The sequence below is a fragment of the Aedoeadaptatus coxii genome (assembly GCF_001553115.1).
GTDB lineage: Bacteria > Bacillota > Clostridia > Tissierellales > Peptoniphilaceae > Aedoeadaptatus > Aedoeadaptatus coxii.
In genome coordinates, this window is sequence record NZ_KQ960160.1 from 1 (window position 1) to 56,021 (window position 56,021).

Sequence of the window (56,021 nt, forward strand, 5' to 3'; positions counted from 1 at the left end):
ACGAACCTACCCGCACACGCGGGGGTGATCCTGATACACGATAATCTTATGACCCGCGTTATCCAACCTACCCGCACACGCGGGAGTGATCCTATGTTAGCAAATAACAATGATGAGTTCGTAACGATACTGAAAGGAGGGATTGAAAATGCAAGGGTTAAGAACGCAAGAAAGCGTTAAGTTTTTAGAATTTTTTGAGCACGTTCAGAAAGAAGCGGAAAATCTGGGTAAAGTATTCTTCTTAGATTTTGGCCAATGCGACGGCACGACTTTTCAAGGGATGGAAACCGATCGATTGTTTGGGTGGCTTGTGCCCAAAGAAAAAGCGGAGGAATTTAATCGGCTGTTTTTAAATGACAACATAGCCGAAGAATGGGATGCGTTTGGAGCGTGGGCCATGCCCGAAATAACGGGCGGAAAAATAACGATTAAGTTTCTGTGAAAGCACACTAAACCTACTCGCATACGCGGGGGCGATCTCGCTCATGAAAATTTTAGATGTTTTCAAAAAAGACGGTAAGTTAAAAATAGTGATGGAGGCGATTGTAAAATGACAAAACAATTTAAACATGAACCAGACGACTACATTCCTCTGTTAGATACAGATAACGGAGAGTTAATAAGACCTGATTGGGTGAAAGATGACGAAGTATTGTTATATTTTCCGAATCCGTTGGGCAAGAAGAAAAAATCTAAATTAAAACAGTGTATTAAAATCAATACACTTTCTAAAGAAGAATTCATTAAGTACCAAAAAGAAGGCAGAATTCCTGCCGATTATAAAATCGAGGAGTGGATCAAATGTTAAAATCGGCTATTAACGGTTTCGCAATAGGTGACGAATGGATAATTTAAAAAAATATTGGGGCAAAAATATTAGACTATTAGATATTGATAATGGAGAGTGGAGAGGGTTTGTTGAGGGTTATACCGATTCCAATAACAATCCGGAGGAAGAGGAGAGCATTGATGTTAGAATAGGCCATAGCCTTTACATCTTTTTTCCGTGTGACATCAAAGACATCGAAATATTAGAATAGTAGGCGAGGAAATCTACCCGCACACGCGGGGCGATCTCGCTCATGAAAGTTTTAGATATTTTCAAAAATGATAGTAAGTTAAGAATAGTTATGGAGGCGGTTATATAATGACAAAGCAATTTAAACATGAATCAGACGACTATATTCCCTTGTTAGATAATGGGAAAATTTACATTAGGCCAGAGTGGATGCCTTACGACGAGCTGTTTGTTGATTTTGTAAATCCGCTTAATAAAAATGATATAATGCAAAAATATGTAAAAATCAACACGCTTTCAAAAGAAGAATTTATTAAGTACCGGAAAGAAGGTAGAATTCCTGCTGATTATAAAATTGAGGATTGGATAAAATGTTAAAATCAGCTATTTATGGATTTGCAGTAGGGGATGCGTTAGGCGTACCTTTTCAATTCAAAAAACGTGGAACGTTCAAACCTACCCGCACACGCGGGGGCGATCTCGCTCATGAAAATTTTAGATGTTTTCAAGAAAGACGGTAAGTTAAAAATAGTTATGGAGCTAGTTATATAATGACAAAGCAATTTAAACATGAATCAGACGACTATATTCCTTTGTTAGATAGTGGGGAAATTGAAATTAGGCCAGATTATATGCCCTACGATGAACTGTTTGTTGATTTTGTAAATCCGCTTAATAAAAATGATATAATGCAGAAGTTTGTAAAAATCAATACACTCTCAAAAGAAGAATTCATTAAATATCAAAAAGAGGGTAGAATTCCTGCCGATTATAAAATTGAGGATTGGATAAAATGTTAAAATCAGCTATTTATAGTTTTGCAATAGGTGATGCATTAGGCGTGCCTTCTGATAACCTACCTGTATACGTGGGGAGTTTTCGTACATAAGAACCTTATTACAATCAGATCGGGTAAAAAGGGGTTAAAGACGTGAGAAAAGTCGAGGTTTATCAATCGGAAACGAATTCGATGCTTTCTATGGACTACATCGGAACTGTGGAGTATGTGGGAAAAGACGATCCCCTCAGTTTTACCAATGGAAAAACTTATATTATTGTTCGAGACAAAGATCGAAATCTTAAGGTAGTAGATGATACGGAAGAAGACTACATTTATGATCTGCAAGAGCCGAATGATATTGGGGGAATTTTCCTTTATCGAGACGATCCTTACGACATTTTAAGAGACTACATGGAGCGGTCACATCATGAGGTCAACGATAGAGATACAAGACGAGTGTTTAGGTGCGAAAGTCGGAATAGACGACCGGATATTTTACGGTGTTATTTCCGACATTACGGGCAAAGCGGATAATGATGAAACGGGTCGCGACTCGCTGACGCTTTATGACGGAAAGAATTATATTTTCTTCAGCGACAACGAAATTAAGTCTATTGAGATACTCGATTGAGCCTCTGGTTTTCTCAAAAAAATCGAGCAAGCAAATTGCCTACTCGATTTTATCTTTGTTCCGAAATGGATCAAAATTTTACTTATTCATATGAATGGCATCTTTTATAAAGGCGCCTTTTTTTATTTCGTCGAATGCTTCGTCCAGTTCTTCTTCCGTGTTCATGACGATGGGGCCGGGGCGCCAGGCGATTGGTTCTTTAATGGGATCGGATATAAAGACGAGAACGGCGTTTTCTTCTTCGGTTTTGTTGTCGATGACAAGGGTGTCGCCGTTATTTAAGATGGAGGCGCGAAAGTTTTCTACTTTTTGCCCTTCTATTTCCGCCTCGCCGATGAGGGTAAAGAGGGTAATGGCGCGGTTTTCGTCCACTTTCATTTCAAAGCGTTTCCCCGGGGCGATGTGCACATCGTAGTAATCGACGGGTTGGTATTTGGAAAGGTAGCCTTCGTGGCCTTTGTAACGGCCGGCGAGAAGGCGCAGCATGCCGCCGTCGAAGGGAATTTCTTTAATTTCTTCGGAGCGGATGGGCGTGTAGGCGGGGTCTGCCATTTTGTCTTTCGCCTTCATGTTGAGCCAAAGCTGCACGCCGAAAAGGCGCTTTACGGGGGGAAGTTTTTCTTCGTGGAGTATGCCGCTTCCCGATGTCATCCATTGCACGCCGCCGTCTGTAATGGCGTCTTCGTTGCCGAGGGAATCCCGATGCACCATGGCGCCGCTGTAAACATAGGAGATGGTTTCGATGCCTCTATGTGGGTGCATTGGAAAGCCCGCCGTGTAGTGTTGGGGATCGGTAGAATCGAAAGCATCGAGGAGTAGAAGGGGATCGCTGTCGTGCATGGTGTGGCGACTTAATACGTGGGTCAGGTGAACGCCGGCGCCGTCGATACCGGGTTTGCCTTCCACGATTCGTTTCACAGTTCTATTCATTTTTACTTTCCTTTCTTCTATTTTTTTCTTCATTATGATATATACTCTCTCGTTTTAGATTTAAACAAGGGGAAAACTTCGTTCTTCTTTAGATTATCGTTTTATCTTGCTAAATTCGTGGTATACTATATATAAGGAGGGATAGTATGTATGATAAAATTTTAGTACCTATTGACGGATCGAGAGATTCTTATTGTGCTTTAAAAGAAGCTGAACTTTTAGCTAAAACGTTTCATTCGAAGCTTATCATCCTGACTGTCTTAACGGACACGAATATTATTGAGCATTACCCCGGCGATTTTCTCACGACGGACTTCAAGAAGGCGCAAGCGGATCGCGCGGAAAGTATTTTAGAAAAAGCGAAAGAGCAAATGAAATACGACGGCGCCATTGAAACGTGTTACCGTATCGGGCGCGCTTCGGAAGAAATTATCGCCTGTGCAGAAGAAAACAAGGTAAATTTAATTGTAATGGGCAGTCGCGGTCTGGGCGGTTTTTCCAGAACGCTCTTGGGCTCTGTCTCCGACAGGGTGCTAAACGGTGCCAAGGTACCGGTACTCATCAACAAAGAAACCTGCCGCATTTAACATGGGCCCCGCTTGTAAGTGGGGCTTTTGTTTTGCGGATTTTTTTGATTATAATAGATTAGATTATGTTTGGAGGTGGCCTATGAAGGTTTTAATGTTAACGGCGGAAGAAGTTAGCCGTTCCATGTCGGTAAGGGACGTTATTGAAGCGGACAAATCCGCCATGGGGTACTACTCGTCGAAAAAGACGGATATTCCCCTGCGTACGAATTTAGATGTGAAGAAGTCGGAAGGTCAGGCTCTTTTTATGCCGGGTTTAATCGAAGGGGAAGACGCTCTGGGCGTTAAAATTATCGCCGTGTATCCAAAGAATGCGGACAAGGGTATGCCCTCTGTTCCCGCGACCATGGTGATGATGGATGCAAAAACGGGCTTTGTGAAGGCGATTATGGACGGCACGGAGCTTACCCGCATGCGCACCGGCGGTTTAAGCGGAGCCGCTACTGATCTTCTCGCCAAAAAAGATGCGGAGGTTTTCGTCTTAATCGGTACCGGCGGCCAAGCCAAGAGCCAACTGGAATCGGTTCTCGCCGTGCGCCCCATTCAAAAGGCCTATATTTTTAATCGCAAACAGGAAAAGGCGGATGCTTTTGTGGAATCGGTAAAAGAAGATATGAAGGCATACGGTGCGGAACTTATCGGCATTTCCGATCTCGCGCCGGTGATCCCTGAAGCCGATATTATTACGGCGGTGACGACGGCGACATCGCCTGTTTTCGACGGCAACCTCGTAAAGCCCGGCTGCCATATTAACGGCGTCGGCGCCTACACGCCTGATATGATCGAGCTGCCGCCTGAAATTGTCGCGCGCGCCGATAAGGTATATTTAGATACCATCGACGGCGTCATGCACGAGGCCGGGGATTTAATGAAGCCTGTTCAAGACGGTCTCGTGTCCCGTGAAAAAGTGGAACACGAAATCGGAGAAGTGGTGCTCGGCACATTGGTAGGCCGGGAAAATGACGATGAGATCACCCTCTTTAAATCCACGGGATCCGCCGTTTTCGATATTGTCGTCGGTGAAAAAGTTTACCAAATGGCGAAGGAAAAAGGAATCGGACGGGAAATTCAATTGTAAGAAAAGCGCTTCGGCGCTTTTTTTATGTTTAGAATCAAAAAAGAGATGCGTTTTTTCAAACGACACAATATGTGCAGGATGTATAAAGGCGGCCATGCGGTTTACAGTGCGTCGGATTCACGTTATGATGAAAAGACCATTCGAAGTAGAAAGGTTGGATATTATCATGAAGATTATAGACACTATCGGCCATACGCCCGTCGTACAACTTTCAATGGGCGGCGGCCGCATATATGCAAAACTTGAAAAAAATAATCCGGCGGCGAGTATTAAGGATCGCATCGCCTACGCCATGGTGAACGACGCCATCGAAAGGGGCGCGCTGAAGCCCGGCATGAAAATCGTCGAGCCCACGAGCGGCAACACGGGCATCGCCCTTTCCCTTATCGGAAAGCAATTAGGCTATGATGTAACCATCGTCATGCCCGCCTCCATGAGCGACGAACGCAAGGCGCTGATTCGCTCCTTCGGCGCGGAGCTTCTTTTAGTGGAGGAAGGAGGCATGCAGGCGGCGGTGGATAAGGCGAAGGAACTGGCCGCTACGGGAGATTATTTTTTGCCCGATCAATTTTCCAATCCTTCCAATCCGAAGATGCACGAAAAAACAACGGGACCCGAAATTTTAGAAGCCCTTGATTCCGTCGCCGTCTTTGTGGCAGGCATCGGCACCGGCGGCACGGTGACCGGCGTAGGCAGAGCGCTGAAGGCGAAGAATCAAAATACCGTCGTCGTGGGGATCGAGCCGGCGGAAAGCCCCCTTATAACGCAGGGAAAAGCAGGGAGCCACGGAATTCAAGGGATCGGCGCCAATTTTATCCCCGAAAACTACGATCCCGGCGTCGTGGATGAGGTGATCACCGTTACAAGCGAAGAGGCTATGGACATGGCGCGCCGTTTAAGTGCGGAAGAAGGTTTAAGCGTGGGGATTTCCGCAGGAGGCAATGTGGCAGGTGCGCTAAAACTCGCCGAACGCTACGAAGGCAACATCGTCACGGTATTGCCCGACGCGGCGGAACGCTACATGTCGACGGATCTTTTTCAATAGACATGCTGTTTAAAAGGCGAAGAAAAATCGCGGAGGTCATCTTACAGAAAGACCCCGCTTGTCGAAACCTTTTCGAGGCTATGTTTCTTTACCCGGCCGTCACCGCCCTTTTAAGTCACGAGCGAGCTCATCGCCTCTATTTAAAAGGCCACACGACATGGGCGCGATGGATTTCCCACAGAAGCCGCAATAAAACCGGCATCGAAATTCATCCCGGAGCGCGTATCGGCGAGAGGTTATTTATCGATCACGGAACGGGCGTGGTCATCGGGGAGACGGCGGTCATTGGCGACGACGTCACCATTTATCACGGCGTCACCTTGGGCGGCCGAGGGAAGAGCAAAACCAAACGCCATCCCACCATTGGACATCGAGTACTCCTGGGGGCGGGATCTACTGTCTTAGGGCCTATTGTCGTCGGCGACGATGCAAAAGTCGGTGCAGGCGCCGTGGTACTGGATCCCGTGCCTGCCCACGCCACCGTCGTAGGGATTCCCGCTGAAGTAGTTCATCAACGTTAAGTTATAAAAGAAGAATCGAGCAATATTCTGCTCGATTTTTTCTTTTTATGGAGAAGGATATGCGCTTTTTCGTATTGAAGTTTTTTGTAAAACACTATACTATAATCTTATAGTGTAAACGTTTTTATCAGCACTCATTTTTTATATTAAGAACAGAAGGAGGCATATATGAACTGCTCCCATTGCGGCGTGGAAAACGCAGCCGATGCGAAATTTTGTAAATCCTGCGGCAAGCCCTTAGTGCCGTCGGAAGAGGACGTAACACAACCTATGGAACCGGTGAATGCCGTAGAGGCTGCCGAGTCCATTGCACGGGAAAAAATCGAATACGACGATGAATTCGACGATGCGAATTCCAAAGAGAAAAAGAAAAAAGTCATGATCGGCGTGGCGGCCGCTCTCGTCGCCATTGCGCTCATCGCTTTATGTGTAGTGGCCTTTAAAGCGACCCAACGTACGCGGCTGAGAAAAGCGGCGGAAAGCGCCATGGAGGATGAAAATTACGACAAGGCCTACGACGATTTCCGCAAGCTTTACGAGATTACTCAAAAGGAAAGCGACAAAGAAGATGCCGAAGAAGCCAAGGAATTGGCAAAAGATAAATCCTCTTTGGAAGCGGCTGACGACGCTTTAAATGATCTCGCCTTTGCCGATGCTTTAGAACGTTATGTGGCGGTAAAAGAACACGATAACGATCTCGAAGATAAGGCGGAAGAGGGCATTAACCGCGTGGTGACGGCGGCGGAAAATAAAATTCGCGCGTTAAACGGAGCGGAAGAATTCGACAAGGCATCGGAGCTTTTGTCCGGATTGCTCGCCGTGGCGCCGGATAACGGGCGTCTCATGGCGTTAAAAGAAGAGACGGGCCTTGGAAAAGATAAAAAAGATGCGGAAGAGACGGCGAAAAAAATGGAAGCTGCCAACGCCTCCAAGGCGAAGGCCAACGCCGCCAAATCGGCGAAGCGCGCCACTGAAGCGAGCCGCATTCTCTTTACGACCCAGCGCGTCACGGCGGCACAAGCCAATGTGCGCTCGGGTCCGGGGAAAAGCTACCCCACCCTTTATACTTTAGAAAGAGGAGATACAGTTTACGTCATTGACACCCATTCGGATTCCGTAAGAACCTGGTGCAATATTGGCGACGGCTGGATTTCCTATCGAACACTGAACGGCGAATTCTAACAAAAAAAGTGTCCGCGTGTGAACTGACCCCCAAAAGTTGGACTTAAAAACCAACGAATGGAGGTCAGTTTTTTATTGGAGCGATTCAACACTAAACGACAAGAGACCTATGGGCACATACGAAAGGAACGAATAGTTACATATGAAAACGAAGATAAAAATAAAGAATTTGCGAAAGTTATAGGTTCTGCTAGAATATGAAGTATATAAGTAACATATGATTTGGTAGCGAAAGAGAATGATAAGCATGAAAAACAATGTAACGAAGTACTTTATAGTATCGGGAGCCTTAGGTCTGGTTCTTGTGTGCCCGGCACAGGGGACATTTGCACAAGAAAGTGGAACCTCGATGGATTCCAAACCTGTAAACAAAACAGTGGCAGAAGAAAAAGCCAACACGAACAATATGATGGCGAGCCTGAACTCCCCTGAAAAACGGGAAGCGAAGCCTTTACATGCTCAAAAAACGACGGTAGAGGGCGAAGCTTGCGCAGGGGATGACAGTGAACCGAGCTTTGAGGATCTTTCGGGAAAGGCAAAGGAGAAAAAGGATGCCGATCCTGAAAAGAAGAGAGACATTCAGAAAAATGAGAAAAAGGATGATCGATACCCTCATTCTATCGACCATCAGTACGAGGATAAAAATCACAACAAGAATTTTCAAGATCACTCTATCGAAGCGGAAAATGACGGAAGCTACCAGTTTAAAAAAGGCAATGAATTAACAGAAAAAGAAATTAAAGAGGAATTTGATAAGTACAAAAAGAATGTATCGTCTTTTGTAAAAGTGCAGGAATGGATTCCCAAGCTGAAAGATATGAATCTTTTAGATTTAAAGGGAAATGAAAAATCACAATTTTATAAAGTGGTTCTAAAAGACGGCAATACTATTTATTCAGCCGACGGATTTAAAAGCTATGTCGATAAATATGGAAATGCTTACGTCCACGACTTGACCGATGATAAAGTTTATAAATTAGATGGAGGGTATTCCTATTCTTCCGGTGGCTTTACGGCTCCGGAAGTTAAGAATGTCTATGGTTCTTCATCAACTGATATTAAGAACACGGCCGACGACTTAACCAATCCTTTGCACAAACGCGTAGGAACGAACTCTAAAGTATATAAAACCGTCGAAAGGGACGGCGCTTATGTAAAAAAGATCGTCGATAAAAACGGCAATATTTCCTATGAATTTTACGACGGCTCCGAAAATGAAACCAAGAAAAAGGTTGATGTAGAAAAAATTAAAAAGGTTGTGGAAGAGACCCCGAGCGCTCTCATGGAGGTATGGGGAAAAGAACACTACGACGAGTTAATTGATCGCGCCTATAAGGCGGCCCTCGTTAACAGTTATCTTGTAAAGCATGAGCCGAATATGTCGCAAGAAGATCGGAAAAGCATTGTAGACTATGTTTACCGCTTCGGATTGAATTTTAATGCCGATGAATCTATGGTTTCAAAGTCTGAGGACAATGGTTATGTGAATGTATCGCCTCTCGGCTATGCTACTCAAAATCCGGACGGCTCTTACAAGTATCGCTATCAAGTTTCTTTTAATTCCGTAACCTCTAATGACAAGTATTCCTCGACAAAACTCGACGTTTACGCTCCGACCATGGCAAAAAATATCAAGTTTATTTTGAACGGGGTACAAGAATATAAGAAAAACAGCGACGGATCCTATTCTTATAAGAATAGAGATGTCAATGTCGAACTGGGCATCGTCAATACAAAAGATCAAGCGACGAGGGTTTTACTGGAAGCGGATCGCCTAAAGACGGATGATACGGCCTATTGGACAGCGGATGGAAAGAAATATTACCGGGATGAATATGTTCCGGAAAGTGTATGGAATAATGAAGAATATAAACATAAGGAAAATACCTTCTCTATTCCCTACTACAATGACATTCATCATCGAACGCGCCTGGAAAACAAAGTCGTCGAGTTCGATCGACTTGTAGATTTTTACGGTGATCAAGCCCAGATTGAAAAGAGCAAATATACTAATGAACCGAACTACTATTCAGGCTATCGAGTATTAAGGCCAGAAAAGCACTATCGACATTTTCGATTGGTGAACCCTCAACAAGGGGGCCCTGTAACTTTTGTCGTTGAATTTGACATTGCAGGGGATCAAGTAAAAAAATCACCGAATATGGGCTTAGGCGCCAGAATGTTAGGCGTCTTGAATAAGAGCGACCCTACGGCCTTTAACTTTAACGATGGCTATGGAACGCCGGATAAATCCTCAGGTAGACCGGGGGCGAATGCAGGTGAATTGATTGAAGCCAATCCGAACGATGAAAAGGTGGATCAAGTCATTAATAAAACGGTATTGGAATCCAGATCCGATCTTTATGCCACGATTTATAATCATCCGGAACTCATCAAACCGGGGACGTTTGACATCAATGGTTTTTACGGCAATGTAGGCGGGGCCCCCAGCGAATATACGGGGGATAAATATCGCATCGGGTTAAAGACGGGAAAGAATCTCTATAATTACGGAGAATTTATAGAATCTCGGTTAGTAAAGTCGATTAATCCCTTTAAATCAAAAGGCGCTGAAAACTTTAAGGATTCCGTAAAGATTAAAATGAAAACCTATGGTGCCTCTTCATTTGACGTAGGCGTTCAAATTGCCAATGGCTATGGACGTTATGGAGATTACAGGGTCAACACACGTATTAAAGAAGATCGACTCATAGAGAATCTAATGAAGATCACCGATGTCGGGCTTATAAAATCCCAAAAGCCTACGTCCAAAGATCTTGCCTCTGTTTACAAGAGATTAGGCTACGAAGATCAAACGTCTCGTTTCATGAAAGCTGATCCGGAGCATCAAGATCCGAATCCCGGCGATCCAAAACCGCAAGAAGATCCGAGAAAAGAAAAGGATAGCGACAGTCAGGTCGATATGGGTTACGACAACTTGACTCGCCCGGAAAAAGACTTTTGGGATCCGAAATCCGAACCGGGTAATGGAGCGAAAGATCTATTATCGGATAATATTAACTTTGGCCCCGCGGGAATTGGTCTGTTAATCATGGGGGTGTCAAACGCTCAAGGACCGCGTGGAGGCGTCGATGTAACGCCGATTCGCTGCGCCAAACAAAAAGACGGAACGTGGAAATATGAATATCAAATCAGCCTTCGCGGCGTTCATTCATCGGATCACGGACAAACGGCCAGCGATTATAATATTGTCATGCCTCATTTTGTAAAGAATGTCGAATTTACGTTAATCGGAAATAACAACAGCTACGAATCTGAAGCTTATGACAAAATTTCTAATTTTTTCGAAGATGACAGCCTGAACTCCAAGAAAAAAGTCTATCGTTTTGAAGACTATAAAGAATTTTTGAGCAGCCATGAAACGAAAGTTTTTGAGCACATCTTAGAAAACTTGGAAGCGGCCGGTTTACCGAAAGAATTAAACAAGGTTCAGATCCTAAGCATACTCGCGAGCACGGAAGCGAATGGGATTTACAACAAAAATGAAAAGCTGGGCATCGACGAATGGAACCCCCATTCCGGAAAGTTTATAAGCGGCTTTGAGGAACTGAAGGCAAAATACGAAAGAGACAAGAAAATCTTAGAGCATTTTGATCGGGATAAGCTAAGTCAATTTCAAAGCCATCCCGACACAGTTCAAAAGCAATTAGATGAAGGCTATGAAAAAGCACGTGAAGATATTCAAAATCAATTGAATCAAGGCAAAGTATTTTTAACGGAGGAAAATAAACCGAAGTACATTTCTCCGAACGATGTAAAGAGCTTTAAAGAAAAGTATGTCTACAGCGATTATCGAGGATATGATTTTGGAAAGCTGTTTGGAAAATATAGTGAAGTATATGATTTCAAGCGCTCTCTTGACCTTTTAGATAGCTGGTTTAAGGATAAAACGGATCCGCAGTATTTGCGGATGAAGAGCCAATGGCAACGGGAAGCGTACGACAAAATAAAAAAGATGGGGTTGTCACTTGAGAGTTGGACTGGAAATGGTAATTTACGCCAAGAATATCAAATGGGAGATTATAAAGATCTTACCGGTAACCCCCTCAATCTTATTACGAAACTCGGTTATGCCTATGGAGAGCCGGGGATCCAAGATAAGGTCGATTTGTCGAAAGTGAATGTTTACGCCTTTAACTCCAGAGGAAGCAGAGGGGTCGTCGGCCTTCGCGTTACCTTTAACGTGGACGAGAAGCAAGTTGAAAAGACGCCCTATATCCCCGTAGACGTGCGAAATGTGTGGAAGACCTCGACAGAAGAGGGTGGCCCGGCTGTGTTTTGGGGTGAATACACTGAGAACTTTTTGCATTACAACAACATGGCGGATCGTGTAGTCAATAAAGAAACAGGCAAAATAATGTCTCAGACGGACTACATGAAATTATCCGATCAAGAGAAAAAGAATTATTACCTCACCAATTATTATTATGTAGAACACCCCGAGTATATTACGCGGGATATGTTTGATATCCACGGTCTGCATACGGAGCCGAGCGTGGATGTAACCACCTACACGGGGAAATGGCAAATGATCGGCGAGGATATTTCCCCCTGGGACGATAATCTGCGGAACAAGACCTTTGATTATAGCGAAACATATAATCTCAACGAGAACAGGGCTGTAACGTATTCTGTGGCTATGAATGAAGACTTCCGCGATATTGCCGTCGTAGGTCCTTGCAGCACGAAAGAGAAAAAGGAAATTATCATCAAAAAGGCATGGCTGAACTTTAATAAAGGTAATAAGGTGCCGGATGAAATCACCGTGGTGTTGTCCAATGGAAAAGATGAGCAAAGGGTCAAACTGAATAGGGAAAACGGATATAAAATCGTCCTGGACGTAGATGATCCTTTGTATGATTACACCGTAAAAGAACTTGAAGTGCCGGGTTATAAAAATAAAAAAACAGACGTAAACTATCGATTTGTTTTTAGGGATCGAAAGACAGGGAAAATAGCGGATGTCATCTATAGATTTCAGGGCGAGAAACCCGGCAAAAAGACACCGACTTTGGAAGAGTTGCTTCAAGAATCTAAGGGTTCTAAAACCGGCGAAACTTATGTAAAAGAAAATGCCGTCCTCGGCAATACTATAGGGAATCTCATTAAAAACGGGTATAAAATCGGGCTTTCTTTAAAGGCTGATGATCGAAATGTAATAGTTGTTGAAAACGGCTACATTCGCGTACCTCGAAATTTAGAATTGACGACCATTATGGATGTGGAACTTGTCAATGAAAGTATTCCGGAGATACCGCCTGAAACACCGCCTGAAACACCGCCGGAAACACCACCGGAGACGCCACCGGAAACACCACCGGAGACGCCTCCTGAAATACCACCGGAGACGCCTCCTGAAATACCACCGGAGATACCACCGGAAACACCGCCGGAGATTCCGCCGGAGACACCGCCGGAAACGCCTCCCGAGGCACCGGGTGCCCCGCCGAAAACCGGAGTCGACGGCATAGCCGGCATGTTTGGTCTGTTCTTCAGCTCAATAGGCGGACTATTTATTACGAAGAGAAAAAGAAACGATAAATAAACTATCGTGCAGAAATAAAAAAAGCATCAAACCGATTCCATAGGGAAAAGTTTGATGCTTTTTTTATGAAAATAGCAACAGATAGCTAAAAATCTTTTAAAGTGTTGAATTGAGTACCTCCTTTGTTATTTCCTAAGGGACTCAATAACTTCAAAAGCAAAGCTCAGGGATCAACTGAAGGGCTGTTTATTGGAGCGATTGGCCGAAGCGATCGGCTTTTAATGCCGCTTCTTTTAATCGTTTAATGGAAATAACTTGGGGCGAGCGTTTGTATTCGATGGTTTCGGGGACGATCTCCATCATGGCGTCTAAATCTTTTTCTTCAAGCCCTACATCGGCGAGGGTCGTGGGTAGGCCTAAGGATTTATTAAATTTGGCGATTTTTTCAAGCTCTTCGTCGTTGCCCGTATAGGCGTGGAGCACGAGGACGCCAAAGGAGACGACTTCGCCGTGAAGGTAGTTGCCTTCCCGTTGAATGGCGCAGGACGTATCGAAGAAGATGTGGGCGAGCGAGGAGTTGTAATAAAAGTCGTCGCAGTTTGTAAGGTTTGAAACGTAGCCTGTGGAAACTAAAATGGTAAGGGCCACTTCTTCCACGGCGCGGCTTACGCGATTGTTTTTAACATCCTCGAAGCCTTCTTTTCCGTAGAGCAGCAGAGGTTCTTGGCAGGTTTTGGCGATGCCCACACCGAGGCGCGCCATGTGGTTTAAGTCTTCGCCGCTGGAGGCATAGAGTACTTCAGGTTGTTTGCTCAAGCCGTCGCCGATGCCCGCCCAGAAATAAATATCCGGCGCTTCGGCAATAATGGAAAGGTCGATAAAAATATCCGAGGGGGAATGGGGGAAGGCGTAGTGCGAGACGCTGCCGTCCTCGTTATAGACGACGGCGATGGCGGTCATGGCCGCGCAATTGGAGCAAATGGTGGGAATGGAAAAAGCGGGTTTTCCGATTTCAAGGGAGACGACCTTCGTCGTATCGATGGCTTTGCCGCCGCCGATGCCAAGGAGCACATCGGCCGCCAAGACGTCTTCGTCTTCAGCCAGTCGGCGGATATTGGCTTCCGTACATTCCACGCCGTAGATTTTTTCGCCGGTAATGGTGATGCCTTCTCCGCGAAGGGCGCGTTCCACTTTCGGCGCCGCGGCGTGCAATGCGCGCTTGCCGCCGATTAAGACTACTTTTTCATAGCCTTTTTCTTTCAGCGCCCGAGCGAGATCGGGGTAGCCGTCGTTTGATACGTAATAATTTGGCATTAACATAAAATTCCTCCTCCAGTGTACAACATTATATTCGTTACTATACTAAAACGGGTTTCCTCGAACAAGGTGAAGGGCGTATTTTTTTCGATTTTTAAAAATGAGCAAACAAAAAGCAGAGTTTAACTCTGCTCATTGTCGGGTGTGGACTCGTCGCTTTTTCTTTGGAACAAAGCTTTAAAGCCATGTGGTTTTTTCGATTTCGGCGCCTGTTTTTTCCCTTCTTTTTTCTGCGACAACATATGTTTTGCTATCGTTTGGGCAAATAAATCCATGCCGAGCCCTTTCGGGTGGGTGTGGTCTTTTACGAAAAGATCTTCGTGTTCTTTAGCGATTTTATACCAGTCGATAATGTGAACATTGTCCCGGGTTTTCGCCTCTTCTTTAAATTTATCGTTGACGCTGGCTTCCCAGGGGTCGGGAATGACGGTGGTCATTAAATAAACCGGGTGATCGCCGCAAGCGTCTAAAAGTTGATTCAATACTTTTTGTTTAAAATCGGAGTTGGTGCCCAGTTGAATGACGATGGGGGCATCGGCGCCGAGGCTCGAAAGGTCGTAAGAGGTGAGAATGTCTTTTGCCTGTACCATTTGGCGGTTCTTTTTGCCGTCGATTTTAAAATTCGGCAGCAGGTTTTCGATGGTGACCGCCGTCATTTCCGTAATGCTGTCGCCGATCATCAGGCCCTTTTTCGTTTCAAGCGTCTTTAGATCTCTCGCGGAGAGGGCGAGTTCGGGCCATTTTTCGTTGATTTCTCGAATGGGTTCGCTGAGTTCTGCATTTTCAGCCTCTATTTTTTTCCGTTCCGCTTCTCTTTTTTGAGCGGCGATGGCTTCGAGGCGCGCCCGTTCCATTTCGTTTTCTTTAGGCGTGGGAATGATGATGCCGCCGAGAATACCTACGAGGAGAAAGACGGCGAGGGATAGTCGCACCGTTTTTTTCTTCGATTGCGAGCGGAACAGGCGATAGGTTCCTTCACCCAAGGCGAAGAGCACGGGCATTTGCAAAAGTACCACCGTGTGGTAGGAAAATTCGGAGTGGGAAAAAAGTTGACGGAACACGAGCATGACGGGGTATTGCCACAGGTAGAGTTCGTAACTTCTCGTGCCGAAATAGCGGAGCAGGGGATTGTCCAACATTTTCGCCGCGCGGTTGTCGTCTCGCGCCGTAATTAAGAGAAGAAGGGACATGGCCAGGGTAAAGAAGAGCATGCCGCCATAATAGAGGAAGCTTCCCTCTTTAAAGAGGAGGAAGCAAAGGAGCATAAGGGCGATTAAAAGGGAGACAAGATTGGATTTGCGCTTTTGGGATTTGTTAAAGCTCCCTTGGCAGCCGATCATGCCGGCGAGGGCGCCGATGGTAAAGGAAAAGAAACGGGTGTCCGTGCCGTAATAAATGCGGGTGGCATCGTCCATAAAGGGCTTCATTCCCGTCATAAGGAAGAGAGAGAGGATGCCCGTAACGGCTAAGGAAAGGGCAAATTTTTCTCTATGGTTGCCGAAGCATTTTCTTAGAATGGCCCATATGAAGTAAAACTGAATCTGTGCGGAAAGAGCCCAAAAGTGGGTAAAGGGCAAAAATTTTCCGTGGAGATCGAAGTAAGAAAGGCCTCTAAAAATTTGTTGCCAGTTATTGACGCCTAAAATGGCCGCCGCGCCGGAGTAGAGGACGTCGTGGAAATCATCTCTAAAAAAGAGAGCGGCAAAGACCAGGGTGACGGTCACCACGAGTAAAAGAGGGGGCGTTAATTTTATGTATTGTTTTTTAAACTTTTGCAAGGGATCGTCTTTTGTGCTCGTCAAATGCTGCGCCATTAAAAGATAGCCAGACAAGACAAAGAAAATGACGACGCCTAAATAGCCGCCTCGAATAATATGGGGATAAAGGTGGTATAAGATGACGCCCCAAAGAGCCAGGGCGCGAATACCTGTAAACGAACGGATCTCCCGCGATTGCATATCATCAACTCCAAATAAAAAGAATGGCCGCAAGGCCATTCTAAGTATAACATAGCGTCATGAAAAGTACGTTCCTGATTATTGTTTCGGAAAAGTTTTATCGGGCAAGTTTATCTCGCTTATGAATGTTTTTATATCCTAAGATCCAAAGGGGCAGAATAATAAGTGCCCAGTTGAAAATTCCAAGGTATTTGTATGCATTTTGAACGATCCACATCAGGCCGAGAGTGGAAACCAAATAGCAGACGATCAGGGAGATCACGGCGATAATGGCTTTTTTCTTTACGGGATTGGTTTCGTTTTTCATAACGTGAGGTTCTACGCGGGTAACGATGCCGAAGATAAAACCGACGGCGGTAGTAATTAACGCGAGGAACAGGAGAATGGGATATAAAACTTGCAAGATGGGGATATTTAACTGTTCGACTACGGCGATAGTAGGAAGTGCGCGGGTAGCTTCGCTTAAATAAATATCCGGCATTTGAGAGAAGATCAAAAGGCAAATGCCAACGAGCATGATGATGTTCATAATGCAGCCGATCATCATGGCGCCTTTCGATTCTTCTTTGTATTGACCACCCTTAAAAGATGCGGTAATACCGCCGATGGCACTGATTTGGAAACCGGCATAGGTTAAAGCCCATAAAAGGGAGTTGAGCACATTGCCGTGTACCGTTTCATCGGAAGCGGAAATGCCCCATTTAGTGGCTTTCGGGTTGACGTAGCCTTCTCTGAAAAGACGAGCGATATCGGGCCCGAATTTAATTAAGCCGGCGACGATTACGATGGAAATAATAGCTAAGATTAAAATCGTCATAATAGTGGCATTTTTTCTGACCAGCTCTTCGCCGAAAATAACGAGTAAGGTGACGATAATGAGCATAATCACCGATCCCAAGAGGACGGGGAGTCCAAGGTATTGATTGGCTAAAAGCCCACCCGATGCAATGGTGGCGGCAGATGCGGCGATGGTGGTAATGATAACACTTACATCCATTGCCGGGGTAAGCACTTTGGAATATTTTCCGTAGGCTTCTTTCGACCAGGCATCGTAGCCCCATTTATCTGTTTGACGTGCAGTTTCCAAACCGACGTAATAGGTGACGGCGATAAGGATAAAGGTAAGAATCGGCATCAAAACGCCAAACCAACCGTGGTTGGCGAAGAATTGGAGTTCCTGCGTACCGGAAGCAAAACCTGCTCCGCAGTGAGTGGAAAACCAAACGGTGGCGACGCCGAAACTGATGGAAGTAATGTACTTATTGTCTTTTTTCACGACAAGCCTCCAATCTCGGAACATACTTTATGACAAAATTATATCACTAACCAAAAATCTTTTAAAGGACAAGCCTATTCAATGATGACAAAAGGTATATTTTAGTCTACAGATAATCTTTTTTCTTCAAATAAAAGTACATTAACACGATGACCGCAATGGTAAGAGCCAGTAAATTCCAGAAGGCGTAAGGGCCTTCGGACATGGGGAGAGAAGTGTTCATGCCCCAAAAACCGCCGATAATGGTAGGTACGGTCAAGAGAATGGTAATGGAAGTGAGGGTCTTCATAACGTCGTTTAAATTATTTCCCACGAGGCTCGAGTAGAGATCGGAAAGTTTTTCCACCGTGACTGACGCTTCTTTTACCATGACCCGGGCTTGGGTGCTTTCGATTTTTAAATCATTAAGCAGTTGATTGCGGGTAGGGGAGCTGTTTAAGGTGTCGAGATTAAATAGGGCGTGGAGGACGGGCTCGTTATCTTCCGTGGCCATGGAAAAGCGGATTAAACTTCTCGACAGGCTGATAAGCTCGCGAATGGTGTCGCTTTTTGTGGAGCGGGCAATGTCTTTTTCCAAACGTTCGATGTGGGCGTTGATGTTTTTTGTAAAATCAATATAGGATTTGCAAATATGGTATGCCAAGTCCACGAGAATCTTTTCCTTGGGGAAATTGTCGTCTTCAATGAGCCGATGTCCCTTTCCCTTTAAAAAGTCGGCAAAGGATTGGTCGTCGTCGTATTTTACGGTGATGACCCGTTCGGCGGTATTGATCATGGCCAAGGGGCGCGTTTCGTAAACCCCTTCTTCCACTTCCACGGGATAGCGCAAAATAAATAAATCATATGCGGAATTGTAACGGCCTTCGCTTCGCGCCACCTCGCTCGGGTCGGCGACGGAGGAGAGAATGGATTCGGGCACCTGATAATCTCTCGAAAGGGATGCAATCTCTTCCTCGGTTGGGTTGATAAGATGAATCCAATGGCTTTCTTCATTTTGGGGGCTCGGCTCAGTATCTAAATGATACATTTGATCGCGGCGGTGAACGTAATATTTCATAAAAATCCCTCCGGACTTAAAATTAAATGTGTACTTTCGTAATTTGACTCTCTTTTTTGGATCTATTTGGTATAATAGAGCCACGATATTTTACTTTACTCTATTAGGAGGTTAATATGACAAACAAAAAGGCCTTTACCCTGGGCTTAATCCCTAAACTTATTTTAGCGATTATTCTGGGTACTGTCGTCGGTTTATATTGCCCTGAAGTGGTGACTAAAATTGCCGTTACTTTCTCCGGTATTTTTGGAAAGTTTTTAAACTTTATCATTCCCCTTATGATCATCGCCTTTGTGGCAAAAGGGATTGCCGATTTATCGGAAGGAGCGGGAAAACTTCTCCTCGTGACCGTAGGCATCGCCTATACATCCACTCTTATTGCGGGAAGTCTTTCCTACGGCATGGCCCACTCCCTGTTCCCCCGTTTTATTTCTGCGGACATGGTGGAAAAGATTCAACAGGCTTCTGAAAAAACATTAGAGCCATTTTTTGAACTCCCCTTAAACCCCGCCATTGAAGTAACGGGCGCCCTCGTCCTCGCCTTTATCGTCGGCCTTTGCGTATCCATTATGCGCACCAAAGGAAGAGGCGAAACATTCTACGGCATCATCAACGAATTTAACGAAATGATCAATATGGTGCTTGCAAAGGCTATTATACCTTTACTTCCATTTTTTATTTTCGGAAATTTTGCCAACATGGCATATTCCGGCAGCGTTTTTGCCATTTTATCTATTTTTATTCGCATCTTCGGCTGCATTCTCGTGCTCCACATTATTTACATCTTCGCGATGTTTATGGTGGCGGGAACAGTTACCGGTCGCAATCCGGCGAAGACCTTCGTCAAAATGCTCCCCGCTTATTTTACGGCAGTGGGTACCCAATCGTCTGCGGCGACGATTCCCGTTAACGTCGATTGTAACCGCCAAATGGGCGTCATCCGTCAAATTCGCGAATTCGTCATCCCCTTGGCGGCGACCGTTCACTTGCCGGGCTCGATGATTACCCTTACATCCTGCGTTTACACCTTGCTCTTTATGTACGATATGCCCCATAGCTACGGCTTGATTATTAAATTTATCGCCATCTTAGGCATCGCCATGGTAGCGGCTCCCGGCGCACCGGGCGGCGCGGTCATGAGTGCATTGCCCTTCCTGCCCGTAGTCGGCGTGGCATCGGATTCTCCCATGGCGACGATTTTAATTTCTCTCTACCTGACCCAAGACTCCTTCGGTACGGCGGCCAACGTAGCGGGAGACAATGCGGTTTCCATGCTCGTGGAACGTTTCTACTTTAAGCACATTTTGAAACGGGCTAAGACGAAAGAAGATGAAATCGAAGCCATGCAGGAAGCTTAAAACCATTGAGTAAAATATCATCCCAATAAAAAAGCGAGCCGAAGCTCGCTTTTTTTGTGCAGCAAATTCTTTTTAATAGTTTTCGACAAAAAGTTCGAACCATTTTTGGGGATGGTGGCAAGCCGGGCATTCTTTCGGAGCGGTTTTGCCTTCGTGAATGTAACCGCAGTTGTTACATTTCCAAAGAACGACTTCGTCACGTTCGAAGAGTTTGCCTTTTTCGACATTTTCGAGAAGTTTAAGGTAGCGATCTCTGTGAGCTTCTTCTACTTCGCCGATTTCGATCCAGTCGCTTGCAATATCGTCGAATCCTTCTTCTTTTGCGATTTTTGCAAATTCGGGATACATGCTGCTGGCTTCTTCATTTTCCCCTTCGGCAGCCGCTTTAAGATTGCTTGCGGTATCGCCTGTGTGAACGGGGTAATTCCAATCGACATTGATTTCAGAATCATTCACATGTTTTTGAAGATGTTTGTAGAAGCGAGCGGCGTGTTCACGTTCGTTGCGTGCGGTTTCTTCAAAAATATTTTTAATTTGAACCGATGCGTCTTTGTTTGCTTGTTTAGCAAACAAAGTGTAACGCATACTTGCTTGACATTCTCCTGCGAAAGAGATGAGCAAGTTTTTTTCTGTTTGTGTACCTTTTAATGACATAGTATGCCTCCTATAAACTATCATTCTGTTGACATTATCAACTATACCATTGTAGTTGCTTGTTTAAACATTTTTAATTAAATAACGGCGTGATATACTGATAGTTGAAAAAATGTACCGTATTATTAAAAGAAAAGCCGCCATCTGTCTGAAAATTGAAAGACAATGGCGCGGCTATGGTATACTAAGGAAAAGGGGGGATCTTTTGAAAGGAATTTTTATCGTCATTGAAGGCGCCGACGGAACGGGAAAATCCACGGTGGCCGAAGGGCTTTATCATTACTACAAAGAAAAAGGTCTCGATATCGTTCACACCCGGGAGCCGGGCGGGCCAAAAATCAGCGAGGCCATTCGCGAGATTTTACTATCCAACGACAATCACGAGATGCATCCTCGCACGGAAGCATTGCTTTATGCGGCAAGTCGCGCCCAACATGTGGAGGAAGTGATTCTTCCGGCACTGCGCGCGGGGAAAATGGTGATCTCGGAGCGTTACGTGTTTTCAAGCCTTGTCTATCAGGGCCTTTCGAGAAAATTGGGCGTAGGACCTGTGGAAGCCATTAACGATTTTGCCACCGGCGGACTCGCCCCGGACATTACCCTTTATTTACATCATCCCGAGGGATCCTCATTCGATCGCATTACCGATCGGGCGGCGGATCGTTTGGAATCGGATGAAGACATACGCCTTTCCGTTCAGGAAAATTACAGAATATTAGCTAATAATCGTGGCGATGCATTGACATGGATCGACAGCACTCAAGACAAAGGGTCGGTTTTGAAAGATTGCATCCACGCTATTGAAAAGGAGCGCCATTTACGATGAAACTTATATTTGCCATTGTTCAAGATCAGGATGCAGGAAATGTCGTAGACGCCTTGACGGAAAAGCGTTTCCGCGTGACGAAACTTTCCACCTCCGGCGGATTTTTAAAAGCCGGCAACACTACTTTAATGATGGGCGTGGAAGAAAAAGATATGGACGAACTCTTCGATATTTTAGAAGAAAATTGTTCCGTGCGGGAAGAGGCCACTTCCATGATCGCCATGCCCTATCCTTTAAATGTACGGGTCGGCGGAGCGACGATTTTTATTCTCGACGTGTCGGAATACAGTCGTTATTAAGGAGTGCATCATGGACAAGCTCATGGATAAAATGGTCTTTGCCATTATTGCCGATCGCTTTATCGGTGATTTTATAGATGAACTTTTGGAGGCGGAAATTTCCGTAACGGAAATGGCTTCCAGTGGTGGCTTTTTAAAAGAAGGCAATACCACCGTCGTCATCGGCGTCAGCGACGATCAATACGGCGAATTGAAAGACATTTTTCAGCGCGTCATCGGCGATCACGATGATCCCGAAAGCGTACATTCCGGCGCCCACGTCTTTGCAGTGGATTTAGTGAAAGGGCTCAGCATTTGAGTTCAAAACTGAACGAGGCGCTCCAATCCTCTCTTCACGGCTTCGTCGTCAAAGGGGGAAGGGAATCGACCCTCGCCTTTGCCAGGGAATACGGCAAGGGCTTTTTGTGCACGGGCGATTCCAAGCCTTGCGGCAGCTGCCCTTCCTGTCGTCTCTTTGAAAGCGGCGCGGGAAATGGAAGCAATCACCCCGATTACATCGAAGTCGTCCCCACGAAAAAAACGTCGAAAGCGTCCATCAAAAAAGAAAGCATCGAAGAGGTCATCGACGAAGCCGCCATGACCTCTTATTTGGAAAACGGCAAGCTTTTCGTATTTCAGGATTTCGACACGGCGACGCCGGAAGGGCAAAATGCCCTTTTAAAATTACTGGAAGAACCGCCGCAAAAGACGGGCTTTTTGCTCCTTACGGAAAAACCGGAGGCCATCTTGCCCACCATTCGTTCCCGATCGGGCTTCATCGATTTAGGGGAAGAGGAAAAGCGGGATGAGGAACTTCGCCATCGCAGTTTGACGCTGATTCAAAAAGTGGCGGAGCGGAAGGAAGAGGCTTTTTTGGCTCGCCACATGGTGGAGGAAGAAAAAGACCGCTTACAGGATGTGCTCCGCTACATGACGAGTTATCTTCGCGATGTGGCTGTAGTGTATGCCACAGGGGATTTGGAGCGCATCGACAATAAAGATTACGGCCCCATGATTTCAAAACAGGCGGAGTTTATGGGGGAAAGTGTATTTGAACTTTACGAGGCCGTCTTAAAGGCGACCCGTTATATAGAAAGCAATGTCAACAAGGAGCTGGCCATGGAATGGCTGCTTCTGAAGTTTGGAGGTTTAAAAGAGAGTGACCGACACTAAACGAGAAGTCATCGGCGTGCGCTTTAAACGCCGCGGAAAAGTCTATTATTTCGATCCCGGCGAATGGCGGCCGGAGATAGATCAGGCGGTGATTATCGAAACCTCACGAGGCACGGAATACGGCTTTACGGCGACAAAATGCCAAGAGGTGGTGGAAGAGGAGATCGTCGGCGAGCTGAAGCCCGTCGTGCGCATCGCCACACAAGAAGACGAGGATCGCTTTATTACCAATCGCAACCTCGCCCGTCAGGCACTTTTGGTGTGCGAGGAAAAAGTAAAAGAACACGGGTTGGATATGCGGCTGACTTCCGCGGAATACACCTTCGATAATTCCAAGCTCCTCTTTTATTTCACCGCGGACGATCGCGTGGATTTCCGCCGCCTGGTGCGAGATTTGGCGTCGGTTTTTAAAACCAGAATTGAACTGCGCCAAATCGGCGTACGAGACGAGGCGAAAATCGTCGGCGGCCTCGGGCCCTGTGGCCGTGAATGTTGCTGCGCTTCTTTTTTGACAGATTTTCACCCCGTCAGCATTAACATGGCGAAAGATCAGGGGCTTTCCCTGAATCCGGAATCCATTAGCGGCATTTGCGGCCGTTTGCTCTGTTGTTTGCGCTACGAACAGGAAGGCTACGCCGAAAACTTAAAGAAACTTCCCCGCATCGGCAATCGAGTGTATACGCCGGCGGGAAAAGGCGTCGTCGTCAGCCGTTCCACATTAAAGGCCATGGTGAAAGTAAAAATCGAAGGGGAAGACGGCATCGAATTCCACGTCTTTTCCACCGACGAATTAGGTCGCGGACATTGCGAAAAAGGAGGCTGTGGCCATGAATGCCACTCCGAAAGTACCAGAACTTGATCCGAAAAAAGCCTACAGGCGAAGTGAATGGCTTTTAATTTTTATCGCCATTTTTCTCATGGATCACTTTCCGGGCTTTTTCTTTCAAGATAAAATCCCCCATATCGTCGCCATCGGGCTGCTTTGGGGGATTTATTTTTTATTATTGAAACTCGCCCTCTACTTGGGGGATCGTTTTTTAGGGAAATGGATCTCTCCCTTGGGCATCGAAGTGGGGCTCGTCATCGCCATCGCCTATTGTATCGACGATGTGCAATCGCAAAGCAGTTCTCTCGGGCCTTCTGCAGGCCATTGGATCGACACCATTACGGTGGTGGCGACGGCTCTCCTTTGGCTCTTTGCCTTTTGCATGGAAGGGCGGAAAAGGCGGCCTCTTCTCGCCCTTCCCGGCGTCCTCGCCTTAGGCGTCGTGGTGTTGTCGGCGGTTTTTCCGGGGATCCCCACTCGCGGGGCCATCGCGCAGGCGAAAAAAGACATTCCCCCGCGCTACGAAGTGGAGACCATTCATTACGGGCCGGGGAAAACGTACGATTTCGGCACCGAAAGTTACAGTCGCTACGTCAATGTGCCCAAGCACCAATCGACGCTTCGCGAAAAATATTTCGGCTACACACCCGGTCGCATACCCTACATAGGGGAAATTTACATGCCCAAGGGCAAAATGCACGCGCCCCTTCTCGTCTTTGTTCACGGCAATCACAATATGCTGGCGGACAATTACAAAGGCTACGATTACCTCGGCCGCTATTTGGCGGCGCGGGGCATAGGCTTTGTCTCCGTGGAGCAATCCCACTATAATGCCTTTTTGCAAAAAGGCTTTAGCGGCGAAAATGACGCCCGCGCTCTGGGGCTTATGGATCATGCATCGGTTATATTAAACGATCCCCGACTCGCCAAGCGATTCGACAAAAACCGATTATACTTCGGCGGCCACAGCCGAGGCGGCGAAGCGGCGGCGGTGGCGGGTGCCCTCGTCGGTCTTACGAAAAACCCGGATACGGGGGAGGCGACGAAAAATCTCCACGCTGCCGGCGTCATTGCCGTGGCGCCTACAGACGGTCAGTACAGTCCGGGGGATCGACCCGTGGATTTAAACGTACCCTATCTGTTGATTCAGGGAACCCACGATCAGGACGTGTCCTCTCTCGAAGGAATGGATCAATACGTGCGCACCGACGGGGAAAAGATGCAAGTCCTCGTGGGTTACGCCAATCACAGCAAATTCAATACTCAATGGGGGAACCTCGATCGGGAGGGTCTCCTCGCCGCCACGCTCCACCGAGCGGACATTATGGACGGCAAAGAGCAGGAGCGTTTTTTGGAAGTATTGGCATATGGCTTTATAGAAGACGAGGGACTATTGGACAATCCGAAAGAGTATCTTCCCTCCGCTCCCTATTTCATGGCGCGGCAAAAGCCGGGTCTCGTCATTGCCGATTTTGAAGAAGACGCGGAACTCACTACCGCCACATTAAAAGGCGCCGCCCTTTCCATGGACGGCACCCATACGGAAAAACATTTCCAACCTGCGGGCAGAGGTGGAAACAATCACGTCGCCTATATACGGGGTACGCTGACGGCCACCATTCCCCAATCCCTTTCAGGGGACTTTGCCATGGATATAGCGCCGACGGGATCGGTACCGAACATGACCCTTACGCTGGAAGATAAAAACGGCCAATCGGTAGAAATTCAAGTCGACAAAGAAAATTTCCGCTCGCCTCTGGAGACCATGCTCCTAAAATGGCAACAGCTCGCCGACAAGACGGAAAGGAAATCCGCCCTCGTAAGTTATCGCATAGGAGAAAAAACAATAGCCGAAAAAAATCCTCACTTTCATATGAACGATCTTCGTCGCATCGTGCTGACCACCGACGGGGAAGTGGCGTTGGATAATATGCGAATCGAATCAAAAAATGATTAAAAAATTTTTTACGGGGTATGAATGGATTGAAAAGAGTTGTGGGGGTAAAGTTTATGCACGATACACTTTTAATCAAATCCATAGAGCCCGAAAGTAAAGGCTTCCGAAATGTGTTTTTTCAAATCGGCGATATGCGGACCCAAGGCGATCGATTATTGGATCTTTTAAACGGATCCGACAGTCCCTATGCGGGGCGTTGTATGTTTCGATTTAACGGCATACGCCTTCAACTGGAAGCGAAGGAAATTCCCACCGTACTCGCATTTTTATTGGACGCGGGCATGGAAGTGTACAGCGTATACGAACCTTACATTTAAGATAGTCATCAAGGAGGAACATGATGGACTTAAAAGCAAAATTAAATGAACAACTAAACTTTGAAATCGAATCCGCTTATATTTACATGGCCATGGCCAACTACGTTGAACTCCAAGGCATGCACGGTTTCAGCCATTTCTTTACGGCACAAGCTAAAGAAGAAATGGACCACGCCCTTGAATTCTACAAATTTATGCTCGAAATGGAATTCAATCCGGTATATGAAGCCATTGCAAAACCGGAAGCTGAATACGGTAACTTCACCGACACCTTTAAAGCCGCATTGGAACACGAAAAAGAAGTATCGAGACGCATTAAAGCTATTTACAAAGATGCTTTAGAAGTAGGTTGCCTCGATACCCAACAATTCCTCAATCAATTTATTGCAGAACAACGAGAAGAAGAAGACTCCTTCCGCGACATTATCGAACAATTGGAACGCGTTCGCGAAAGCTGGGACGGCCTCTATATTTTGGATGCCAAACTCGGCCAACGGTAACCGTCAGAATGAAAGCCCTGCCTCGCGGCGGGGCTTTTTTGCGTGTATTTAAAGATTGAAGTACCCTTAGAACTTTGACAAGATAACCACGACTGAACATTGCATTAAATTTGTTAAAGACTAGGAGTCCATATGAAAACTTGTAATCGCTGGCTGATTTTAGCGGCGTGTATTATGATCAACTTGTGCCTCGGCGCGGGCTATGCGTGGAGCGTATTTCAAGGCCCCTTAGTGGAGCTTTTCGGATTTTCAGCCGCCAAGGCGACGCTGGCCTTTAGCATTTCCTTCGGCATGGGGCCCGTAGGCATGATCCTCTTCGGACCCATACTGGATAAGCGGGGGCCCAGACTCATTACTTTTTTAGGCGGCCTTTTATTCGGCCTCGGCTTTATTATGACATCCTTTATGAAAAGCTTGAGCTGGCTTTACTTAAGCTACGGTTTAATTTCAGGCCTCGGCATCGGCATGGCCTACGGCGCCACCATCGCCACCACCGTCACCCTCTTTCCCGATAAACGCGGCCTCGCCAGCGGCCTTAACGCGGCGGGCTTCGGCTCCGGTGCCATTGTGTTTGCCCCGGTAGCGGCGAATCTTATTCAACACTACGGTGTTTTGAGCGCCTTCCGAATCTTGGGCATCGCCATTTTAATTATTATTTGCACATGTTCCCTTATTCTTTCTGTCCCGAAAAAAGAAGGAGGAGAACGCAGGGTATCGGAAAGAGACAAGCGCCCGTCGGAAATGCTTCGCACGGCGAGCTTTTGGGTGCTTTGGTTTATTTACATTATGGGAAGCATTAGCGGCATGATGATCATCGGCCACGCATCGCCCATTTCACAAGATCACTTAGGCTTTACACTGGCCCTCGTAACGGCCATCGTGAGCATCGTCTCCCTATCCAATACCCTGGGAAGAATTTTATGGGGCTCCATTTCCGACCGATTCGATCGCTATGCCGTCGTCAGCATGATGTTCGGCGTCTCCACTATCGGGCTGCTCATTATGTTTGCCCACATCCATCCCTATGTTTCCGTCGTAGGCGTTATTTTAATCGCCCTTTGCTACGGCGGCTTTCTGGGTATTTTTCCCGGCATTACGGTGGAAAATTTCGGCGAAGCTTTTAACGGCACGAATTACGGCTTCATGTTTACCGCCTGCGGCATCGCCGCCGCCGTGGGGCCCGTCCTCGCAGCCTCCGTTAAAGAGGCGAACAACGGGGATTACAGCATGGCCTTTTTAGTGGCGGCAGGCCTCAATATAATCGGACTCGCCCTCATGATGATCTTTAGAAAAAAAGCACGGAAAAATGCATAAGAAAAGCCTCCTTCGTGGGAGGCTTTTTTTATGATCAGTCGCCGTAGGAATCGGCGAGTGTTTTTAAATCGGCAATTTGATCCATGGCGCGGGCGCCTTCGTCCGTATCTCTTACTAATCGACGGGTATCGTATTCCGTAATAAATTCCAGAGAGGACGTCATGTCGATATTTTCTCGAATGTAGGTGTCCTCGTGTCGAATGGGCTCGTGGGTGGCGAGGAGTATGCCGTAGGAATTGGAAATCAGCGTGTAGCCCGCCGTGCCCGTGGTTTTGCGGTAGGCGTGGGCGAAGCCGCCGTCGATGACCACGACTTTCCCTCTGGCTTTAATAGGATTTTCCCCCTTTCGCTTTTTTACAGGCGTGTGGCCGTTAATGATTTTTCCGCGCACATCGTCGATGCCGAAGGCCTTTAAAATGCGATCCGCCACCTCTTCTTTTTCCCTTAAAGGGTAATAGGGGTTCTTGCGCTCTACATGGGTTTCATCCTCGGCGATAAAATAACGTTCGAAGGTGGTAATCCGCTCTTTGCCGAAAAGAGGCGAATGCTTGCCGCACCAAAGATAGAAGAGGAAGTCCACGTCATCTTCTGTTCGTTCATAAAAAGCGCGGCGCACTTTTTCGTCCATGGCATCTAAAAGTGCACGTCCTTCCAGAGGTGCACCTAACAGTTTCACCGATTCAAAATGGCCGTCCTCTTTCATGGGGATGCAGCCGTGGAAGAGGAGATTTCCGTTTTGAATTTTATACATTCTGCCCTTTTCGATCATGGTGCGAATATGGGATTGCAGTTTTTCGCTCGTAAGGAAACTTTGGCGAATGCGCTCCGCCACCTCCGACTCTTCTTTCGTAAAGGCGTAGGGATCGCGGGGATCGACTGTGGGAAAATCGCCGTCTAATAGGGAATATTCCTTTCCTTCTACGGTGACGGTATTGTTTTGAAGATCCAGATTTTCCAGATGGAGCATATTGTTCATGTCGTAAGCGGGATGGCGACGAATAAGTTGTCCTTCCGCCTTAAATTGTAAAATGGCCATGGCCTTGTGGAGTTTGGCGATGGATTCGTTGACGTGATCGTCGGGGCCGGGGCTTTTGGTAAAAAAAGGCTCCTTCGCCGTATAATGCTCGGCGTAGCGGAAGAGGGGCAGGAGATTAATACCGTAGCCGTCTTCGATGGTGGAAAGCACATTGTACCGTAAGGCGATACGAATGACATTGGCCGCCAAGGCAAAATTTCCGGCGGCGGCGCCGATCCAGGCGATGTCGTGATTGCCCCATTGAATGTCCACTCGATCGTCTCCTGCGAGTTGATCCATGATTTTTTCCGCATCTTCCCCGCGGTCGTAAATATCGCCAATAATGTGCACGGTTTCCACCACGTAGCGCACGGAAAGATCGGCCAAATCTTTAATGTAACATTCCGCCTCGCCTAGGGCGATCATATTGTCGTAAAGAGAGGCGACGTAGGATTTTTTGTGCCGCGACGCGGAATCTTCCAGGAGCAGGAGATTTAAAATCTTCTTCCTCGAAGGGGGAAGGGTGCTTTCAATTTGCTCGTGATCGTATTTCGTCGCCACACGCTTCGCCACGACGATTAAATCGGCGAGAGTTTCTTTTAAAAGTCGGCAGTACCTATCCTCGTCCATTTTTTCCTTGAGATCGGCGAGCTTTTTGTCGGGATAATATAAAATCGTCGCCAGCAGATTTTTATCCTCTTCACTTTTTTCGGGGAAGAGCTCGTCGATGTAGCGGCGAAGAACCCCCGATGCGTTGCGAAGCACATGGGTAAAGGCGATGTATTCGCCGTGAAGATCGCTTAGAAAATGTTCCGTGGGCTTCGGCAGCTCCAAGGTACTTTCCAGAAGGAGGACTTGGGCAAGGGCTTCGTGGCGGCCGGGGTAGCGATTTTTTAAGAGAGAAAAATATTTTTTTTCAAAAGAGTTAAAATTGGTCATGACATTCTCCTATGTGGTTGTATATCATAATAGGGTATACATAAGATGATCAGAAAGTGAGGTAACCTATGGATCTAAATAAAATGATCAGAAGCATTGAAGATTATCCCGAGAAGGGCGTAACCTTTCGCGATATTACTACCCTTTTAAAAGACGGCGACGCTTTTAAACAATGTATCGAGGAATTAATTGCCCTGGCTGAGAAAAAAGAAATCGATAAAATCGTGGGCATCGAAGCCCGTGGATTTTTAATCGGCGCGCCGATGGCCTACGCCATGGGGAAAGGATTTGTTCCCGTCAGAAAGCCCGGCAAGCTCCCCGCCGAAACTGTGGCCACCCACTACGATTTGGAATACGGAAGTGATTCCGTTGAAATGCATATCGACGGCATCGAAAAAGGCGAACGCGTCCTGATTGTCGACGATCTTTTGGCCACGGGGGGCACGGGAAAAGCCGCCGTGCAATTATGTAAAGAAGTGGGCGCAGACGTCGTAGGCTGTCTGTTTTTAATCGAGCTCGACGGACTCGACGGCCGAGACGATATTGGCGTGGAAGTAGATTCCCTTTTACATTTTCCCGCATAAAGTAAAAAAGACCCGAAGGTCTTGGAGCGGGTGAAGGGAATCGAACCCTCGCGATCGGCTTGGGAAGCCGAGGCTCTGCCACTGAGCTACACCCGCACAGGTGGCTTTATTTTACGCCTGAGCGGGGACGCTGTCAAGAGGACGGAAATTTTTCCAATAATTTGATAATTATTTTTCGATCTTCTATTGTCAAATGGCCTTGATGTGAGTACACTATGACTATAGGAAATCATTTCCACCGACAGTTTGTCGGAATGTTTTCGACACGCGGCGGTGTGAATTGTCGTGGTGCCATTGACTAATTAACCTTTTAAGGAGGATGAATTCATGAGAAAAGTTGTTATTGCCAGTGCGGTTAGAACACCGGTCGGTTCTTTCGGCGGCGCTTTTAAAGATGTAAGTGCTGTAGAACTCGGCATTACCGCTACCAAAGAAGCGATTAAACGCGCAGGCATCAAACCTGAAGATATCGACGAAGCCGTTATCGGCAATGTTATTCAAGCAGGCCTCGGACAAAATGTGGCACGTCAAATCGTCATCGGCGCCGGCTGCCCCGTTACCCTTCCCGCTATGACCATTAATAAAGTTTGCGGATCCGGTTTACGTACAGTTTCTCTCGCCGCACAAATGATTAAAGCGGGGGATGCAGATGTCGTCTTAGCCGGCGGTACGGAATCCATGTCTCGCGCACCTTTCCTCGTAAACGAAGCACGTTGGGGCGCGCGCATGAACAATAAAGTGTTCGTCGATGCCATGATCAACGACGCCCTTTGGGATGCATTCAACAATTACCACATGGGTATGACCGCTGAAAATGTAGCGGAAGAATATCACGTAACCCGCGAAGATCAAGATAAAATTGCGGCACGCAGCCAACAACTTGCATCGAAAGCGCGCAGCGAAGGTCGCTTTAAAGATGAAATCGTGCCTGTAGAAGTTCACGGACGTAAAGGCAAAGTCACCGTCGTGGAAGAAGACGAATACATTCGCGACGGCGTAACCGAAGAAAGCATTAGCGGCATGAAGCCGGCCTTCAAACGTGACGGCGGTACGGTTACCGCTGCCAACGCATCGGGCATTAACGACGGCGCCGCCATGCTCATCGTCATGAGCGAAGAAAAAGCGAAAGAACTCGGCGTCAAACCCTTAGCGACTATCGTAAGCTATGCTTCCGCCGGCGTGGATCCGAAAATCATGGGTACAGGCCCGATCCCCTCTTCTCAAAAGGCTATGGAAAAAGCCGGATGGGATTTCAGCGAATTGGATCTCGTAGAAGCCAACGAAGCTTTTGCGGCACAAGCAGGTGCTGTCGTGAAAACCCTGGGTCTCGACATGGATAAAGTGAACGTCAACGGCGGCGCCATCGCCATCGGCCACCCGGTCGGCGCATCGGGCGCGCGGATTCTCGTCACATTGCTTTATGAAATGGCAAAGCGGGACGCACAAAAAGGTCTCGCCACCCTTTGCATCGGCGGCGGCCAAGGTACGGCCCTCGTCGTGGAACGGTAATTTGAAAACGAGGTATTCTTATGGAATTTAAATATCTTATCGTCGAACGGGAAGACAAAATCGTCAAAGTTATTATTAACAAGCCCAAAAGTTTAAATGCATTAAATTCCGAGCTTTTAACGGAATTAAATAAATGTATGTATCATTTAAGTATCGATGAATCCGTCGATGTGGTCGTCATTACCGGCGAAGGCAAGGCATTTGTCGCCGGCGCCGATATTTCCGAAATGAAAGATCTTTCGGCTCCGGAAGCCCACGCTTTTGCCAAACTGGGTATGGATACCTTTATGTTAATCGAACGCATGCCGAAACCGGTCATTGCGGCGGTTAACGGATTCGCCTTGGGCGGCGGCTGCGAACTCGCCCTCGCCTGCGATATTCGCATCGCTTCTGAAAAAGCCGTCTTCGGCCAACCGGAAGTGGGCCTCGGCATTACGCCGGGATTCGGCGGAACCCAACGGCTTACCCGCACCATCGGCCTCGGCATCGCCAAGGAAATGATCTATACGGCGAAAAACATTAAAGCCGATCGCGCCTATGAAGTGGGCCTTGTCAATCGCGTCGTCGCTCCCGAAGAATTAATGGACGCCGCCATGGACATGGCACGCACCATTGCATCGAACGGCAAACTCGCCGTATCCTATGCAAAAGGCGCCATGGTCGACGGATTCCAAGCGGACATTCATACGGGTATGGACATCGAAAAATCGGCCTTCTCCCTCTGCTTTGCAAGCGAAGACCAAACAGAAGGCATGAGTGCCTTTTTAGAAAAACGCAAACCGGAATTTAAAGGTAGATAAATTAGTTCAATAAGGAGGATTGACTATGAAAATTGGTGTTATCGGATCGGGTACTATGGGAAGCGGCATTGCGCAAGTTATGGCACTTCACCACGACGTTATTATTCGCGACATTGCGCCGGAAGCTTTGGAAAAAGCCCACAAAAAAATCGAAAAAGGATACAATCGCAATGTTGAAAAAGGCCGTATGTCGGAAGAAGACGCAAAGGCCGCCATTGCGCGTTTAAAAATTACAGAAGACTTAAAGGAATTAAAAGATTGCGACATCATCATCGAAGCCGCTACGGAAAATCCCACCATCAAAAAAGGTATCTTCACCGAACTTGCCGAATTATGTGACGAAAAGACGATTCTCGCCTCCAATACATCGTCCCTATCCATTACCGACATTGCAGCGGCAACCAATCGCCCGGCAAAAGTTATCGGCATGCACTTCTTTAACCCGGTTCCCGTTATGAAACTTGTAGAAGTTATTTGCGGACTGAACACTTCGGATGAAACGAAACAATTCGTCATCGACCTTTCGAAAGAAATCGGCAAAACCCCCGTTGAAGTTGAAGAAGCTCCGGGATTTGTCGTCAACCGCATTTTGATCCCCATGATCAACGAAGCGGTGGGCATTTACGCCGACGGCGTCGCCAGCGTAGAAGACATCGACAACGCCATGAAACTCGGCGCCAACCACCCCATGGGCCCCTTGGCTCTCGGCGACTTGGTCGGCCTCGATGTAGTTCTCGCCATTATGGACGTAATGTATAACGACTACCACGACAGCAAATACCGCGCACACGTCTTACTTCGTAAAATGGTTCGCGGCGGAAAACTCGGCCAAAAAACAGGCGAAGGTTTCTACAAATACGACAAATAAATTAAAAGCAAAAGCCGGCTCGCAAGAGTCGGTTTTTTCGTGGACTTTTAAACTCCCGAATTTTCGTGATAAAATAAGAAGATCAAGGAATAAAGGAGAAGAAATGTCTTATTTAAAAGAACGTATTTTAGAAGAGGGCGTGATTTACCCGGGGAATGTGCTGAAAATCGATTCCTTTTTAAATCATCAAATCGATCCCGGAGTGATGAAGGAAATTGAAAAGGAATTTTACGATCACTTTTCAGATCGCAGGATTACTAAAATCATGACGGTAGAAGCGTCGGGCATTGCGCCTGCCATTATGGTGGCGGCACATTTCGACGTGCCCATGCTCTTTGCCAAAAAGAAAAAACCTTCCACCCTGAAAGCGGAAGAGGCCTATACGGCGGAAGTTTATTCTTACACGAAGCAAACGACATCCACGGTGATGGTGCCGAAGGATTATTTAAACAAAGAGGATGCCGTGCTGATCATCGACGATTTCCTCGCCAATGGTGAAGCGTCCATGGGCCTTGTGCAGATTGTTCGTGATGCGGGGGCGAAAGTGGCGGGCATCGGCATTTGCGTGGAAAAAAGCTTTCAGCCGGGGAGAGAACGTCTCGAAAAAGAGGGGCTGGATGTGTATTCCATCGTGCGCATCGAATCCATCGATTCAAAAAATCAGGAAATAAAATTTAAAGAAGGACATTAAAAAAGCCGGCGCTAAGCGTCGGCTTTTGCTATTAAAATTCGCCCATGTGTACTTTTGAGGAAATATCGAAATATTTTCGGCTGGGAATCCGTTCGTCGGCGACGCCGAAGGGAATCAGACAAAGGACGGCGTAATCGTCGGGAATATTGAAAAGTTCCTTTACGACTTCTTCCGCAGCTCTGCCGTCGTCGGCTTTTTCGCCGCGAATATTAATCCAGCTGGATGAGTAGCCGGCGTCGAAGAGGAGCAGACCCAAGTAGCTTGCCGTAATCGTCGCTTCTTCAATCCAGGTTACCTCGCTCGGATTGTTGCCGAGGACGGCGATAATTTGCGGCGCATCCCCTAAGTATTTCGTACCGAAACGTTTAATAGCCGCCAAGCCCTTTTTCTTTTCGGCATCGTCAATGACGAGAAATTCCACCGGATGGGTATTGCCCTTACTGGGCCCCATGGAAGCGTAGGTTAGAATGTCGAGCAATTCTTCTTCGCCCATTTTTTCATCTTGTTTGTATTTGCGGATGGACCGTCTTTTTTTAATCATTTCTTTAAAATCCATAGAAACCTCCTTAAACTATAAACTTATGAAAATTCGTCACGAATTTTTCACTCTTTTCTTTCTTTTCACATTATACCCATCTTAAATCTTTGTAAAGGTTTCACAAGAAGTTCAATTTTAAAATTTATACTAGATTTAAAGAAGGACGAAAGGAGTTTTAATAATGAATGAAGATGAAAAGGAATACCGCTACATCTACTCACCTGCCAAAAAGAAAAAGCCGGGCCTGTTGATTTTATGGGCGCTGATTTTTTCCCTTATCGGCGGTGCAGTTGGTAGCGCCGTAACCTATCATATAATGCCCGCTAAATCGAGCATCAACGTAGCAAGCAATCAAAACAACGACGCGCCGAAAGTGCGGAAACACGAAACCGGCGTCGTGGAAAGTGTGGCGAAAAAAGCTATGCCCTCTGTCGTGGGGATTACAACATCCACCACGAAAAATACCCTTATGGGCCCCATGGCCGTACAGGGAAGCGGCAGCGGCTTTATTATTTCAGAAGACGGCTACATTCTTTCCAATGCCCACGTGGTAGGGAAGACGGGAAATAAAGTAAAGACACTTTTAAACGACGGTACCGAAGCCGAAGGAAAAGTGGTCTGGTCCGATGAAACATTGGATTTGGGTCTTGTGAAGATTAACAAAAAAGGCCTGCAACCCCTTCCCATGGGCGACAGTGACGCCCTTAATATCGGCGAAACCGCCGTCGCCATCGGCAATCCTTTAGGTTTGGATTTCCAACGCTCCGTAACGGCAGGGGTCATTTCGGGGCTTAATCGAAACATCGGCGAAGTACAGGGCAATTATATGGACGGCCTCATTCAAACCGACGCTTCCATTAATGCGGGCAATTCCGGCGGCCCCCTTTTAAATAGCGAAGGGGAAGTTGTAGGGATCAACTCCGTTAAAATTGCCACGGCGGAAGGGCTGGGCTTTTCCATTCCCATTAATACGGTAAAACCCATTGTGGAACAAGTGATTCGAACGGGAGATTACAATTCCGTCGCCCTCGGCATGAGCGGCTACACCGTAAGCGCCATTGAACGAAGCGGATACGATCTCGGCACCGGCGGCAAAGGTGTTATCGTCGGCGGCGTGGAAGCCAACTCACCGGCGGCTGCGGCGGGACTCAAAGCCAACGATATTATTTTAAAACTCGGTGATAAAGCCATCGATTCCATGAGCCAATTGCGCCGTGAACTTTACAAATACAAATCCGGAGATTCCGTCGATGTGGTCATCGTAAGAGGCGGGAAAAAACAAACCCTTAAACTTACCTTCACCGATTACCAAGTGCCGAAATTCCTGCCACAAGCACGGCAACAAGCACAGGAAGAACCGCAAGAAGATCCGGAATCCATTTTCCCCATGCCTTAGCATAAGTCATTTAAAAAAGATATAAAAAAACGGCGCAGTCGGCAACAAAGCCCTACGCCGTTTTTTAGTGCTCTTAATTTGTCAGGAGCAATTAAAGGATGTCTTTCCAATTATTAGGAAAACCCATAAAACGATAATTAAAGTAGCCCTGGTATTTGTTGAAGGTATTTTCTAAATCTTTTAAAAGAGATTTCCATTGGTCATTTGCATTTAGAATTCTCTTTATGATTAAAAGGATGGGGAATATTTTATTTTGTTTACCTTTATATTGTTCGTTCTCAGAATAAAGACGGGGGGTTTCCTTCAAAGGCATATTATAAAGTCTGGTGTAGTGGGCACAAATATTTCTAACCTCAACAAGGCATAAAATCCAATTTTTTAAGTACTTAGGATCTGTATTGTAGTGATTAGAAATTTCTTTTTGATCTTCATCCTTAAGAATACTGAACAAAGAGGATAAATTTCCGAAAGACATGAGTTCAACAGATACCCAGATTGGAAAATTTCCGCCGTATTTTTCTAAATGATGTTTAACAAAAGGCTTATTCCTTTGCCTATCAACTTCATTATTCAAATTTTCAATTATGATGGAATAGATGGTTCGCCCCTTTCTATTCGCTTTGTAAATAAAATTATTTTCGTGCATAAGAACGTCAGCACCATATTTAAGTGATAAGTGGTAAGCAATTTGAGTCCTAAGTTCAATTTCTATTTGTTCAATGGTTCTGATTAGATTATTTTTAAATTGACTGTCGAAGCAGTAAAGGTTAAAAAGATGTTCTATACTTATGGAGTCTTTGTAATGTTCTTTATTATCGAACTTTCTAAGACCAATGCCGTAGCCAGAGAGTCTGTAATAGTTTACCTTTTTCAAAATTTCTTTTGCGAAAGTATCATCGGTAATTGACAGATTGTGATCGACCCTCAGTTTTTTTATTTGATCCTTGTAATTTAAAGCGGGTTTTAATTCCATAGAATACTCCTTAGTATAAAAAAGCCCTCTCCGTGGTCCGCATGTAGAAAATCTACAGTAAGCGTGGAGAGGTTCTGTTAGATTAATTATAGCATAGAAAAACTAGAAATCAATTAGCGAAGCCAATAATCTGTTAATAGCATCGATAAAGACGAAGTTTATAGAACTAACATCGTACGGTTGCTGTGAGCGCCCATTTAAATCCGAAGGGATCCAGGAAGAGGGCGGTTTTAAGTGTGCCGTCGCCGGAAAAACAGGGTTCCAGCAGGGGAAGGGCGTCCCGTTCCAGAGCGTCGTCGTAAAGTGTTTCCAGATGATCTTCTTCCACTTCCACTGTAAAGGTTATGCCGCCATTATCGGCGAGAGGTCCGCGGGGATCGCGCACAAGTTCAAAGGGAATATGGAATAGGGTAAGACGGGCGGAGAGTATTTCGCCCTCTTTTTCTTGTCGTTCGTTGATTTCCACGGGAAAGAGATCGCCGTAAAAATAAAGTGCCGATTGTACGTCTTCGACGCCGAGGGTCATCGTAAGCGGTGTCATAAAAGCCTCCTTTTTTCGTTGACTCTATTGTACGACGAGGCGAAAAACTTTTCCAACGATCTTTTTTTGCTATAATAAAGGTTTAGGAGGGATAGGATGATACTCAAGGGAGTAAACGCAACGCAAGAGCTGGGTCGTTTTTTAGGCGCCACGCTCGAACCCTACGATGTCCTCGCCTTAAACGGCGATTTGGGCACGGGGAAAACTACATTTGTAAAGGCTCTGGCCGAGGGCATGGGGCTGGATTCGGAGGTCACCAGCGCCACTTTTACCATTGTGAATATTTACGAAGGGGATCCGTCCCTTTACCATTTCGACGTTTACCGTCTAAAAGACGAAGAGGAATTTTTTGAAATGGGCGGGGAAGAGCTCTTAGACGACGGCTCCGTGTGCGCTATCGAATGGGCAGATCGCATCGGAGAAAGTTTGCCCGAGGAGTATTTGATCCTGAATTTTGAGCGGATCGACGAAACCACGCGGCGCATAACGGCAAAAGGCGTAGGCTCGCGGGGGGAAGTTTTAGAAAAAGAGGTAATGGCTTATGAAAATTCTCGCATTTGATACGGCGACCATAGAGACGACCTGCGCCGTGGTGGAAGACAAGAAGGTACTCGCCGCTTCTTCCATTAACAGCCGCCTCTCCCATTCGGAAACCCTGGTCTCCATGATCGAGGAGATGCTTTCCGCCCTCGCCTTGGAAATGAAGGATTTGGACATGATCGCCGTAGGCGTAGGGCCCGGCTCCTTTACGGGGCTTCGCATTTCCGTCGTCCTCGCCAAGATTTTTGCGAAAACCTTGGATATTCCCGTGGTAGGCGTGTCCACTTTGGCGGCGCTGGCTCGCCAGGTAGCGGAAAGCGGCATCGTCGTGCCCGTCTTCGACGCCAGAAGAAAGCGGGTCTACACAGCCCAATTTAAAAAAGAAGGGGACGTGCTTACCCGCCTGACAAAAGACGACGCCGTCGCCGTGGACGAGCTGATAGATTCTCTTCCCGAAGGGGCGACGATTATCGGTGAAGGGCTCTCCCCTTACGGCGAAAGCTTTAGCGCATCGGAGAAAGGCTTTTTCTGCTATCCCCAAAGCCTTTCCCAAGTGCGGGCATCCTTTATCGCCGAGGAGGCGTTGGTGCAATACGAACGGGACGGGGCGAGCAATCCTTACGAATTGGAACCTAATTATTTGCGGTCTTCTCAGGCAATGCGAGAATACAGGAGGAAACATGGACAATCTCTCGACGCGTGAAGCTTGTACCGACGACCTAGAGGATATTATGCGCATCGAGGAAGAGAGCTTTACCGCCCCCTGGTCTTACGACAGTTGGAAGCGGGAGCTTGAAAATCCCCTCACGTATTACGAAGTGCTCCTCTATCACGATGTGATCATCGGTTATGTAGGTGCCTGGCTTTTAGGGGATCAGGCCCATATCGGTAATGTGGCAATCGATGGGGATTTTCGCGGCAACGGCTACGGCCGCTACATGATGAACCATTATTTATTTGCCGTCTACGAAAAAAACATTCGCGCCGCCACCCTGGAAGTGCGGGAAGACAATGTGGCCGCCATCGCCCTTTACGAATCCCTCGGTTTCGAACTGGAAGGCGTGCGGAAAAATTATTACGCTCACATCAAGCGCGACGGCTTAATTTATTGGAAGAGGTGGTAATGTGCTAACACTGGGAATCGAATCGTCCTGCGACGAAACGTCGGTGGCCGTGGTCAAAGACGGCAGGGAGATTCTTTCAAATATAATTTCATCTCAAATCGAAATTCACCGCTTATTCGGCGGCGTGGTACCGGAGATCGCCTCGCGAAAACACGTTTCCGCCATTCTCCCGGTAATCGACCTGGCCCTTGAAGAGGCGAAGATCACCATGGACGACGTGGACATTATCGCCGCCACCCGGGGGCCCGGGCTTATCGGCGCTCTTCTCGTAGGGCTTACGGCGGGACGCGGTCTCGCCCTCGCTACAGGGAAACCTTTCGTCGGCGTAAACCACATTCGCGGCCACGTCTGCGCCAATTACCTGACCCATCCGGATCTGGAGCCGCCTTTTGTCGGCCTCATCGTCTCCGGAGGCCACAGCTATTTAATTCACGTGGAAGATTACATCGACTTCACCCTTTACGGCAAGACGCGAGACGATGCCGCAGGCGAAGCTTTCGATAAAGTGGCTCGCGCCATGGACATCGGCTATCCCGGCGGGCCCGTCATCGACAAACTTGCCAAAGAGGGGAAGGAAACTTACGAACTTCCCCGAGTGATGTTGGAGCGGGGCAGTTACGATTTCAGTTTTTCCGGGCTTAAAACCGCCGTCTTAAACGAACTTAACAACGCCAAACAAAAAGGCGAGGAGATTCGCGTGGCGGATATGGCCGCGAGTTTTCAAAACGCCGTCGTGGACGTGCTCACGGAAAAAACCTATCGTCTTGCCCATGAGCTCGGCGAAAAGAAAATCGTCTTAGCCGGCGGGGTCAGCGCCAATTCCGGTTTGCGCGCCGCCATGGAAAAGCGAGGAGCTGAAGAGGGCATCGAAGTGTATTACCCGGATCCTATTCTCTGTACCGATAACGGCGCCATGATCGCCTCGGTAGGCTATTACAGTTACATGAAAGGCGAAGAGGAAAGTGTCTTTGCCGATCCCAATTTAGGTCTCGATTAAACCGCAGTCAGCTGCGGTTTTTTTATTTAGGCGAAGAAAATGATAGTGAGAATGGGGCAAACTTGTGAAATTAGTGCAAAGATGAAATAAAATTGAAACAAATTTGTAGAATTAGGGGATCTCACGATGGCGTTAGAGAGTGTCGACAATTTCAGAGGAAAACGTGCATAAGTCTGTGGATAACGTGGATAAGTTTGTGGAAACCTGATGTCATCGTCTCTTGAGTGTGTATAAGTCTGTGTGTAGTGTGGAGAACATGTGGGAAAATCGCGGAAAGAGAAAATAGATTTTCAGAGACGGAATGAGAATGGGGAAAAATAGTGCAAAAAGGGAAGGTAAAAAAGAATGGCGGCCGTCCCGTTTTTTGCCGCTAAAATGTAAGGGATTGGCCCCGCTTTCTTCATTTTTTAATCTTGTGTAAGGTATGATGCAAAGAAAAAAAGCAATCATCACGTGATTGCTTTAGTCGTCGGAAAGTTCGAACCATTTGTCGTACAGAGCATCTAATGTTTTCTGAAGGGCGTCGCGCTTTTCCGAAAGTTCCAGCGCCACCGTGTGGTCCTCGTAGGTTTTCGGATCGGCGAGGGCTTCGTCTATAGAATGAATTTCCTCTTCCAAGGCGTGAAGTTCGCCTTCCAGCGCCTTTAATTCTTTTTTCTGTGCGCGGGCTCGCTTTTGTTCTTCCCTCGTCTTCTTTTTTTCCTTTACGATTTGCGTCTTCGTAATATCTTCTTCGTCTATCTCTTCCTCGGCGTGGGCGGCTTCCCATTTTTCAAGGAAGTAATTGTAATCCCCTTCCACCATAAAGACACCTTCTTCCGTGAGGCAGACGATTTTCGTCGCCACGCTGTTTAAAAAGTAGCGGTCGTGGCTAATGGTTAAAATCGTGCCGGCGTAATCTCTGAGCGCCGACTCGAGCGATTCCTTGCTTTCGATGTCCAAGTGATTGGTGGGCTCGTCGAGAAGGAGGAAGTTGGCGCCGCTCAACATAATAATCAAAAGAGAGAGCCGCCCTTTTTCGCCGCCGGAAAGATCGCCGATGCGCTTTTTCAAATCGTCTCCCGTAAAGAGGAAGCGGGCGAGGTAGGCGTAAATATGGTAGCGGTCGAGCTTCGGGTAGCGATCCCAAAGTTCATCCTCCACGGTTTTCATATCGTCCAGGGTCGCCATTTCCTGATCGAAATAGGCGACGGTGACGCCGGTGCCCTCGGTAATAGTGCCTTCGGTTAGGGATTCTTCCCCTAAAATCATTTTAAAGAGGGTACTCTTCCCGATGCCGTTGGGGCCGATAAGGCCCACCCGTTCCCCTTTGTAAATGGGGAAGGTGATGTTTTCGAAAAGGGGCTTTCCGGGAAATTCTTTTTTCACATTTTCCACGCGGAGCACGTCTCGGCCGCTTTCTTTTTCCGGCTCGAAACGGAGCACCATTTGCTTGTCGTTTTGCACATCCTCGATGCGCTCCATTTTATCCAGTTGCTTTTGTTTACTCCGCGCCGTTTTTAAACTTTTTTCACGATTCCAGCTGCTGAGCCGATCGATCATGGCTTCCTGCCGCTTAATTTCACGCTGCTGCATTAAATAGGCGTGGCGTTGCTGTTCGAGATTTTCCCGTCTACGGCGCACGAAATTGGTGTAATTACCATTGTAGCTGGAAAGGCTTCCCCTGTGGAGGAAGAAAATGCGATCCACGATATTATCCAAAAAATAGCGGTCGTGACTGATGACCACGACGGCGCCTTTAAAAGCCTTCAGAAATTTTTCGAGCCAGGCGATGGATTCCATATCCAAGTGGTTGGTGGGCTCGTCTAAAAGCAAAAGATCGGGTTCGTGGAGGAGCAGTTTGGCGAGGGCGAGGCGAGATTTCTGTCCGCCGGAAAGATTATCCGCCGGCATGGCCATTTCCGCTTCAGAAAAGCCTAAGCCGCGAAGGGCGCCCGTTACGGCGCTTTCTCTGCTATAGCCGCCGCTTTTTTCATAATGATCCACCAGGTTTTGGTAGCGATTAATTAAAAGCTCCAGTTCTTCCCCCTGTACGCGGGCCATGTCCTCTTCCATGCGACGAATATCTTTTTCCATGTCGATGACCGATTGGAAAGAGGCCATACATTCTTCGTAAATACTGGCTCCGGGAGTAATGGAAACGTGTTGTTCCAAATAACCGATATGAAGATCCTTCGTCGTAGAAATGTCGCCGGTATCGGGGGAAAGATCCCCTGCGAGCATTTCCATTAAGGTGGTTTTACCGCTGCCGTTGGAGCCGATCAGGCCGATTTTTTCCCCGGGTTCGATTAAAAAACCCACATCCGAAAAAATGGGTTCGATGTAAAATGTCTTGGATAAATTTTGTGCCGATAAGATTGCCAACTCTTTTTCCTCCTCATTCCACCATAATAACAGATATAGAGAGGTAGAAAAAGTCGTTAAACTTTCAAATAGCTCTTCCCAAGGTTTGAAATTTTCTGTATACTATGAAAGTAATAGATAGATTCCTATCAAATAATAATAAATCTATTGTGCGTTTGAAAGGTGATATAAATGGCAAATAACAAAAATAAAGTATCGGAGACCGTCATCAGACGTCTTCCGAAATATCATCGCTATTTAAGTGAATTACACGAGAAGGGCGAAGATCGCATTTCGTCTCAAGAGTTAAGCGACCTTACAGGTTTTACGGCGTCGCAAATTCGCCAAGACTTAAATAACTTCGGCGGATTCGGCCAACAAGGTTACGGCTATAAAGTCGCCGTGTTAAAAGCTGAGCTCGAAAACATTTTAGGTATTTCCACCATTTACAAAACGGTGATTATCGGTTCCGGTCGCCTGGGAAGCGTCATCAGCAATTACAAAGGCTTCTTAGACAGCGGCTTTGAAATTGTGGCCATGTTTGACCGCGACGAACACGTCGTCGGCACATCCGTAGGTAAACACGTGGTAAAATCCGTAGACGAGCTGGAAGACTTCTTAAAGGAACACGGCGAAGTCAGCGTGGCGATTTTAACCGTTCCCAAAGAAGGAGCCCAAGCCATCGCCGATCGTTTGGCGGCATGCGGTATTCGCGGCATTTGGAACTTTGCGCCGGAAGATCTCGAAGAAATGGATGACGTGATCGTAGAAAATATTCGTTTAACGGACAGCCTCTTAACATTAAGTTATTACTTAACCGAAGACGATCGCTAGTAAATGTAAGAGCGGGCGATGCCTGCTCTTATTTTTGTACAGAAAAGAGTTGCCATGTTGTCTCATTTAGCCATGACCATCGAAAGCGGACAGTATCACCATTGGGAGAAAAAAGAAAACCTCTACGCGTTGGTAAATGGCGAAGAGGCTTTTTTTCTAAAAGAGGGCGCCCTTATAAAAGGGGATGAGGATGCCTTTTTTCGCTTTATCGACGGATACAGAGATTACGAAAAGGTGGCGAAGATGGTGGAAGAAAGCGAGGATTTAAAAGACCTCGCCCCCTATTTGCCTCTTCGTATATTGCGCCAATCGCCATGGGAAGCCATGGTCTCCTATATTTTATCGGCGAATAATAATCTACTGCGCATACGCCGCAGCGTGTTGGATCTTTCAAAAACCTACGGCACCCTTCTCGGAAAAGCGGAGGGTCTTGCGGCCTACGCCCTTCCCGCGCCGAATGTTCTCGCCGCTTGCTCCCCGGAAGATCTTCGTGCCCTCGGCGCCGGGTACCGGGACCGCTACCTTATAGGGGCAGCGACCATGATAGAGGAGGGAGGTTTCGATTTAAATGCACCTTTTGCCATGGCATACGACGAGGCGAAGAAATATGTTATGACCCTTCCCGGCGTAGGGCCTAAAGTGGCAGATTGTATTTTGCTCTTCGGTTACGGAAAGGGCGATGCCTTTCCCGTGGATACGTGGGTGGAAAAGTCCATGGCCCGCTTTGGCCGTTTTTCGTCGAGAAAAGCTATGAGCCAATACGGCATGGAGCGCTTCGGCGACGACGCAGGCTATATTCAGCAATTATTATTTTTAAGTGAACGAGAAAAGAGGAATTTATGATCGGTGTTATTACCAACGCCCTCGCTATTGCTATTTTGGCGGTGATGGGGAAATTGATTGGGAAGCATATTCCGGATCGAGTTCAGGATCAGGTGCTCCTCGTCCTACCTTTAAGCGTTATGGCCATGGGTGTTCAAATGGCCCTTAAGGCCGACGAGTTTTTCGTCGTCATGATGTCTATAGCCATCGGCTCGGGCATTGGCGCCGCCTTGGATATCGATGGCGCGTTAAGACGCTTCGGCGACAGAGTCGATGCAAAAATTCGCACCCGAGGAATGGATGACGGAGGTGTAGGCCCCATGACCGCCGCTATTCAATCGTCGATTTTATTTTGCGTCGGACCCATGGCCATCGTCGGCGCGCTGGAGGCGGGAATAGGCCATAATCCGGAAACCTTTTTTATTAAAAGCGCCCTGGACGGCATGACCGCCCTGATGTTCGCCTCTTCTATGGGTATCGGCGTCGCTCTTTCGGCGATCCCCACCTTTATCTATCAAGGGGCACTGGTTTTGGCGTCGAGTTCTCTCGCCCCCTTTATAAACGACGTGATTCTCGCCGACCTGACGTCTATCGGGGGAATTACTATTCTCGCTATCGGATTCGGCATTTTAAAGATCAAGGAGTTTCGTGTATCCAATATGCTCCCCTCTTTTATTGTGGTCTTCGCTATTCGCGCTCTCATGACCCTTTGGATGTAATAAAAAAGCACGGTTTGCGCCGTGCTTTCTTTTATTTATACTCTTCCAACCATTGGGGGCGACCTTCTCTCAAACTTCTTTGTACGTGGAGAATGCGTTGGTTTTCGCTGCCCCTAAAGGCGATTTTCAAATTTTTCTGCTCTTCGATAAAGGGTCCGTCCACGAGGACGTGGCATTTGGCGAGGAGCTTTTTTTTATCCGGATCTTTTAGGATTTCTTCGAAGGTGTAGCCCGAATAGATCCATACGGGTTTGTCTACTTTTTTTTGAACCTCGTCCAACACGTCGGCGAGCCATGTATTTTCCATAGGTTCGCCGCCTAAGAGGGTAAGCCCCGCCACTTCCGGCCGATCTAAATAAGAAATCAGCTCTTCGGTGGTTTCCTCGGTCCATTGATCCCCGTAGGTCGGATCCTGGTAGATTTCGTTAAAGCAATTTTTGCAGCCTCTGGAGCATCCGGTGACGAAGACGGACACGCGGATGCCCTTTCCATTGGCTACATCTAAAGGTCGTATTTGTGCGTAATGGCCGTACATACTAAATGTGGAGGACGCGAGCGGAAATTTCCTTTGTTCTGCCTTCGTTCCAGAAATTTTCGCCTAAATACCCGCAGGTTCTGCGAATAACCGTCAGGCGGTTGCGATCGTGATTGCCGCATTGGGGACATTCCCAATCGCCGTGTTCGTTTACTTTAATTTCGCCGTCGTAACCGCATTCCGCGCAGTAATCGGATTTCGTATTAAATTCCGCGTAGGAAATGTGATCGTAAATATACTTCATCATGGTGAGAACGGCGTCGACGTTTTGATTCATATTGGGAATTTCCACGTAGCTGATGCAGCCGCCGGTGGAAATTTTTTGGAATTCACTTTCGAAAGAGAATTTGTCGAAGACATTAATATCTTCTCGAACATCTACGTGGTAGCTGTTGGTGTAGTAGCCTTTATCCGTAATGTCTTTGATTTCGCCGAAAGTAGCTTTGTCGATGGAAGCGAAACGATTGGTCAAAGATTCCGCCGGCGTGCCGTAAAGGGCGAAGCCCAGACCCGTTTCTTCCTTCCAGCGATCCACAGCGTCGCGCAGTGTGTGCATAAGCTTTAGAGCAAAAGCGTGGCCTTCTTCAGAGGTGTGAGATTTGCCGATGACGCATTTTGTCGCTTCGTAGACGCCGATGTAGCCCAAGGAAAGGGTGGAGTAGCCGTCTTGTAAATACTCGGTGATTTTTTCGCCGGCATCTAAACGGGCGATGGCGCCGTCTTGCCAGTGAATGGGGCTGACATCGCTCGTAACATCTTTTAATCGCTCGTAGCGAATTAAAAGGGCTTGTTTTACGAGCTCGAGACGTTTATTTAAAAGATCGAAATAAGCTTCTTCGTCTTGGCCGGATAAAATGCCGATTTGTGCCAAGTTAATGCTGACCACGCCCATATTGAAGCGGCCGTCGAATTTGAAATTTCCGTCTTTATCTTTCCAGGGAGAGAGGAAAGAGCGGCAGCCCATGGGTGCGAAGACATTGCCTTCGTAAATTTCCTTCATTTTTTTCGCGGAAATATAGTCGGGATACATACGCTTGGCCGTACAGGTGGCGGCGAGACGCGTCAAATAATAATAGGGAGAATCTTCGTGAATATTATGTTCGTCTAAAACGTAGACTAATTTCGGGAAAGCCGGAGTAACGTTAATGCCTTGTTTGTTTTTAATGCCGTCGATACGTTGTCTTAAAATTTCTTCCGTAATCAGAGACGCTTCATAGGCGTATTCGTCCTTGGGATCGAAATACATAAAGAGGGTAACGAAAGGCGCTTGACCGTTAGTGGTCATAAGGGTGTTGATTTGGTATTGAATGGTTTGTACGCCGGATTTAATTTCCCGTTTCGTACGTTTCCACGCCACTTTTTTCGCCGTGTCGATGTCTGCTTCTTCCATGCCGTAAATATCCAGCTGATCGGCAATGGCCGCTTCTAAATGTTTTTCGAAACTTCTGCGAACGTAGGGCGCCAAAATGCGGTCGATGCCGTTGATGGATTGGCCGCCGAATTGACCCGATGCCACTTGGGCAATGATTTGCGTAGTAATGGTGCACGCCGTTTGGAAACTTCTCGGCGATTCGATCATTTTGCCGTTGACGACGGTGCCGTTTGCGAGCATGTCCTCTAAATTAATGAGGCAGCAGTTGAACATGGGTTGAATATAGTAGTCCATGTCGTGGACGTGAATGGCGCCGGAATCGTGGGCGGTGACGATGTCGGTGGGGAGAATGCGGCGGCGTGCGATGTCTTTCGACACTTCCCCGGCAATAAGATCCCGTTGGGTGGAGACGACCACGGCATTTTTGTTGGAGTTTTCATCCATAATGTCGGCGTCGGAATAATCTAAAAGCCCTTCGATGGAGCGGTCGGTAGAATTGCTTTCTCTTTTAAAGGACTGTACCGAGCGGTAGGATTCGTAGGATTTCGCCGTAGCCACATTGCCTTTTTCGACGAGTTTTTCGAAAACCCGTTTTTCCACTTGCAAAACCGTGGACGAAAGAGCGCCTGTAGAAATTTCATTTTCGATTTCCCTTGCAATGTCTCGGGCCTGTCCTTCAATCATGTAACCTGTAGGCGAATGCATGGCCTTTTCAATGGCAATGACGATTTTCTCGCCGTCGAATGTTGCCGCGCGGCCGTCGCGCTTAATAATCATTTGTGCTGTCATATGTCCTCCTTTTAGTAGAATCTATCCGAACCCTCAACGGGGCATGTATCTAAATGAAAAGACGGCAGTGCGCCATCTTTTTTTATCCTCGATCAGTATACTACATATAGGGATCAAATGGAATATTTTTTCGAAATTTTCCTATATGTTGTGCTTGCGAAATGACACAGAAAGTCTAAGAAAAGGCTAAGTTCTGGGGACGGGGCTTTAAAATTCTTTTCTTGTTTACAAAATTTAAATCTGTGGTATTATATTAATGTGAGTTGGCACTCAAACAGATCAAGTGCTAATAAGTTTTGAGGAGGTCTCTTATGACGATTAAACCATTAGGTGAAAGAGTTGTTATTCAAAAAATAGAAAAAGAAAATGTTACGGCCAGCGGCATCGTATTGCCCGATACGGCGAAAGAAGAATCCAATATTGCGGAAGTTATTGCCGTAAGTGAAGATTTAAAAAATTCCGACGAAATCCAATGTGATGTTAAAGCGGGCGATCGCGTTATTTACAGTAAATACGCCGGCAACGAAGTGGAAATCGAAGGCGAAAGCGTCATCGTCATTAAATACCAAGATTTACTGGCTAAATTAGGTTAAATAAAATTAGGATAAGTGTAGAAACGAGGAGATAGTATGGCTAAAGATATTAAATTCAGTACAGATGCCAGAGAAGGTCTTATTGCAGGCATCAACAAATTAGCGGATACAGTAAAAGTTACATTAGGCCCCAAGGGCAGAAACGTCGTATTGGATAAGGAATTCGGCGCGCCCTTAATTACAAACGACGGCGTCACCATTGCGCGAGAAGTGGAGCTTGAAGATCGCTTCGAAAACATGGGTGCTCAACTGGTAAAAGAAGTTGCCACCAAAACCAACGACGTAGCAGGCGACGGCACCACCACGGCGACGCTGCTTGCACAAGCGATTATTCGCGAAGGCGCTAAAAACTTGGCAGCCGGCGCAAACCCCATGGTTCTTCAAAAAGGCATTACCAAAGCGGTCGATGCCGTCGTAGAAGAACTTAAGAAATTCTCCGTTCCCGTGGACAACAGCGCCGCCATCGCCAATGTCGCCGCTATTTCCGCAGCCAATGAAACCATCGGCGAACTTATCGCCGAAGCCATGGAAAAAGTAGGTAAAGACGGCGTCATTACTGTAGAAGAATCCCGTTCCATGGGCACTCAATTAGACGTTGTGGAAGGTATGCAATTCGACCGCGGCTATTTAAGCCCCTATATGGTAACCGACGGGGAAAAACGCGTCGCCGAATTAGACGATCCCTATATTTTAATTACGGATAAAAAAATCAGCAACATTCAAGACATTTTGCCCGTCTTGGAACAAGTGCTTCAAGAATCCCGACCCGTCCTCTTAATTGCAGACGATATTGAAGGGGAAGCATTGGCAACACTTGTGGTCAACAAACTTCGCGGCACCTTAAACGTCGTCGCCGTCAAAGCTCCGGGCTACGGCGATCGCAGAAAAGATATGCTCCAAGACATCGCCATCTTAACCGGCGGTACGGTGATCACCGAAGATCTCGGCTACGATATTAAAGAAGCTACCGTGGACATGCTCGGCCGCGCACAAAAAGTTCGCGTGGAAAAAGATAAGAGCGTCATCGTCAGCGGCGCAGGAGACAAAGCCGCCATCGACGATCGTATCGCACAAATTCGTTCTCAAATCGAAGAAACCGACAGCGAATTCGATCGCGAAAAATTACAAGAACGCCTCGCCAAACTTTCCGGCGGCGTCGCCGTCATCCAAGTCGGTGCGGCTACGGAAGTTGAACTTAAAGAACGCAAGCTCCGCATTGAAGACGCTCTAGCAGCGACACGTGCAGCTGTGGAAGAAGGCATCGTCCCCGGCGGCGGCGTCGTTCTCGTCGACTGCATTAGATGCGTAGAAGCCCTCGCTGAAAAAGGCGAAGGCGACGAAAAAACCGGCATGATGATTATTCTTCGCGCATTGGAAGAACCTCTTCGCCAAATTGCCGAAAACGCAGGCGCCGAAGGTTCCGTCATCGTAGAACACGTTAAAGGCGAAGATGCAGGCGTTGGTTACGACGCTTACAACTCCAAATACGTGAACATGATCGAAGCCGGCATCGTCGACCCGACGAAGGTTACGAGAAGCGCCCTTCAAAACGCAGCCAGCGTATCGGCTATGATTCTCACCACAGAAGCAGCTGTGGCTACCATCAAAGAAGACACACCCGATTTAGGTGCGGCCGGTATGGGCGGCGGCATGGGCATGATGTAATCAACTGAATTATTCCAAATCCCCTTACCATATAAAGGCGAGGGGATTTTTTTATCGTATAGAGTTCCTTTGCCGGACGTGTTAAAATAAAAGTTAGTAATTAAAATAGAAATGGAGAATAAAATGAATAAAGACTATATGGTAAACGACATTAAAAATGAGATGAAGGCGTGTATCGACAATATGACGGAATTTAACATGTTTGAACGTCGGCCGCGCCTTGAAAAATGGCTGGATCTTTTGGAGCTTCTCTACGATGTGGAAGCGGAAGTTGAAGATCGCGCCATGGAACCGGAATCGGACTTTGAAGGCGACGAGCATTATGTCGGCCGCGTCCATTTAAAACTGGGCGGTGGCACCCTCGGCGAAGAGCGGGTCTTTATCCCGGAAAAAGTGCTTCGCATGCAAAACATTTCCGAAGGCGACGAAGTACGCGCCACGGTGGTCAAGCGCGTGTACAATAATAATCACTTGAAAAACATTTACAGCTACGAACTTTTGGAAAAGGCCACGGAAACTGTGGAAAGTGAACGCCGCGTCATTTCCTACGCCAGAGTATTATCCGACGGCGATTATCGCAACCTTTACATCGAAGGGGAAGGAGACGACGGCACGATCCGCATCGATTTAGAAGACGGTAGCCTGGGCAATTTAAGTGTCGATGAAGGAGACATTGTGGATTACGCCTACTGGCAACGGGATCCTTCCGCCGGCCGCATCATTTGGATCCACAATATCGACGGCGAAAATGTGCTCACAGCCTACGACAATGCAGACGGGGAGTTTGAAGACCATCCCGATCAATTTCTGGACAATGTGCAACTGACCGTTTTCGGTAAAGGCGACGTCATTTCCGAACATGTCGAGGCCATGAGAGAAGCGGGCGGCGATGTGGTGCATATCGACGATCCCTCCAACGACAATATCGAAAGCCACTTAGACGGCGCCGATCTCGTCCTCGTCTATTTAAATTCCGTACGTCCTCCGGAAGTGAAACGTATTCGCGACGGCGTGCGCAGACGGGATTTAGAGGTCCTCTTTATTCAAGATGATGACATTAACAATATTTTTTCCGCCATTCGAGATAAATTAGAAAACAGTTATTACTACGACCTTTAAACAGAAGGGAGCCCATTGTGAAACTATTTAACTCCATGACCCGAACGAAAGAAGAATTCGTCCCCATCGACGAAAACAAGGTGCGGATGTACAATTGCGGCCCGACGGTTTATAACTTTATTCACGTAGGGAACGCCCGCCCCCTGGTAGTGTTCGATACCCTTCGCCGCTTTTTCATTTACAAAGGCTACGATGTGGATTTTGTCGTCAACTTTACAGATATCGACGACAAGCTCATTAACCGTGCCATTGAAGAAAATTCCACGGTAAAAGACATTGCCGAAAAATACATCGCCGAGTTTAAACAAGATGCCAATGGGCTTAATCTCTATACCTACGACACGAAAAATCCCCGCGCCACGGAATTTATCGACGAAATCGAAGACTTTATTGCAGGGCTTGTGGCAAAAGATGTGGCATACCCTCTCAACGGCGACGTTTATTTCGACATTACGAAGGCAAAAGATTACGGCAAGCTTTCCGGCAAAAACATCGACGAACTCCAAAGCGGAGCGCGGATCGAAGTAAACAGCGAAAAGAAAAATCCCGGTGACTTCGTGCTTTGGAAAGGTAAAAAAGAAGGAGAACCTGCGTGGCCCTCACCTTGGGGCGATGGCCGACCGGGTTGGCATATCGAATGTTCGGTTATGGCGAAAACCCTTCTCGGCGATACCATCGACATTCACTCCGGCGGGGAAGATTTGCAATTTCCTCACCACGAAAACGAAATCGCCCAATCGGAAACCTTAACGGGCAAGACCTTTGCCAATTACTGGCTTCACAACGGCATGATCACCGTCGACGGCACGAAGATGAGTAAATCTCTTGGCAATTTTTTCACTGTACGGGAAGTGGCGAAGGTATTCGATTTAGAAGTACTCCGTTTCTTCCTATTAAGCGCCCACTACAGAAGCCCGATCAATTATTCTTACGACGCCATGGAACAAACCAAGGCGGGTTTGGATCGCCTCTACGGCGTAAGAGATCATATGGAACAGCTTTTAGGTAACGACATTCCCGGCGGAAGAGACGAGGATTTGGACAAAAAAGTTGTGGAAGAAAAGCGCGAATTTGTAGACGCCATGGAAGACGACTTAAACACGGCCAAAGCCACGGGCAGTCTCTTCAGTTTGGCGCGAGACATTAACACCCACATCGCCTCCGGGGCAAAAAAAGACAGTCTTCAAGATGCCTACGACGTGTTTATGGAGTTGGCAGGCGTTCTGGGTATTTTAGGTCGCCGCGACGAAATAGATGCATCGGAAATCGAAGCGCTCCTCGAAGAGCGTAAGGAAGCGCGGAAAAATAAAGATTTCGCAAGAGCCGACGCCATTCGCGACGAATTGGCCGATCGGGGCATCGCCATCGAAGATACGAGAGAGGGCACTTTGTGGAAAAAGATGTAAGAGAATATTTCTCCGCTCCTCAGTGGACGGAAGACGAGGCGAGGGGGCAAAATCCCCTCGTTCTTGCGTATATCGGCGACGGGGTCTACGAGGTTTTTATAAGGAGCAAAATCCTTCACAGAAAGGAAAAAGTATCCCGGCTCCACAGAGCATCGGCGCAGCATGCCAAAGCGTCCGCTCAGGCGGAAATCGCCTTAAAGCTGGAGCCTCTTTTTACGGAAGAAGAAGCCGCCATTTTTAAAAGAGGACGGAATACCCATCAAAAGACCATGGCGAAACACGCCACCGTAGCGGACTACCGAAACGCCACGGGCTTTGAATGTTTGATCGGCTATCTCTACACCTCCGGGCAATCGGAGCGTCTGCGCACGTATTTTACGGAAATAGAAAGGATTTGGGACGATGAATGTTAAACTCATTGCCTACACCCCGGAAGCTGAGGCGACTATCGCAAAGGCCGCCAAGCTTTGCTACTCGCCGGTGGGTGTGGAGGAAATCGAAAAGAAATTAAACGACGACGAGGTGGAGCGTTTCGTTGCCATGCTCGCATCCATGGGTCACGATTCCCCCTTGGAACATGTGAGCTTTACCTTTGCCGTAGAAGGAGTGAGCCGCGTGCTTACCCATCAATTGGTGCGCCATCGATTGGCGAGCTATTCTCAGCAATCCCAACGCTACGTTAAACTCGATCAATTCGACTACATCGTCCCCGACGCCATTAAAGGCGACGAAGAAGCCGAGGCCGTCTTTTTAAAGAGCATGGAAGCGGCCAATGAAAGCTACCATAATATTACCGACATCCTTCAAAAAAAACATTATGATAACTACATCGCAGAGGGAATGGAGGAGAAAAAAGCCGCTCGCCAAGCGGAAAAACGCGCCATCGAAGATGCCCGCTACGTACTGCCCAACGCCTGCGAGACGAAAATCGTCTTGACCATGAACGCCCGCAGCTTGCTCCACTTTTTCCACATGCGCCTCTGTCTGCGCGCCCAATGGGAAATTCGCGACATGGCACTGGCCATGTTAAAAGAAGTAATGAACACGGCGCCGGCTTTATTTAAAAAGGCGGGTCCCCCCTGCGTTAAAGGCGGTTGCCCGGAAGGCGCCATGACCTGCGGCAAAATTCAAGAAGTGCGCCGGTTTTATAAGGAGGAATTATGGACGAAACAATAATTTTCGGCCGCAATCCCGTACTGGAAGCCTTGGAGGATAAGGTCGACAGACTTTTTATTCAAAAAGGTCTTACCGACGGTACGGTGAAAAAAATTCGCGGAAAAGCCAAGGCCATGGGCGTAGATGTTCGAGAAAGAGAAAAATCCCGATTAGATGAAATGGTCGATGGGAAAAACCATCAGGGCGTCGTAGCCTACGTTACGAACTTTACCTATTCCACTCTCGAGGACATGTTCCGCCGCGCCGAGGAGCGAGGAGAAGATCCCCTCATTATTCTCTTGGACAGCATCCAAGATCCCCACAATCTCGGCGCCATTATCCGCTCGGCGGTGGCCATGGGTGCCCACGGCGTCGTCATCCCTAAAAATCGCTCCGCCGAAATCAACGGCACGGTGTATAAAACATCGGCTGGGGCAGTGGATCATATGCTCGTCGCCAAAGTGACCAACATGAATCGAACGGTTGAAGAATTAAAGAGCCGCAATGTATGGGTTTACGGCGCCGATGCCGGCGAGGGAAACCTTTACGACGCCGATCTCACAGGGCCCATTGCCATCGTCATAGGCAATGAGGGAAAGGGCATAGCCCAAAAAACGAAAGAACACGTGGATGCCCTCCTTTCCATCCCCATGCCGGGGAAATTTGAATCCTTAAATGCGTCGGTGGCGGCCTCGATTTTTCTCTACGAAATTGTAAGGCAGCGCCATGGCAAGCACACGAAAATATAAACGCAGCCAGCCCTATCTTTTCGTCGACGGCTACAATGTGTTAAATGCGTGGGATCTTTTTCAAAACATGATCGACGATAGATTGGAAGAGGCGCGGGAACTGCTTGCGGATATTTTAGAAGAATACGCCGCCACAGAACACGTCTTCGTCATCCTCGTGTTCGACGCCTACCGCGTCAAAGGTAATAGCGGCAGCGTCATGGCGGGCAAACACATGGACGTCGTCTTTACACAGGAAACGGTGACCGCCGATCGCTACATCGAAAGCGAAATCGCATCCATGGGTCGCATGGACGATGTATCCGTCGCCACCAGCGATTTTGTGGAACAGCAGATCATTTTGGCGCGAGGGGGCAAGCGCATTAGCGCGAGAGAACTGGAGATCCTCGTGAAAAACGCCAAAGGCCGTACGCGCAAAACCGCCCGCAACATTCGCGCGGACAAAATATTCTCCACCTCCCTTGATGAGGACAATAGGAAAAAACTTGAAAAATTAAAAAAAGAATTACGTGAATAAAGCCCTTCCAAATAAGGCACGATACTTAAAAGCCTTTGGGAGAATCGAAGCTGCATTTTAAAAATAAATAGGACAGAGAGAAAGAAAACCCGTCGGCGTTTTCTTTTTTCTTTACGAAAAATTTTGCGCTTTACGGAAACAAATGGAAAGAAAGAGATAAAATTGTTTGTAAAACGGCTATTAAAATAAAAATTAAGAAAACAAAGAGCCTTTGTTATTTGTGAAGTTTCCGTGAAAATACAAGATGACGAAAAATTATAAAGGAAAAGGCTTGTTTTATTCGGGCGCAGGGTGTACACTCGACCTGAACGAGAGAGGATGAAGGCCTTTAAATTACCCGATTGTACGGGTTGGGGCCTTCGACGCGCAGATCGTCTGCGCGAGGAAGGAGGTACGTCATGAAAAAGATCGCTGTAGTTTTATTGTTTCTTTTGTTGATTCCCCAAGGTATTTTTGCCGAGTCATTGCCCACCGACACCGTTCACGCTTATATGGACGGATATAGTTTAAATGAAAAGGGCAATGTGGAAACATTTGTGAAAGACAGCCGAACGTACATCCCCGTCTCTCTCCTTGAAAAAGCAAAAGCCTTTACGATTTCCGCAGACAAATCCGGCAAAAAAATGAAACTAACTTCCGGCGACCAGACGGTCACCATGGAAGTGGACAAAAAAGAATATAAAAAAGGGGACGACACCGTGGCAATGGATGTGGCGCCTTTTAAAAATGGAGACACGGTGTACCTGCCCCTGCGTTACGTTGCCGAAGCCTTCGGCAAGGAAGTATATTGGGGAAAGG

The 56,021-nt window shown here is 47.2% G+C and carries 57 protein-coding genes and 1 tRNA gene (1 of these 58 running past the window's edge); 44 read left to right on the top strand and 14 right to left on the bottom strand.

Annotated elements, in window-relative coordinates:
* Positions 1-148 precede the first annotated feature (148 nt).
* The 6 genes from HMPREF1863_RS01500 (at position 149) to HMPREF1863_RS09180 (ending at position 2,430) form a co-directional block, all read left to right on the top strand.
* Entirely contained in the window at positions 149-442 is a 294-nt protein-coding gene (locus HMPREF1863_RS01500) for a hypothetical protein (RefSeq protein ID WP_068366732.1), read from the top strand.
* A 108-nt stretch (positions 443-550) separates the two neighbouring features.
* Positions 551-808: a hypothetical protein gene (locus tag HMPREF1863_RS01505; RefSeq protein ID WP_068366734.1), complete on the top strand. Its 258-nt coding sequence runs from the start codon at positions 551-553 to the stop codon at positions 806-808.
* A gap of 34 nt (positions 809-842) precedes the next feature.
* Positions 843-1,040 carry a hypothetical protein gene (locus HMPREF1863_RS01510; protein WP_068366736.1) on the top strand — a complete coding sequence of 66 codons (198 nt, stop codon included), beginning with the start codon at positions 843-845 and terminating at the stop codon, positions 1,038-1,040.
* 107 nt (positions 1,041-1,147) lie between these two features.
* Positions 1,148-1,396 (top strand): hypothetical protein, encoded by a 249-nt coding sequence (locus tag HMPREF1863_RS01515; RefSeq protein ID WP_068366738.1) that lies wholly within the window; start codon positions 1,148-1,150, stop codon positions 1,394-1,396.
* Positions 1,397-1,569: 173 nt separating this feature from the next.
* Positions 1,570-1,818 carry a hypothetical protein gene (locus HMPREF1863_RS01520; protein WP_068366741.1) on the top strand — a complete coding sequence of 83 codons (249 nt, stop codon included), beginning with the start codon at positions 1,570-1,572 and terminating at the stop codon, positions 1,816-1,818.
* A gap of 408 nt (positions 1,819-2,226) precedes the next feature.
* Complete coding sequence (locus tag HMPREF1863_RS09180; protein ID WP_198142693.1) at positions 2,227-2,430, top strand: hypothetical protein; 204 nt, start codon at positions 2,227-2,229, stop codon at positions 2,428-2,430.
* Between the two features lie 78 nt (positions 2,431-2,508).
* Here the strand turns inward: HMPREF1863_RS09180 and HMPREF1863_RS01530 are convergent, their stop codons facing one another.
* Positions 2,509-3,360 carry a pirin family protein gene (locus HMPREF1863_RS01530; protein ID WP_068366882.1) on the bottom strand — a complete coding sequence of 284 codons (852 nt, stop codon included), beginning with the start codon at positions 3,358-3,360 and terminating at the stop codon, positions 2,509-2,511.
* Between the two features lie 146 nt (positions 3,361-3,506).
* On the opposite strand from HMPREF1863_RS01530, the gene HMPREF1863_RS01535 reads away from it, so the two are divergent.
* The 6 genes from HMPREF1863_RS01535 to HMPREF1863_RS09030 all read left to right on the top strand — a co-directional run bounded on the left by HMPREF1863_RS01535 (position 3,507) and on the right by HMPREF1863_RS09030 (position 13,339).
* Positions 3,507-3,947: a universal stress protein gene (locus HMPREF1863_RS01535; protein ID WP_068366744.1), complete on the top strand. Its 441-nt coding sequence runs from the start codon at positions 3,507-3,509 to the stop codon at positions 3,945-3,947.
* 82 nt (positions 3,948-4,029) lie between these two features.
* Positions 4,030-5,025: an ornithine cyclodeaminase gene (locus HMPREF1863_RS01540; protein WP_068366750.1), complete on the top strand. Its 996-nt coding sequence runs from the start codon at positions 4,030-4,032 to the stop codon at positions 5,023-5,025.
* A gap of 166 nt (positions 5,026-5,191) precedes the next feature.
* Positions 5,192-6,070: a cysteine synthase A gene (gene cysK, locus HMPREF1863_RS01545; protein ID WP_068366884.1), complete on the top strand. Its 879-nt coding sequence runs from the start codon at positions 5,192-5,194 to the stop codon at positions 6,068-6,070.
* Positions 6,071-6,072: 2 nt separating this feature from the next.
* The gene (gene cysE / locus HMPREF1863_RS01550) at positions 6,073-6,591 is read left to right on the top strand and encodes a serine O-acetyltransferase (RefSeq protein WP_157065057.1); all 519 of its coding nucleotides are present in this window, start codon (positions 6,073-6,075) and stop codon (positions 6,589-6,591) included.
* 168 nt (positions 6,592-6,759) lie between these two features.
* Positions 6,760-7,773: an SH3 domain-containing protein gene (locus HMPREF1863_RS01555; RefSeq protein WP_068366755.1), complete on the top strand. Its 1,014-nt coding sequence runs from the start codon at positions 6,760-6,762 to the stop codon at positions 7,771-7,773.
* 247 nt (positions 7,774-8,020) lie between these two features.
* Positions 8,021-13,339 (top strand): hypothetical protein, encoded by a 5,319-nt coding sequence (locus HMPREF1863_RS09030; RefSeq protein WP_157065058.1) that lies wholly within the window; start codon positions 8,021-8,023, stop codon positions 13,337-13,339.
* Positions 13,340-13,525: 186 nt separating this feature from the next.
* Here HMPREF1863_RS09030 and HMPREF1863_RS01565 read toward each other — a convergent pair whose 3' ends face one another.
* The 4 genes from HMPREF1863_RS01565 to HMPREF1863_RS01580 all read right to left on the bottom strand — a co-directional run bounded on the left by HMPREF1863_RS01565 (position 13,526) and on the right by HMPREF1863_RS01580 (position 18,887).
* Entirely contained in the window at positions 13,526-14,599 is a 1,074-nt protein-coding gene (locus HMPREF1863_RS01565) for an iron-containing alcohol dehydrogenase family protein (RefSeq protein WP_068366758.1), read from the bottom strand.
* A 119-nt stretch (positions 14,600-14,718) separates the two neighbouring features.
* Positions 14,719-16,554 (bottom strand): acyltransferase family protein, encoded by a 1,836-nt coding sequence (locus tag HMPREF1863_RS01570; RefSeq protein WP_068366759.1) that lies wholly within the window; start codon positions 16,552-16,554, stop codon positions 14,719-14,721.
* Positions 16,555-16,651: 97 nt separating this feature from the next.
* Positions 16,652-17,830 (bottom strand): YkvI family membrane protein, encoded by a 1,179-nt coding sequence (locus HMPREF1863_RS01575; RefSeq protein ID WP_198142694.1) that lies wholly within the window; start codon positions 17,828-17,830, stop codon positions 16,652-16,654.
* Between the two features lie 106 nt (positions 17,831-17,936).
* Entirely contained in the window at positions 17,937-18,887 is a 951-nt protein-coding gene (locus HMPREF1863_RS01580; protein ID WP_068366764.1) for a magnesium transporter CorA family protein, read from the bottom strand.
* Between the two features lie 116 nt (positions 18,888-19,003).
* Here HMPREF1863_RS01580 and HMPREF1863_RS01585 point away from each other — a divergent pair, with 116 nt between their 5' ends.
* On the top strand, positions 19,004-20,245 hold the full coding sequence (locus tag HMPREF1863_RS01585; RefSeq protein WP_068366766.1) for a dicarboxylate/amino acid:cation symporter: 1,242 nt from the start codon (positions 19,004-19,006) through the stop codon (positions 20,243-20,245).
* 72 nt (positions 20,246-20,317) lie between these two features.
* Here HMPREF1863_RS01585 and rbr read toward each other — a convergent pair whose 3' ends face one another.
* Entirely contained in the window at positions 20,318-20,899 is a 582-nt protein-coding gene (gene rbr, locus HMPREF1863_RS01590; RefSeq protein ID WP_068366769.1) for a rubrerythrin, read from the bottom strand.
* A gap of 205 nt (positions 20,900-21,104) precedes the next feature.
* On the opposite strand from rbr, the gene tmk reads away from it, so the two are divergent.
* The 9 genes from tmk (at position 21,105) to HMPREF1863_RS01635 (ending at position 28,090) form a co-directional block, all read left to right on the top strand.
* On the top strand, positions 21,105-21,725 hold the full coding sequence (tmk, locus tag HMPREF1863_RS01595; protein WP_068366771.1) for a dTMP kinase: 621 nt from the start codon (positions 21,105-21,107) through the stop codon (positions 21,723-21,725).
* Positions 21,722-22,024 carry a cyclic-di-AMP receptor gene (locus HMPREF1863_RS01600; protein ID WP_068366773.1) on the top strand — a complete coding sequence of 101 codons (303 nt, stop codon included), beginning with the start codon at positions 21,722-21,724 and terminating at the stop codon, positions 22,022-22,024. The genes tmk and HMPREF1863_RS01600 overlap by 4 nt, the downstream gene beginning before the upstream one ends.
* Positions 22,025-22,034: 10 nt before the next feature.
* Complete coding sequence (locus tag HMPREF1863_RS01605; protein ID WP_068366774.1) at positions 22,035-22,322, top strand: cyclic-di-AMP receptor; 288 nt, start codon at positions 22,035-22,037, stop codon at positions 22,320-22,322.
* A complete protein-coding gene (locus HMPREF1863_RS01610; protein WP_068366776.1) occupies positions 22,319-23,176 on the top strand; it encodes a DNA polymerase III subunit in 858 nt (285 codons plus the stop codon). The genes HMPREF1863_RS01605 and HMPREF1863_RS01610 overlap by 4 nt, the downstream gene beginning before the upstream one ends.
* A complete protein-coding gene (locus HMPREF1863_RS01615; RefSeq protein WP_068366778.1) occupies positions 23,163-24,035 on the top strand; it encodes a PSP1 domain-containing protein in 873 nt (290 codons plus the stop codon). The genes HMPREF1863_RS01610 and HMPREF1863_RS01615 overlap by 14 nt, the downstream gene beginning before the upstream one ends.
* Entirely contained in the window at positions 24,004-25,959 is a 1,956-nt protein-coding gene (locus tag HMPREF1863_RS01620; RefSeq protein WP_068366781.1) for an alpha/beta hydrolase family protein, read from the top strand. The genes HMPREF1863_RS01615 and HMPREF1863_RS01620 overlap by 32 nt, the downstream gene beginning before the upstream one ends.
* A gap of 53 nt (positions 25,960-26,012) precedes the next feature.
* The gene (locus HMPREF1863_RS01625) at positions 26,013-26,276 is read left to right on the top strand and encodes a hypothetical protein (RefSeq protein ID WP_068366783.1); all 264 of its coding nucleotides are present in this window, start codon (positions 26,013-26,015) and stop codon (positions 26,274-26,276) included.
* A 20-nt stretch (positions 26,277-26,296) separates the two neighbouring features.
* On the top strand, positions 26,297-26,776 hold the full coding sequence (locus HMPREF1863_RS01630; RefSeq protein ID WP_232300085.1) for a ferritin: 480 nt from the start codon (positions 26,297-26,299) through the stop codon (positions 26,774-26,776).
* A gap of 132 nt (positions 26,777-26,908) precedes the next feature.
* Entirely contained in the window at positions 26,909-28,090 is a 1,182-nt protein-coding gene (locus tag HMPREF1863_RS01635; protein WP_068366787.1) for an L-lactate MFS transporter, read from the top strand.
* 34 nt (positions 28,091-28,124) lie between these two features.
* Here HMPREF1863_RS01635 and HMPREF1863_RS01640 read toward each other — a convergent pair whose 3' ends face one another.
* Positions 28,125-30,044, bottom strand: coding sequence for a fructose-bisphosphatase class III (locus HMPREF1863_RS01640; protein WP_068366789.1), 1,920 nt, complete (start codon positions 30,042-30,044; stop codon positions 28,125-28,127).
* Positions 30,045-30,112: 68 nt separating this feature from the next.
* Here HMPREF1863_RS01640 and HMPREF1863_RS01645 point away from each other — a divergent pair, with 68 nt between their 5' ends.
* Entirely contained in the window at positions 30,113-30,628 is a 516-nt protein-coding gene (locus HMPREF1863_RS01645; protein WP_068366791.1) for an adenine phosphoribosyltransferase, read from the top strand.
* 22 nt (positions 30,629-30,650) lie between these two features.
* On the opposite strand, the gene HMPREF1863_RS01650 is transcribed toward HMPREF1863_RS01645, so the two are convergent.
* Positions 30,651-30,724 (bottom strand) — tRNA-Gly (locus tag HMPREF1863_RS01650).
* Between the two features lie 231 nt (positions 30,725-30,955).
* On the opposite strand from HMPREF1863_RS01650, the gene HMPREF1863_RS01655 reads away from it, so the two are divergent.
* The 4 genes from HMPREF1863_RS01655 to HMPREF1863_RS01670 all read left to right on the top strand — a co-directional run bounded on the left by HMPREF1863_RS01655 (position 30,956) and on the right by HMPREF1863_RS01670 (position 34,496).
* Positions 30,956-32,137 (top strand): acetyl-CoA C-acetyltransferase, encoded by a 1,182-nt coding sequence (locus tag HMPREF1863_RS01655; RefSeq protein WP_068366793.1) that lies wholly within the window; start codon positions 30,956-30,958, stop codon positions 32,135-32,137.
* 20 nt (positions 32,138-32,157) lie between these two features.
* Positions 32,158-32,937 carry an enoyl-CoA hydratase-related protein gene (locus HMPREF1863_RS01660; RefSeq protein WP_068366795.1) on the top strand — a complete coding sequence of 260 codons (780 nt, stop codon included), beginning with the start codon at positions 32,158-32,160 and terminating at the stop codon, positions 32,935-32,937.
* A 25-nt stretch (positions 32,938-32,962) separates the two neighbouring features.
* On the top strand, positions 32,963-33,805 hold the full coding sequence (locus tag HMPREF1863_RS01665; protein ID WP_068366797.1) for a 3-hydroxybutyryl-CoA dehydrogenase: 843 nt from the start codon (positions 32,963-32,965) through the stop codon (positions 33,803-33,805).
* A gap of 103 nt (positions 33,806-33,908) precedes the next feature.
* Positions 33,909-34,496: a xanthine phosphoribosyltransferase gene (locus tag HMPREF1863_RS01670; protein ID WP_068366799.1), complete on the top strand. Its 588-nt coding sequence runs from the start codon at positions 33,909-33,911 to the stop codon at positions 34,494-34,496.
* Between the two features lie 31 nt (positions 34,497-34,527).
* On the opposite strand, the gene HMPREF1863_RS01675 is transcribed toward HMPREF1863_RS01670, so the two are convergent.
* Positions 34,528-35,052 carry a nitroreductase family protein gene (locus HMPREF1863_RS01675; RefSeq protein ID WP_068366801.1) on the bottom strand — a complete coding sequence of 175 codons (525 nt, stop codon included), beginning with the start codon at positions 35,050-35,052 and terminating at the stop codon, positions 34,528-34,530.
* A 163-nt stretch (positions 35,053-35,215) separates the two neighbouring features.
* Here HMPREF1863_RS01675 and HMPREF1863_RS01680 point away from each other — a divergent pair, with 163 nt between their 5' ends.
* Positions 35,216-36,430, top strand: coding sequence for a S1C family serine protease (locus HMPREF1863_RS01680; protein ID WP_068366803.1), 1,215 nt, complete (start codon positions 35,216-35,218; stop codon positions 36,428-36,430).
* 91 nt (positions 36,431-36,521) lie between these two features.
* On the opposite strand, the gene HMPREF1863_RS01685 is transcribed toward HMPREF1863_RS01680, so the two are convergent.
* Both HMPREF1863_RS01685 and HMPREF1863_RS01690 read right to left on the bottom strand, forming a co-directional pair.
* Positions 36,522-37,403 (bottom strand): Abi family protein, encoded by an 882-nt coding sequence (locus HMPREF1863_RS01685; protein ID WP_068366805.1) that lies wholly within the window; start codon positions 37,401-37,403, stop codon positions 36,522-36,524.
* A gap of 166 nt (positions 37,404-37,569) precedes the next feature.
* Positions 37,570-37,944 (bottom strand): VOC family protein, encoded by a 375-nt coding sequence (locus tag HMPREF1863_RS01690; RefSeq protein WP_068366807.1) that lies wholly within the window; start codon positions 37,942-37,944, stop codon positions 37,570-37,572.
* 96 nt (positions 37,945-38,040) lie between these two features.
* Here HMPREF1863_RS01690 and tsaE point away from each other — a divergent pair, with 96 nt between their 5' ends.
* Genes tsaE through tsaD form a run of 4 tightly spaced genes read left to right on the top strand, consistent with a single transcriptional unit; the run spans position 38,041 to position 40,605 of the window.
* Positions 38,041-38,505: a tRNA (adenosine(37)-N6)-threonylcarbamoyltransferase complex ATPase subunit type 1 TsaE gene (tsaE, locus tag HMPREF1863_RS01695; RefSeq protein ID WP_068366809.1), complete on the top strand. Its 465-nt coding sequence runs from the start codon at positions 38,041-38,043 to the stop codon at positions 38,503-38,505.
* Entirely contained in the window at positions 38,486-39,187 is a 702-nt protein-coding gene (tsaB, locus tag HMPREF1863_RS01700) for a tRNA (adenosine(37)-N6)-threonylcarbamoyltransferase complex dimerization subunit type 1 TsaB (RefSeq protein ID WP_068366811.1), read from the top strand. The genes tsaE and tsaB overlap by 20 nt, the downstream gene beginning before the upstream one ends.
* Positions 39,165-39,608 carry a ribosomal protein S18-alanine N-acetyltransferase gene (gene rimI / locus HMPREF1863_RS01705; RefSeq protein ID WP_068366813.1) on the top strand — a complete coding sequence of 148 codons (444 nt, stop codon included), beginning with the start codon at positions 39,165-39,167 and terminating at the stop codon, positions 39,606-39,608. The genes tsaB and rimI overlap by 23 nt, the downstream gene beginning before the upstream one ends.
* A 1-nt stretch (position 39,609) precedes the next feature.
* Positions 39,610-40,605 carry a tRNA (adenosine(37)-N6)-threonylcarbamoyltransferase complex transferase subunit TsaD gene (gene tsaD / locus HMPREF1863_RS01710; RefSeq protein WP_068366815.1) on the top strand — a complete coding sequence of 332 codons (996 nt, stop codon included), beginning with the start codon at positions 39,610-39,612 and terminating at the stop codon, positions 40,603-40,605.
* Positions 40,606-41,067: 462 nt separating this feature from the next.
* Here tsaD and abc-f read toward each other — a convergent pair whose 3' ends face one another.
* Positions 41,068-42,969, bottom strand: coding sequence for a ribosomal protection-like ABC-F family protein (gene abc-f / locus HMPREF1863_RS01715; RefSeq protein ID WP_068366817.1), 1,902 nt, complete (start codon positions 42,967-42,969; stop codon positions 41,068-41,070).
* Positions 42,970-43,140: 171 nt separating this feature from the next.
* Between abc-f and HMPREF1863_RS01720 the strand changes: the two genes are divergently transcribed.
* The 3 genes from HMPREF1863_RS01720 to HMPREF1863_RS01730 are packed head-to-tail and all read left to right on the top strand — an operon-like array spanning position 43,141 to position 45,323.
* On the top strand, positions 43,141-43,782 hold the full coding sequence (locus tag HMPREF1863_RS01720; protein ID WP_068366820.1) for a redox-sensing transcriptional repressor Rex: 642 nt from the start codon (positions 43,141-43,143) through the stop codon (positions 43,780-43,782).
* Positions 43,783-43,836: 54 nt separating this feature from the next.
* Entirely contained in the window at positions 43,837-44,625 is a 789-nt protein-coding gene (locus HMPREF1863_RS01725; RefSeq protein WP_198142695.1) for a DNA-3-methyladenine glycosylase family protein, read from the top strand.
* Positions 44,622-45,323, top strand: coding sequence for a DUF554 domain-containing protein (locus HMPREF1863_RS01730; RefSeq protein WP_068366824.1), 702 nt, complete (start codon positions 44,622-44,624; stop codon positions 45,321-45,323). The genes HMPREF1863_RS01725 and HMPREF1863_RS01730 overlap by 4 nt, the downstream gene beginning before the upstream one ends.
* 31 nt (positions 45,324-45,354) lie before the next feature.
* On the opposite strand, the gene nrdG is transcribed toward HMPREF1863_RS01730, so the two are convergent.
* Both nrdG and nrdD read right to left on the bottom strand, forming a co-directional pair.
* Positions 45,355-45,858, bottom strand: a complete 504-nt coding sequence (nrdG, locus tag HMPREF1863_RS01735; RefSeq protein ID WP_068366826.1) for an anaerobic ribonucleoside-triphosphate reductase activating protein — start codon at positions 45,856-45,858, stop codon at positions 45,355-45,357.
* A 1-nt stretch (position 45,859) separates the two neighbouring features.
* Entirely contained in the window at positions 45,860-48,019 is a 2,160-nt protein-coding gene (gene nrdD, locus HMPREF1863_RS01740) for an anaerobic ribonucleoside-triphosphate reductase (RefSeq protein WP_232300086.1), read from the bottom strand.
* Between the two features lie 311 nt (positions 48,020-48,330).
* Between nrdD and HMPREF1863_RS01745 the strand changes: the two genes are divergently transcribed.
* The 9 genes from HMPREF1863_RS01745 to HMPREF1863_RS01785 all read left to right on the top strand — a co-directional run.
* Positions 48,331-48,612 (top strand): co-chaperone GroES, encoded by a 282-nt coding sequence (locus HMPREF1863_RS01745; protein WP_068366828.1) that lies wholly within the window; start codon positions 48,331-48,333, stop codon positions 48,610-48,612.
* A 36-nt stretch (positions 48,613-48,648) separates the two neighbouring features.
* Positions 48,649-50,277, top strand: a complete 1,629-nt coding sequence (gene groL / locus HMPREF1863_RS01750) for a chaperonin GroEL (protein ID WP_068366830.1) — start codon at positions 48,649-48,651, stop codon at positions 50,275-50,277.
* 123 nt (positions 50,278-50,400) lie between these two features.
* Entirely contained in the window at positions 50,401-51,396 is a 996-nt protein-coding gene (locus HMPREF1863_RS01755; protein ID WP_068366832.1) for a hypothetical protein, read from the top strand.
* 17 nt (positions 51,397-51,413) lie between these two features.
* Positions 51,414-52,802 carry a cysteine--tRNA ligase gene (cysS, locus tag HMPREF1863_RS01760; RefSeq protein WP_068366834.1) on the top strand — a complete coding sequence of 463 codons (1,389 nt, stop codon included), beginning with the start codon at positions 51,414-51,416 and terminating at the stop codon, positions 52,800-52,802.
* Positions 52,787-53,215: a Mini-ribonuclease 3 gene (locus tag HMPREF1863_RS01765; protein WP_068366836.1), complete on the top strand. Its 429-nt coding sequence runs from the start codon at positions 52,787-52,789 to the stop codon at positions 53,213-53,215. The genes cysS and HMPREF1863_RS01765 overlap by 16 nt, the downstream gene beginning before the upstream one ends.
* Entirely contained in the window at positions 53,205-53,978 is a 774-nt protein-coding gene (thyX, locus tag HMPREF1863_RS01770; RefSeq protein WP_068366838.1) for an FAD-dependent thymidylate synthase, read from the top strand. Before HMPREF1863_RS01765 ends, thyX begins: the two co-directional genes overlap by 11 nt.
* Positions 53,963-54,706, top strand: coding sequence for a 23S rRNA (guanosine(2251)-2'-O)-methyltransferase RlmB (gene rlmB / locus HMPREF1863_RS01775; protein WP_068366840.1), 744 nt, complete (start codon positions 53,963-53,965; stop codon positions 54,704-54,706). The genes thyX and rlmB overlap by 16 nt, the downstream gene beginning before the upstream one ends.
* Complete coding sequence (locus tag HMPREF1863_RS01780) at positions 54,684-55,223, top strand: NYN domain-containing protein (RefSeq protein ID WP_068366842.1); 540 nt, start codon at positions 54,684-54,686, stop codon at positions 55,221-55,223. The genes rlmB and HMPREF1863_RS01780 overlap by 23 nt, the downstream gene beginning before the upstream one ends.
* A gap of 398 nt (positions 55,224-55,621) precedes the next feature.
* On the top strand, positions 55,622-56,021 hold the 5' portion of the coding sequence (locus HMPREF1863_RS01785; RefSeq protein ID WP_068366844.1) for a copper amine oxidase N-terminal domain-containing protein. It continues 416 nt past the right edge of the window; 400 of the gene's 816 nt are visible here — the first part of the coding sequence; it begins with the start codon at positions 55,622-55,624; its stop codon lies beyond the right edge, outside the window.

What these genes read in the sequence shown, in the direction of transcription:
- HMPREF1863_RS01645 (WP_068366791.1), top strand. Translation starts at nt 30,113, where the DNA reads ATGGATCTAAATAAAATGATCAGAAGCATTGAAGATTATCCCGAGAAG.
- HMPREF1863_RS01745 (WP_068366828.1), top strand. Translation starts at nt 48,331, where the DNA reads ATGACGATTAAACCATTAGGTGAAAGAGTTGTTATTCAAAAAATAGAA.
- HMPREF1863_RS01685 (WP_068366805.1), bottom strand. Translation starts at nt 37,403, where the DNA reads ATGGAATTAAAACCCGCTTTAAATTACAAGGATCAAATAAAAAAACTG.
- HMPREF1863_RS01515 (WP_068366738.1), top strand. Translation starts at nt 1,148, where the DNA reads ATGACAAAGCAATTTAAACATGAATCAGACGACTATATTCCCTTGTTA.
- HMPREF1863_RS01630 (WP_232300085.1), top strand. Translation starts at nt 26,297, where the DNA reads ATGATGGACTTAAAAGCAAAATTAAATGAACAACTAAACTTTGAAATC.
- tsaE (WP_068366809.1), top strand. Translation starts at nt 38,041, where the DNA reads ATGATACTCAAGGGAGTAAACGCAACGCAAGAGCTGGGTCGTTTTTTA.
- HMPREF1863_RS01580 (WP_068366764.1), bottom strand. Translation starts at nt 18,887, where the DNA reads ATGAAATATTACGTTCACCGCCGCGATCAAATGTATCATTTAGATACT.
- HMPREF1863_RS01505 (WP_068366734.1), top strand. Translation starts at nt 551, where the DNA reads ATGACAAAACAATTTAAACATGAACCAGACGACTACATTCCTCTGTTA.
- rimI (WP_068366813.1), top strand. Translation starts at nt 39,165, where the DNA reads ATGGACAATCTCTCGACGCGTGAAGCTTGTACCGACGACCTAGAGGAT.
- cysK (WP_068366884.1), top strand. Translation starts at nt 5,192, where the DNA reads ATGAAGATTATAGACACTATCGGCCATACGCCCGTCGTACAACTTTCA.
- HMPREF1863_RS01600 (WP_068366773.1), top strand. Translation starts at nt 21,722, where the DNA reads ATGAAACTTATATTTGCCATTGTTCAAGATCAGGATGCAGGAAATGTC.
- HMPREF1863_RS01675 (WP_068366801.1), bottom strand. Translation starts at nt 35,052, where the DNA reads ATGGATTTTAAAGAAATGATTAAAAAAAGACGGTCCATCCGCAAATAC.
- HMPREF1863_RS01755 (WP_068366832.1), top strand. Translation starts at nt 50,401, where the DNA reads ATGAATAAAGACTATATGGTAAACGACATTAAAAATGAGATGAAGGCG.
- cysE (WP_157065057.1), top strand. Translation starts at nt 6,073, where the DNA reads ATGCTGTTTAAAAGGCGAAGAAAAATCGCGGAGGTCATCTTACAGAAA.
- HMPREF1863_RS09180 (WP_198142693.1), top strand. Translation starts at nt 2,227, where the DNA reads ATGAGGTCAACGATAGAGATACAAGACGAGTGTTTAGGTGCGAAAGTC.
- HMPREF1863_RS01635 (WP_068366787.1), top strand. Translation starts at nt 26,909, where the DNA reads ATGAAAACTTGTAATCGCTGGCTGATTTTAGCGGCGTGTATTATGATC.
- HMPREF1863_RS01665 (WP_068366797.1), top strand. Translation starts at nt 32,963, where the DNA reads ATGAAAATTGGTGTTATCGGATCGGGTACTATGGGAAGCGGCATTGCG.
- HMPREF1863_RS01540 (WP_068366750.1), top strand. Translation starts at nt 4,030, where the DNA reads ATGAAGGTTTTAATGTTAACGGCGGAAGAAGTTAGCCGTTCCATGTCG.
- HMPREF1863_RS01660 (WP_068366795.1), top strand. Translation starts at nt 32,158, where the DNA reads ATGGAATTTAAATATCTTATCGTCGAACGGGAAGACAAAATCGTCAAA.
- HMPREF1863_RS01655 (WP_068366793.1), top strand. Translation starts at nt 30,956, where the DNA reads ATGAGAAAAGTTGTTATTGCCAGTGCGGTTAGAACACCGGTCGGTTCT.
- HMPREF1863_RS01725 (WP_198142695.1), top strand. Translation starts at nt 43,837, where the DNA reads ATGTTGTCTCATTTAGCCATGACCATCGAAAGCGGACAGTATCACCAT.
- HMPREF1863_RS01620 (WP_068366781.1), top strand. Translation starts at nt 24,004, where the DNA reads ATGAATGCCACTCCGAAAGTACCAGAACTTGATCCGAAAAAAGCCTAC.
- HMPREF1863_RS01605 (WP_068366774.1), top strand. Translation starts at nt 22,035, where the DNA reads ATGGACAAGCTCATGGATAAAATGGTCTTTGCCATTATTGCCGATCGC.
- rlmB (WP_068366840.1), top strand. Translation starts at nt 53,963, where the DNA reads ATGGACGAAACAATAATTTTCGGCCGCAATCCCGTACTGGAAGCCTTG.
- HMPREF1863_RS01585 (WP_068366766.1), top strand. Translation starts at nt 19,004, where the DNA reads ATGACAAACAAAAAGGCCTTTACCCTGGGCTTAATCCCTAAACTTATT.
- HMPREF1863_RS01730 (WP_068366824.1), top strand. Translation starts at nt 44,622, where the DNA reads ATGATCGGTGTTATTACCAACGCCCTCGCTATTGCTATTTTGGCGGTG.
- HMPREF1863_RS01670 (WP_068366799.1), top strand. Translation starts at nt 33,909, where the DNA reads ATGTCTTATTTAAAAGAACGTATTTTAGAAGAGGGCGTGATTTACCCG.
- HMPREF1863_RS01500 (WP_068366732.1), top strand. Translation starts at nt 149, where the DNA reads ATGCAAGGGTTAAGAACGCAAGAAAGCGTTAAGTTTTTAGAATTTTTT.
- thyX (WP_068366838.1), top strand. Translation starts at nt 53,205, where the DNA reads ATGAATGTTAAACTCATTGCCTACACCCCGGAAGCTGAGGCGACTATC.
- HMPREF1863_RS01720 (WP_068366820.1), top strand. Translation starts at nt 43,141, where the DNA reads ATGGCAAATAACAAAAATAAAGTATCGGAGACCGTCATCAGACGTCTT.
- HMPREF1863_RS01510 (WP_068366736.1), top strand. Translation starts at nt 843, where the DNA reads ATGGATAATTTAAAAAAATATTGGGGCAAAAATATTAGACTATTAGAT.
- HMPREF1863_RS01535 (WP_068366744.1), top strand. Translation starts at nt 3,507, where the DNA reads ATGTATGATAAAATTTTAGTACCTATTGACGGATCGAGAGATTCTTAT.
- HMPREF1863_RS01780 (WP_068366842.1), top strand. Translation starts at nt 54,684, where the DNA reads ATGGCAAGCACACGAAAATATAAACGCAGCCAGCCCTATCTTTTCGTC.
- HMPREF1863_RS09030 (WP_157065058.1), top strand. Translation starts at nt 8,021, where the DNA reads ATGAAAAACAATGTAACGAAGTACTTTATAGTATCGGGAGCCTTAGGT.
- HMPREF1863_RS01680 (WP_068366803.1), top strand. Translation starts at nt 35,216, where the DNA reads ATGAATGAAGATGAAAAGGAATACCGCTACATCTACTCACCTGCCAAA.
- nrdG (WP_068366826.1), bottom strand. Translation starts at nt 45,858, where the DNA reads ATGTACGGCCATTACGCACAAATACGACCTTTAGATGTAGCCAATGGA.
- HMPREF1863_RS01520 (WP_068366741.1), top strand. Translation starts at nt 1,570, where the DNA reads ATGACAAAGCAATTTAAACATGAATCAGACGACTATATTCCTTTGTTA.
- HMPREF1863_RS01570 (WP_068366759.1), bottom strand. Translation starts at nt 16,554, where the DNA reads ATGCAATCGCGGGAGATCCGTTCGTTTACAGGTATTCGCGCCCTGGCT.
- rbr (WP_068366769.1), bottom strand. Translation starts at nt 20,899, where the DNA reads ATGTCATTAAAAGGTACACAAACAGAAAAAAACTTGCTCATCTCTTTC.
- HMPREF1863_RS01640 (WP_068366789.1), bottom strand. Translation starts at nt 30,044, where the DNA reads ATGACCAATTTTAACTCTTTTGAAAAAAAATATTTTTCTCTCTTAAAA.
- HMPREF1863_RS01555 (WP_068366755.1), top strand. Translation starts at nt 6,760, where the DNA reads ATGAACTGCTCCCATTGCGGCGTGGAAAACGCAGCCGATGCGAAATTT.
- nrdD (WP_232300086.1), bottom strand. Translation starts at nt 48,019, where the DNA reads ATGACAGCACAAATGATTATTAAGCGCGACGGCCGCGCGGCAACATTC.
- HMPREF1863_RS01690 (WP_068366807.1), bottom strand. Translation starts at nt 37,944, where the DNA reads ATGACACCGCTTACGATGACCCTCGGCGTCGAAGACGTACAATCGGCA.
- tsaB (WP_068366811.1), top strand. Translation starts at nt 38,486, where the DNA reads ATGAAAATTCTCGCATTTGATACGGCGACCATAGAGACGACCTGCGCC.
- HMPREF1863_RS01625 (WP_068366783.1), top strand. Translation starts at nt 26,013, where the DNA reads ATGCACGATACACTTTTAATCAAATCCATAGAGCCCGAAAGTAAAGGC.
- HMPREF1863_RS01530 (WP_068366882.1), bottom strand. Translation starts at nt 3,360, where the DNA reads ATGAATAGAACTGTGAAACGAATCGTGGAAGGCAAACCCGGTATCGAC.
- groL (WP_068366830.1), top strand. Translation starts at nt 48,649, where the DNA reads ATGGCTAAAGATATTAAATTCAGTACAGATGCCAGAGAAGGTCTTATT.
- HMPREF1863_RS01565 (WP_068366758.1), bottom strand. Translation starts at nt 14,599, where the DNA reads ATGTTAATGCCAAATTATTACGTATCAAACGACGGCTACCCCGATCTC.